The sequence below is a fragment of the Rhodohalobacter sp. 614A genome (genome assembly GCF_021462415.1).
GTDB lineage: Bacteria > Bacteroidota > Rhodothermia > Balneolales > Balneolaceae > Rhodohalobacter.
Genome location: NZ_JAKEDS010000005.1, coordinates 115343 through 156248 on the forward strand (window position 1 = coordinate 115343; position 40906 = coordinate 156248).

The following is a 40906-nucleotide window of genomic DNA, read 5'->3' on the forward strand; positions in this document are numbered from 1 at the left end:
GCTTGACCAAACGTAGGGAACAACGGATTCCATATACCCGGAAACATCTTTGGCACTTTGATGATCTTCTCCAAGCCCCACCTCTTCCCAGCCAGCCATATTCAATCCACGATCTTCGAGCATACTTTCAAGACGGTCGAAAAAGTGGCTAAACAGATTATCTACACTTTCAATGGAGTGCTCTTCCATATATTGGGCACACGCAGGCGATTCTTCCCAGGCTCCCTCGGGAACTTCATCGCCGCCAACATGAATCATATCCAAAGGCGCATTGGCTTCTTGGTGCAGGGCAATGATTTCATCAAAAACCACACTCATGAAATTGTATGTCGATTCCTGGCAAACGTCCATTACATTATCATCAAAACTTTGGACGGACAAATATTCAGACTCATCTTCCGGATGAATAAGACGATACATCGCCGCTTCATCTGCCTGACCAAATTCCTGCATTCGGCTGAATCTAACCTCCATCGCCTTGATCGCTGCACGGGCGTGTCCCGGCACATCCACTTCAGGGATCACTTCGATATGGCGGCCATTCGCAAACTTCAGAATTTCGATGTAGTCATCGCGGGTATACCAACCGCTGCCAAACGAGTTGCCGGGAGTAGGGTCCGGACCGGATCCATAAGCCGGGTGCAAATACTTCTCTTCGTTATCCGAATGTCCCCGGCGTCCGCCCACTTCAACCAGTTCCGGCAATGGATCTATAGCAAGCCGCCATCCTTCATCATCCGTCAAATGAAAGTGGAATTTATTCATCTTATACATACCCATAATATCCAGAAGGCGTAATACACTCTCTTTCGACTGGAAATTCCGGGCTACATCAAGATGCATTCCCCGATACTTAAATCGCGGATAATCCTCGATCTGAACGGCTGCCACTTCTAAATTATCATTATTTTGGTTTGAAAAGAGCGACCGAAGGCTTTGTATCGCATAAAAAATCCCTGTATTTCCCGGAGCGGTAATTTCAATTGCCTCTTCTGTGATTCTCAAATTATAGGCTTCATCTCCATTGGAATTATCTGGATCCAAATTCAGCAAGATGCCCGAACCATTCCACTCTCCTTCAAGGGATTCTATAGAACTCTCAATATTAAACTCATCTTCAAAAATTCGACTGAGAATCCCGGCTTCTTTCGAAAAATCTTCAGCGTATGTGATGGTTGCTCCGTTACTCAACTTATAAGCCCCATTTCCATTTTCTACAGAGACCGGCTTCGGGGTAATTTTACCAACCTGATTTTGAGACAGTTCTGTTAATTTTTCGTTTTCCTGATACCTGCTTTCAGCCGTCGGAATTTCAAGATTATCATTCGGATTTCGATGAATCTGTTCCTCTTCATCAAACGATAAAACTTCAACGTGCCTCACGGTTTCAATATGATCTTCAAACACAAAATAAAATCCCTGGGGAGCATCTGTCTTTTTGATGGAATGAAAACTCGCTTTGTACTCAAAAGTTCGGCTTTCTCCGGAGGGAATAGCTTCAAAATCATTGGTGGGTTCCAGCTTGAAATAATCGCCGCTGATGTGTGTTGCCTCAAACTGTGGCAAAAAACTTTCCGAATCGAGTGCCCGGATTGAATTGAAATAGAGAACCCAGTCATCAGCGGAAAATGCTTCATCACCCGTATTGTGGAATGTCAGGGAAGCACGAAATTTGTTGTCTTCTTCAAAGTTGGAAAGAAGGTTCCAGGTAATCTCAATTGAAGAGTCGCCTATATTTAAAGTATGGGCATATTGATTGGAATTTGAATCTTCAGTTGAGCAGCCGGATAGCAACAGAATAGCGATTACTGCAAAACTCGTGTAGGAGTTCAAAGAAAAGATGTTCATAGTAGTCAGTAATTGTGAAGTGAATTCAAAAAATATTTGCCTGCCAGCCTGAAAACTACGCAGTTTGTTTACTCATACTATCAATCTTCAGCCACATAAAGGCGGCAGCCCCAAGAATCGCTGTTTTCTCCCCGCTAATTTCCGAAAGTTTTATCTCTACCGTTCCTTTATAAATATTCAGAAGGTTTTCTTCCATGTATTTTTTTGTCGGTTCAAGAATCAATTCTTTGGAACGGGATAGTCCGCCGGTAAGAACAATCAACTCCGGATTTAGCAAGGCAACAACGTTAGCCAGTTTTTTTCCTAAAAACCGGCCGGTAATATCAAATGCGCGAAGGGCCAGTTCATCCCCTTCTTTAGCTGCCTTTGTAATTTTCTTTGCGGTAAGTGATCCGTTTTCAGAAAACTGTAAAATCGATTTGTCGTATTCGCCGCTGGCAAGCAATTCATTGGCTGTGTTTACAATTCCGGTGGCCGATGCATATGTTTCAAGACAACCTTTTCGTCCACATCCACAATCCCGTCCCTGGTCGGCTACAATCGTATGGCCAAGCTCGCCTGCATGTCCGCGAGATCCAAGCACAAGATTTCCATCAACAACCAATCCACATCCAAGGCCGGTCCCCAAGGTTACTACAAGAAAATTATTCTTACCCTGGGCAATACCAAAAAGCATTTCGCCTACGGCAGCAGCATTGGCATCATTTGATATGGAAACCGGAAGATTAAAAAGGTCGGAAAGTAAATTGGCCACGGGAATTTTTCTCGGCCAGTTCAGATTCGAGGCGTTGTCGATGGTGCCGTTCAAATAACTGCCGGTAGGTGCGCCAACACTTACACCAACAAGATCATAGCCAGCTCCAAGAGCCGCCATCATCTCTTTTATCTGTTCGGTAACAGACTCGAAAAACGTCTCGTAGCGAATATTTGAATTTGTTGGTATGGATTGATAGGCGAATAATTTACCTTCGCGACTTACCAACCCAAATTTAGTTTCAGTACCCCCTAAGTCAATTCCCGCAACTAGCTCCATATCATGCTCTTATAAATAGCTTACCATGTTGCACGAAGTTTTTCTTCAGCAACGCAATTAACAGTGAAAGTTTAAATTATTGAATCAAATAATACTTCTCTAAAATCTTGATTAATCCCCTAAAAGCAAATTAATAGTAGCTTGTTTTTATTTTTTGGAACCGATTCCAAGCAGCACTCATTCCTTTAATAGTTATATTATTGTACTGAACAACTAAGCGTTAAACCAACTACCTGAAATCTACCATCGATGAAAAACTTACACGAAAAGTTGAATTCGACTGACAAGCGTCTGCGCTATTACGAAAACATTCCGACGGTTATTTATGAAGGAAGCTCAGAGGCTTCGCTGGCCATTGCACAAGAAATTGCAGAACTGATTAAAGAGAAAGAAAAAAAGAATGAAAAAGCTGTTTTAGGACTCGCAACAGGCTCCACACCGGTTGCCGTTTACGATGAGCTGGTCCGAATGCATGAGGAAGATGGACTGAGCTTTAAAAATGTGATCACGTTTAACCTTGATGAGTATTACCCCATCAAACCCGATTCTTTGCAGAGCTATGTCCGGTTTATGCACGAGCACCTTTTTGATTCGATTGATATTCCTGAGGACCAGATTCATATTCCGGATGGGACGGTTTCTGAAAATGAAATTTTTGATTATTGCGATCAGTATGAAGCTAGAATTGAAGAAGCCGGTGGTATTGATATTCAGCTTTTGGGGATTGGGCGAACCGGCCATATCGGGTTTAACGAACCCGGATCAAGACCAGATTCTATAACCCGGCTCATTACACTGGACAAAATTACCCGAAAAGATGCCGCCAGTGATTTCTTTGGCGAAGAATATGTTCCCCGCCGGGCAATCACCATGGGCGTAGGAACCATCATGAAATCCAAAAAAATTATTCTGATGGCCTGGGGAGAAGGAAAAGCCAACATCATCAAAGAAACCGTTGAAGGAGACATCCAGGAAAGCATTCCGGCTACTTATCTTCAGAATCATAAAAACACAACCATTGTGCTCGATCAGGCTTCATCAGAAAAGCTGATGCGAATCAATACGCCCTGGCTGCTCACTTCCTGCAAATGGGATGAAAAGCTGGTTCGAAAAGCGGTCGTCTGGCTCTGCCAAAAACTGGACAAGCCCATTCTCAAACTTACGGATGAGAATTACAACGAAAACGGGATGGCAGATCTCATCACTACACAAGGACCCGCATACAACATCAACATTAAGGTGTTTAATGAGCTGCAACACACCATTACCGGATGGCCGGGCGGTAAACCGAATGAGGATGACAAGTATCGCCCTGAACGACGAGAGCCATTCCCAAAACGCGCTATTGTTTTTAGTCCGCATCCTGATGATGATGTAATCTCTATGGGAGGAACTTTGATCCGGTTGGTTGATCATGGGCATGAAGTTCATATTGCCTATCAAACATCCGGAAATATTGCTGTTTTTGATGATGACGTGGTTCGATTTGCCGATTTTGTTCTTGATTACACCGAAGCATTTGATATGAAAGAACAAAAAGCCGAAAAACTGTTTCGAAAAGTCAATGATTTTCTGAAATCCAAACAGCCGGGCCAGGTTGATTCGCCTGAGGTGAAGAAAATAAAAGGACTTATTCGCCGCGGTGAAGCTAAAGCCGGAGGACGCTACTGCGGAGTTCCCGATGAAAATATGCACTTCATGGAATTGCCGTTTTATGAAACCGGCCGGGTGAAGAAAAAACCCATTTCAGATGAAGATATTCAGATCACGGTTGACCTCCTGAGGAAAGTGAAACCTCATCAAATTTACGCGGCCGGTGATTTATCTGATCCGCACGGAACCCACCGCGTTTGTTTGACCGCCATTTTTGAAGCGCTTGACGTGGTTAAAAATGATGATTGGGCGAAAGATTGCTGGGTATGGCTCTACCGGGGCGCATGGCAGGAATGGGATGTAAACGAGATAGAAATGGCCGTTCCCCTCAGTCCGCTTGAACTGCAACGAAAACGCCGTGCAATCTTCAAACATCAATCACAAAAAGACCGGCCACTCTTTCCCGGGTCTGATACCCGAGAATTCTGGCAACGCTCTGAAGATCGAAACCGTGGAACGGCTAAGGTTTATGACGATCTGGGGTTAGCCGAATATGAAGCCATCGAAGGATTTGTTCGATACCATTTTCTTTGACCCGAAAGGCCTCCTTCCATATCAGGAGGCCTTTTACTTTTTCTTATAATGAATGATGGGAAGTTCTTTCAGTACCTTCGCACTATATTCCGGCGTAATATCCCGCTGAGGCGTTCCAAGCATTTCATATCCCACTCTGAATTTTTTAACGGTTGCCGAACGTAACAACGGCGGATAAAAATGCATATGAAAATGCCATTCGGGATGTTCTTTTCCATCCGTTGGCGCAGGATGAAATCCGGCTGAGTAAGGAAAAGACACCTCAAACAGATTATCGTATTTGATGGTGATTTTTTGGATGATATCAGCCAGAGAATCTTTTTCTGATTCGGTCATATCCGTAAATCGCCCAAACGGACGCTTGCTGATCAAAAGCGTTTCAAAGGGCCAAAACGCCCAGAATGGAATCAAAACTGCGAAATCATCATTCTCAACTACGATTCTTTCATTCTTCTTGAGTTCAAGATTTAGATAATCAGAAAGAAGAGTTCTCGTATTTTTTTTGAAGTGATCTGAAAACTGTTTCAACTCTTTGGCCGGTTCATCGGGAATGGTTTGTTGTGCCCAAATTTGTCCGTGAGGATGCGGGTTACTGCATCCCATAATCTCGCCTTTATTCTCAAAAATCTGCACGTAATTAATATACTCTCTTTCGCCGAGTTCTTGGTACTCTTTTGTCCAGAGATCCACCACTTCCCGGATCTGTGAGACCTCCATTTCCGGCAACGTCAAATCATGGCGCGGAGAAAAACAGATTACTCTGCAAATTCCTTTTTCTCCTTTTGCGATGAGCAGATCATCCTCATTTGAAACCTCAGATGGAGTGTCCGGTTTCAGAGCACTGAAATCATTTGTAAAAACAAACGTGCTCTCGTAATCGGAATTTTGTTTGCCACCAGCCCGCGAATTTCCGGGACATAAATAACATGCCGGATCGTATTCAGGTTTTGATTCACCCGCCTGATCTTCGGTTTTTCCCTGCCACGGACGTTTAGTCCGATGTGGGCTCACCTGTACCCACTCTCCGGAAAGAATATTGTATCGGCGATGAGGATGGTTATTCAAATCGATGTTCATATCTCTTTAACAGATCTCGCTGACTGATCCACAAGATGTGTCCCTCCTGAAACTTTGGCCTGATAAATTTTTGTTTCCTTACCGGTTCTCTCATGATAACGTTCTGCAATTTGTTTCTTGAAAGATGCGAGATGAGAATCTTCAACAAGATTGATTGTACATCCGCCAAATCCTCCTCCCATCATTCGGGAGCCGTATACACCTTCAATAGATCGGGCTTCTTCTACCAGAATATCCAGTTCCTTGCAACTAACTTCATACTCATCTTTTAATCCCATATGGGAGGCATACATCCGTTGCCCAAAAGAAACCAGATCTTCGTTATTAAGATCCTTACAGGCATCCAACACCCGTTGATTTTCTTCTATCACGTATTTACACCGTTTGTAAACAACAGGATCAAGTTCTTTTTGATGACTTTGTAAGAAAGAGAGTGAAACATCTCTCAGGTTTTGTATGGATGAGTCAAATTGCTGTAAGACTTTTACACCTTCTTCGCACTGCGAGCGCCGGATATTATATTCGGATGAAACCAGTTCTCTCTGCACTTGGGTATCACAAAGTACAATGTGAATATCATCAAACTTAAACGGGTAAAACTCATACTCCAGCGAACGACAATCCAGCTTCATTGCATGGTCTTCTTTCCCGTTCAGGCTTACAAACTGATCCATAATCCCACATTGCACACCCACAAATTCATTTTCTGCTTTTTGGGCAATTTTAGCCATGTCTTCAGGGGAGATGTCCAATTCAAAAAGTTCCGTTAATCCGTACAACACCGCTCCTTCCAGAGCTGCAGATGATGACATTCCCGCGCCTATGGGAATATCCCCACCAAATGCACAATCGAAACCGCTCACCTCATATCCATGATGTTGCAATTGATCGACAACTCCCAGCAGATAATTTGGCCATCCTTTCTCTGATTTTACAAGTGGCTTTGTGATATCCGCTTCCCAATAATCGTCCAGATCAACAGAAAACAATTTGGCTTTGTCTGAATGGTTGTCGGAAATGGCAAGATAAATCTGCTTATTAACGGCGGCCGGCAAAACGAATCCATCATTATAATCCGTGTGTTCGCCAATAAGGTTAACCCGTCCGGGAGAATTTATCAGTATATAATCATCATCAAAACGATTTTGAAATTCTCGTTTGACTCGTTTGGCTAATTGGTTCATCAATAAATCTTCAATTCAATTTGTTTACCAGAATACTGCATAGAGCACAGCTACCAACATCAAGATCACATATGAACCAATGTTAAATGCCGAGTCTGTTTTAAACGTTTCTGCGGTTGTATGAATAGCTTTCGGGTCTTCATTGTATGGATTGGTTGTCAAACTTACCCCAACAATAATGACGATCGTCAGTATCAGCGTGTAATACATTTGATCCAGGAAGGGTAGCCCAAGTGGAGCCAGTTTTAATATCAATGCAATAATGATCGATCCCAAGACTCCGTAAATTGCTCCTTTGGTTGTTGTCTGCTTCCAAAAGAGTCCCATCAAAAACACTGCTAAAATACCAGGACTTACTAAGCCGGTGTATTCCTGGATATATTGAAACACCTGCGGAACCGACTGGAGCTGCGGAGCCATAAAAATGGCAATGAGTAATGCAATGGTAGCTGTAATTCTTCCCATATTAACCGTTTGCTTATCTGTAGCATTTTTGTTGATGTACGGGAGGTAGATATCCATTGTAAAAATAGTGGCTACCGAATTCAGCATAGAAGCCAGAGAAGAAACGATAGCTGCGGCAAGTGCGGCAACTACCAATCCCAAAAATCCGGGTGAAAGGAATACTTTCATCAGCCAGGGATAGGCATTATCGTATTCAATGCTTCCATCCGGATTTTGAAAGACATCAATAATTCCCGGAATCTGCGCGGTTCCATCCGGCTGTGTATAAAGCACATAAACGATGATGCCGGGAATTACAACAATCAGAGGAATGATCAGTTTAAGGACAGCGGCAAAAATAATTCCTTTTTGGGATTCCTTTAACGATTTTGCAGCCAAAGTGCGCTGGATGATATATTGATTGAATCCCCAGTAGTAGAGATTTGCCACCCACATTCCTCCAATCAAAACGGCGATGCCGGGCAAGTTTTGAAACTCCGGATTGGACCGGTCAAGAATCATATTAAATTTATCACCGGCTACTTCATAAATGTGCTGAAATCCATAAAGAATTCCGCCTTCGGGGGTTACGTGATAAAGCGCAACAAGAGTTGTTACGAGACCTCCCAGAACCAGCAATCCTACCTGAAGAACATCTGTCCATGCTACGGCAGCCAATCCTCCATATAACGAATAGGCAGCAGCAATTAAAGCTAAGCCAATCAGGGCATAAATCAGCAGACTTCCATCTCCTGTTCCCATAATGGTGTCAATGGCTTTGGCCCCCAAGAACATGACGGTAGTGAGGTTAACAAAAACAAATAATCCGATCCAAAAAATTGCTAAAATCGTCTTCAATGTGGTATTGAAACGTTTTTCAACGAATTCAGGAATGGTATAAAGTTCTTTCTCAATGAAAATGGGAAGCAGGTATTTACCCACAATAATCAGCGTTACGGCTCCCATCCATTCGTAGGTAGCAATGGCAAGCCCCACGGCAAAACCCGATCCCGACATCCCAATGATCTGTTCAGCCGAAATGTTTGCCGCAATTAATGAGGCTCCGATTGCCCACCAAGGGAGGGATTTCCCGGCTAAAAAATAGTCTTCTGCATTTTTTTGATGCCCCTCTTTATCCCGAGAGACCCAAAGCCCAATTCCAATAATGAGAGCACAATACAATGAGAAGACAATGGTATCAAGTGCTGTAAAGGTCATATGATTTAATAAAGTTCTAGCTCCAAAAAAAGTAATTGAGATATGTCCAATACCTTATTTTAGAAAGATCCAAATGTTATCGATAACATGCAATTTTATGTATCGGTTTTTATAAAATTTGAGACAAAATATATGCGTCGGAAAAATCATCCTGTCCGCTACTCCGTTGAAAATTTGTAAATGGACAAGGAGTGATAAATTTCTCCGGGATTTAATACCGTGGATGGAAAATCAGGATGGTTCGGAGAATCCGGAAAGTGCTGGGTTTCGAGACAAAATGCTGTTCGATGTGTGTACGGCTGGCCTTCTTTTCCAGTATCCGATCCGTCCAAAAAATTCCCTCCGTAAAATTGAATACCTGGTTCCGTCGTAAAAACTTCCATCGTTCGTCCAGAAGCCGGATCCGTTACTTTTGCAGCTTGCGTTAATTTCCCCGGTTGTTCTTTGTCCAGGATAAAATTATGATCATAGCCCTGACCATACTCAAGCTGTGTGTTATCTGCAGAAAGATCTTCTCCAATTGCTTTTGAACTTGTAAAATCAAATGGCGTCCCCTCCACTGCTGTCATTTCTCCGGTGGGAATAAGTGTAGAGTCTACCGGGGTGTATTTTGAACCGTAAATAGTTAGTTCATGCTCATTGATGGTTCCGCTGGCCGCCCCGCCCAAATTAAAAAATGCATGATTGGTCAGGTTGATGGGAGTCGGGCTGTCTGTAGTAGCTGTATAATCAATTTTCAGCTCATTTTGAGGAGTCAATGTATATTTTACTTTTACGCTCAAATTGCCGGGATATCCCTCTTCTCCATCTTCAGAGAAATAGGTCAATACCAAATGTTGATCGTCTAATTGACTGGCATCCCAAACCACGTTATGAAATCCGCCGGGACCACCATGCAGGTGATTTTGTCCGTTGTTTGTAGCCAATGAGTAGGTTTCCCCATTCAAAGAAAACTGCCCTTTTTGAATCCGATTTCCATACCGGCCAATGAGAGCTCCAAAATAAACCTCATTCGCATTTAAATATCCGTCAATACTGTCAAATCCGAGGACAATGTCATCATATTCTCCATTTTTATCCGGAGCCAGCCAACTGACGATACGTCCCCCGTAGTTGGTGATTCCAACTTTCATCCCTTGTTGATTTTGAAGGACAAACAGATCGGTCTGCCGACCCTCTATCTCGGTCTGAAAATTTGATTTCTGCACAGGTAATGAGGTTTTAATTTTGGTTTCATTTTTGTCTGAAGAACTCGTACAACTAGCCATTAAAAACCCCATCAATACAATTTGAAGTGGTAAAATATACTTGAGAAACATGTTTATAGTTATTTTGCATTTATATTTGGTAAAATCATCTGTTCAAAATTTTTTACGATTTACTGAAATTTTATTTCCTAAACAGAATCCATCAGTGGTTTCGTGAAAAAGAATAAGGGTAATCACTTTCCTGAATTCCCCGTTGTTTGTTGGGCTGTTTAGCCATCTCGATGTCTATAACAGCTCCTTTCATCAATTCCTTAAAAGAAAACCAGTTTTTGGTATAAGTTTTTCCATTCATCTTCATGGATTGGATATATCTTGTCTCCGATGAATTGCCGTGAGCGTTCACGGTGATTTCGTTTCCATTTTCCAGTTCCAGCGTAATCTTCTCAAACAAAGGAGAGCCAATTGCATATTGATCCGTTCCCGGTGCCACAGGATAAAATCCCATCGAAGAAAAAACATACCAGGCCGAGGTTTGCCCATTATCTTCATCTCCCGAATATCCATCCGGAGCAGGAGAATAGAGCTTGTCTAACACCTCGCGAACCCAATGTTGAGCTTTCCAGGGCTGACCTGCATAATTATAGAGGTAGATCATATGCTGAATCGGCTGGTTTCCATGAGCATACTGACCCATATTCACAACCTGCATCTCCCGTATTTCGTGAATGACTTGTCCGTAATAGCTTTCGTCGAACTTTGGCGGAAGAGTAAATACGGAATCCAGCATCGCTATAAACATATCCTCTCCTCCCATTAAATCGATGAGTCCCTGGGGATCATGAAAAACCGACCATGTGTAATGCCAGCTATTTCCTTCGGTAAACGCATCTCCCCATTTAAACGGATTGAACGGGCTCTGGAAACTTCCATCTTCGTTCTTACCGCGCATCAGTTTTGTTTCCGGATCAAAAAGATTCCGATAGTTTTGGCTCCGCTCCGCAAACAGATCTATCTCTTTCTGAGGACGGTCCAGCGCTTCAGCCAATTTGTAGATCGTAAAATCATCATAGGCATATTCCAGGGTACGGGCTGCATTTTCATTCACACCAATATCGTAAGGCACATATCCCAATTCATTATAATAATCAACGCCGGCACGCCCTACAGACTCCAGCGGCCCTTTATTTTCTGAATTTTTGAGGATCGCTTCATAAAGAGTTTCAATATCAAATCCGCGAATACCTTTGAGATATGCATCCGCAATAATAGAAGCTGAATTCGAACCAATCATCACATTCCGATGGCCGGGACTGGCCCATTCCGGCAACCATCCGCTCTCTTTATAGGTGTTGACCAGTCCTTTCATAAACTTCTGATTCATCGACGGATACATCAAATTAAAGAAAGGAAAAACCGCTCGAAACGTATCCCAAAAACCATTATCCGTAAACATATAACCAGGTAATACCTCTCCATTATACGGGCTGTAATGAACCATTTCTCCATCTTTATTGAACTCGTAAAACTTTCGGGGAAACAGTAATGTTCGATATAAACTTGAATAAAACGTCTGTTTTTGAGCATCCGTGCCTCCCTCAACCCGAATACGGTTCAGTTCTTTATTCCAGACGGTTTTGCCCTCGGTACGAATCGCTTCAAAACTCTTCTCTCCAATTTCACGTTCCAGGTTCAATTCAGCTTGTTCCACACTGATGAATGACGAAGCCACTTTCATATGAATTTGCTCACCTTTTTCAGTTTTAAACCGAACAAGTCCGCCTACGTGATCTGCTTCTTTTTCAAGCGACTCGAAATCTATGGTTTCATCCTGCCAGGATGCCGTTTCTTCAAAATCCTTATCGAAGGCGATTACAAAATAGTTGTGAAAGTTTTCCGGAACGCCTCCGCTGTTTTTCCGGGAATAGCCGATAATTTTTCTCTCTTCAGGAATCACTTTTATGTGTGATCCTTCATCGGCGGCATCAATTACTACGTACGAACTATCAGATTCAGGAAATGTAAACCGAAACATAGCTGCACGATCCGTTGGCGTAACCTCCGTGAGCACATCGTAATCCGCCAAATAAATACTGTAATAATGGGGTTTGGCGATTTCGGCTTTATGTGAAAACCAGCTGGCTCGATCATTCTGTGTAATGGCCAACTTATCGGTCACCGGCATGACGGCAAACTGTCCGTAGTCATTCATCCAGGGACTTGGTTGCCGGGTTTGCTTAAACCCGTTGATTTTATACGCATCGTAAGAATACATCCATCCACTTCCCATTTCTCCTGTTTGAGGACTCCAGAAATTCATCCCCCATGGCCTTGCAATCGCCGGATATGTATTGCCGTTTGAAAACTTAAATTCTGAATCGGTGCCCATCAACGTAGTTACATACTGGACGAGATCCTCCTCCTGATTTTGTGATAACACCAAACTGGGGAATAGCAAGTAACTGAGAAGCCCTAAAAGAAATATCTTTTTCATTTTATTAGAGTATAACTCATGATTACTGAGACCTTTAAAATTGTGACTGATATCATAAAAGAAGTGTCTCTTGATGCCTGAAAACACTTTATTGTCAATTATCAAAGTAGCAATTTCTATTACCTCAATCTTCATTTCTAAACTATTTATTTGACATCGATAACAAATTTAATGTTCATTTTTTCAGGTTTTTTAGTTTTTAGTTAGAAAAGAAAAATCATTCCCTGCGTGGACTCGGTGGCCGCGCGAGGTGGGCTTCGGGATATCTGTACAAAATTCTTTTTAGCCGTTCCACAACCTCTGGTTTTTCACTAGCAAGATTAACTTTTTCAACTAGCCCATCCGAGTAATCATACAGTTCAAAGTCTGCTGTTTCGGGATCGGCCCCAATCTCTTTCCACTCCACCAACCGGTACTGATCCGTACGAATGGCACGGCCTATTCTTCTGCCGCGTGGGTAGGTATGATAGGCATGATCACTCACTCGTGACTCAGGATTTTTGAGAACAGGAACCAGGCTTTCTCCATCCAATGGTTGAATCGGATTTGGAACGGGCAAACCGGCAAGATCCGCCAGCGTTGGATAGATATCCACTGTTTCCGCCAGTTGATCAGTACTTGAACCCGGAGTTGTAACCCCCGGTGCTTTTATCATCAATGGGATTCTGTTTGCGATCTCGTAGTTCACATGTTTCGTCCAGATTCCCAGTTCGCCAAGATGAAACCCATGATCGCCCCACAGCACAACAATTGTATTCTCATTCAAACCCAGATTTTTTAGCTCTGTGAGAACTTTACCGATCTGCGTATCCACATAACTTACACTTGCGTAATAACCGTGAATCAAGTTACGCTTCAACGGATCGGGAAAGGGACCCTGAATTTCCTGTGGAGTCGGAACAGGTTTGTATTGGGCGATTTCGCCTCCTCCATCTTTTCCGGCATAAAGCGGCGCTCCTTTGGGAGCCGTTTCTATAGCCGGCATTGGCAGTTGTTCAGGATCATACAAATCCCAGTATTTCTGAGGGACCGAAAAAGGCATATGCGGACGGGCAAAACCAACCGCCATAAAAAACGGCTGATCAGCATTCTCCAATAATGCTCGCAGTCTTTCAATGGCATAACTAGCCACACGCCCATCAGCATAAGCCGTATCTGCCACCTCCGGCGATTCCCATGCTGCTCCACGGGAAAGAGATCGGGCATATTCCCAAGTGCGATTGCCGAATAACGCTTCTTCCCGAGTAAGTTCTCCGCCGGTACTTTCAAGATCATTGTATTCAATTACTTTATCCGCATGGTGTGGAATACTCCACGAAGCTTCATCATTATACGTACCATGACCTATGTGATACACTTTTCCCATGGATTCTGCATGATAGCCATGCTGTTGAAAATATTGCGGTAAAGTGATAGCATCCGGATAGAATTCCCTGAAATCTCTTCCGAAATCGTAAATACCGGAAGAGGTGGACCGGCTTCCCAGCATCAAATTAAGACGGGATGGAGCACAAACTGCCTGGTTTGCGAAAGCTTTGGTAAACCGTATGGATTCGCCGGCCAGTTTATCCATCTCCGGGGTAATGGCAATCTCATTGCCATATGCGCCAATAGCAGGTTTTAAATCGTCTATCAATATCAACAATACATTGAGCTTTTTCTCTTCTTGTGACACTTGACCACTGGTACATGACTGAATAGAAATGAAGAAAAAAACAATTACCAGCAGACGTGGAAAACCAGTTGCTAACCATCCAAAGTTATAGCTCATAACCTGGTTAGTAAACGAACATTTTCTGTCTGCATGAATTTTTCTTTTCCTATTCATATCTATAGGATTGGTGCTTCATTATTCAACTCCACTCATCTTTAAAAACTGTTTTACCATATGAACTCAGATCATCTATACCGGAATAATATGATACGTTTGCGGGCTCCACTAATTCTTGCAAGATGAGCCCACCTACGTATTGTCAGTCCGTATTGGTTATTTAAAAATCAGTTACCATGGATGATTCTTTGGTGTAGCTTCCACAGTTGTTCAAGGTCAAATTTCACAACTTCCCGATCATAGGTCATCATGCCATTCACTTCAGATTCTACATCCGTGGTTTGAGTGTATACCGCTCCGGCCAGACCTTTTTCTTTCAGGGGAATAAGTTCTTCGAGCAGTCGGTTGTAGGTGGTATGAAGTTTTTCTTCGGATGTTGAAGTCTCATAATGACCGGGAGCTCTTGTGAAATCCTGTATCCACAAATGCCCCGGAACGACAAGAGCCTGTCCGCCAAATTCTCCAAGAATAGCGGCTCTGCCTTCTTCCGTATCCGGCATATCCGGGCCGGGATAGCTGTGGATATCATGCATATCACCAACTCCACGATCTGCCCATCCGCTGGGAATATCTACAAGGCGAGTGGGATCCAACTCTTTCGTAATATCAGCAATCTTTTCGGTTTGAAACTGTCCCCAACCTTCGTTAAAAGGCACCCATATAACAATTGAAGGGCTATTATAATGCTCATCAATCATCTCTTTGAGTTCCACCTTATAATCCAGTGTTGATTGGGCTACGCGTTCAATATCCTCTTCATCGCGATCAATATGCCTGTCTCCATTTGGCATATCCTGCCATACGAGAATACCCATCTTATCGGCCCAGTAGTACCACCTGTTAGATTCCACTTTCACGTGTTTTCGAATCATATTAAACCCAAGGTCTTTGGTGACCTGAATATCATATTTGAGAGCTTCATCAGTGGGTGCCGTGTACACTCCATCCGGCCAGAATCCCTGATCTAAAAGCCCCAAATGAAATAGTGGCTCATCATTCAGAAACAGACGCGTGTATCCATCATCGGCTGTTCCAAGACGAATTTCCCGCATTCCGAAATAGCTTTCAACCTGATCAACCGGTTCGCCGTCTTTTAAAAGTGTCACGATCAGGTCGTACAGAAATGGATTTTCGGGCGACCAAAGTCTGGGATTTGAAATCGACAGATTCATTTCCTCTCCAGGATCGCCACTGATTTCACTCACTTTCTGGCCATCAGAAAATGCTTCAGCCCGGACTGTATATCCTGATTCCCGATCAGTACTGAATGCCGTTAGTTTCAGAGCCGAAGCATCCATATCCGGAACCATCTTCAGTTTCTTTATAGCTACTTCAGCTACCGGTTCAAGCCAAACAGTCTGCCAAATACCCGTGGTTGGTGTGTACCAGATACTGTGGGGATCACGAACCTGCTTGCCTCTGGGCTGAAAACCGTCATCCGTGGGATCCCAAACAGCGAGCGTAATTTCCTGTTCACCATCTTGTTGCAGATAATCTGTGATATCCAGCGAAAATGAAGTATATCCGCCTTCATGTTGCCCGGCTTTTTTCCCGTTCACCCAGACATCCGTCTTCCAGTCTACGGCTTCAAAATGCAATAGCAGCCGTTGACCTTCCCAATCATCCGGAACGGTAAACGTGCGTCTATACCAAAGCCGGTTATCAGGCCCAACTCGTTTTTTAACACCAGAGAGGGCTGATTCGACCGCAAACGGTACCAAAATTTCTCCATCCCATTCTGCAGGAGTGTCCTCCAATACGGGCGCAATAGCATACTGCCACAACCCATTCAAATTGATCCATTCCTCTCGTTTCATTTGAGGTCGCGGATACTCCGGGAGAGGATTGTCAGGGTCGATGTCATCCACCCATTTGGTCATTAGTGGATTGTCTGCCGGTTGCCAACCCTGCTGAGCCAGCACGCTCTGCTGAACTGCAAATGACATGATAAATACTAAACCGAAAAATCTAATTTTTCTAAACATAAATCGTTTTCAGAATTTATAGTTATGGATAGGTTACTTAAAAATATATGGTGTTATGGGTCTGCCATCTCTTTGTTCAAGTATTTGATAAAATTCCTTTATTCCAATGTATATTTTTTAATGAGCTCCGTTTCGCTGCTGTCATATGGAGTTCCGTCGGTATGTAAAATATCATGAAACCACGGATCGGGTTCTGAGGTGTATTCCTTGTCCCAGGAATCCCATGGATAGATCGTCTGACTTTTCCCGTTTACAAATCCCCAGTTGTATGCTCCTACATTATTTTCCTTAAGAATGGGAAGTTCGGCCTCAAATGTACTTCCCTGGGGACGAGCCATGTATTCCGTACAGAATATGGGACGGTTATATCTTTGAAGATTTTTAATCCGCTCTGTCATTACTTCGGGTCCATCATAGGAGTGAAAGGTGATTATATCTGCGTTTTCCACCATAAACTGATCCATTTCTTTCATTTCATCATGATCGGACCAATCTCCGTACCACAAACCGGCCGTTATAGGTTGTGATGGATTTACCTCCCTGGCCCATTCAAAGCTCTTTTTAAGCAATTGCAATGCCATTTCACGTTTATTCTCAAGCTCAATATCACCATAAGCTCTGTCGTTGGTATTGTCGGGTTCGTTGTATATATCCCAAATATGAACTCTTTCATCGTTGGCGAAATGCGACATCACTCCTTTTACATATTCTTCGAGTTGACCCCAACTGTCGGGGTCAGCCAGGATATTTGTATTTGGGCTCTGAACCCAGCCGGAATTGTGTACATGAGGTTTTGGCTCCGGCTGTGTGCCTACTTCAGGATGTGGATGCCAAACGCCATCAAACAAGACAAACATGGTTCCGATTCCATGGCTGTCGGCAATCTCAAGATATTGCTCCATTCGTTCTATCATCCCTTCCGGATCTTCTTTCCAGACCAAATCATGCAGATAAACTCTCATCGAATTAAATCCGAGGTCGGCAGCCCAACCCAGTTCTCTGTCAATTGTTTCGGGATCAAACGTATCCGCCTGCCACATTTCCAATTGGTTGATGGCCGTGCTGGGATTAAAATTAGCACCTACCAGCCAGCCGGTCTCTTCATACCATTGATTCGCTTTCTCCTCTGACCATCGTTCGGCAACTCCGTTATTTTCATCAGGTGTTTCGGTATCACACGAAATAGCCCCAATAAAGAGTAAACTTGCTATAATTAAAATAAATCGTTTCATCTTGTCGTATAATTGTTAGTGGTTAATCAACTGAAATTCTTTAATGTTTACCCGCCCGCCGGGTTCTCCTTTCGCTACCATCCCATAACGAAAGCCCATCCCCCAGGCCACTAAATGAGACGCATCAAAATCTTCGACCAGCGTTTTCCATTCTTCATTCTGTTTTACAGAAAATGTAAGCAGATATCCATCCCGCACTTCCATCATGAGCTTAGAATATTCCGCTTCACCTATCTGTTCTTCTGCATAAATTTCCGTTTTCGCGTTTCTGGTTTCCCAAACCGTGATGTTTCCGTTTTCTGTTGAGATTCCTGCAGCGGCTACCGGTGCGGCAAATCCATTATTCGCAGCTCCCACCAAGGCAATTCCTCCGGCTACATTTTCTCCGGATTGCTCATGATCAATCGTGGCAATGATATCATAGTTGGGGGAAGTGGTCTGACGAACAAGCAAACTTCCCAAATCTTCATTTTCTCTGGAAGCTTCAACAAATAATCCTTCTTCATTTGTTGTAAACTGAATATCCTGAGTAACTCTCCACTGCCACAGCGGATCTAAACCCTCTGTAAAATCAGATGAAAAATCCCATGTATCCGTTTCCCGGTTATATTCGGCATCATTATCAAATACCGGCCAGCCCTCTTCATTCCAAATAATTCTTTCAAGTACGGCTTCGCGACCCACGTAAACCCCGCCTGCTCTGCTGTAGGCGTGATGGAGGTAAAAAATTTCACCATCTTTTCTCACGACAGATCCATGCCCAGGACATTTCCAGTCCTCATTATTATTCAATATCGGATTACCATCAAACTTTTCCCATGGACCACCAATTGTTTCCGATCGTGCAACTCCGGTTACATAATTGCACTGTACATCGCAGCAAGATCGTGCAGAGTAGAGTGCATAAAAATAGTCATCTTCCCTGAATACACTGATGCCTTCCACAAGGTTATCTTCCCAAGATTCATCATTCCGAAACATCTCGATTTTTTCGCCGATTAGTTCGGTTCTGTCTTCATTGATTTCCTGCGCCCACATCGGTGTTGGCTGCCCTCCGCTATTGCCATCCTCTTTCCACATAAAATAGAGAGTTCCGTCTATATCTCTGGCTTCATATCCGTCAATAGAACCCAGTTCCTGCGAAATAAGCGGACCATGATCAGTAAATGGTCCTTCGGGGCTGTCGGCACTTGCAACGGCCGTACTCAACCGGTTAGATTCCCTGTCTCTTGCCGTATAGTAAACATAAACCTTGTCCTGATCTTCATCATAAGCCAGTTCTGGTGCCCAGAAATTATTGACTGCCCAGGCCGGCGGGTCATCGGGAAATACATACGTTACAAGCTCCCAGTTCTGCAAATCATTTGATTTGAATATGGGAAACAGTGGCGACCATTCATTGGATGTTGCCGAAGCCCAGTACGTATCTCCAATTTGAATCACCGTAGGATCGGGCCGGTCTCCCGGTAAAACCGGATTCTTGATTTCGAATGATTCCTGTTTCGCGCCAGTATCGCATCCTGCGATCAATAAAAGGATCATTCCGAACCACAATTGTAACTTTGAACTTCTCATCAAATTTGCTGATCTGTTTATCTTCATTCGTTGTTGTTTAAAATAATGGCTTTACTCCACGTGGATGGCCTGAACTCCTTATTGCCACCGAGTGTCTCGTTTATGATCTCAGTGCTGGAAACATTCCGGACATTCAGATTTGCGTTCAAACCAATTGCATTCGGAGGGTCAGATTCCAGACCAATACCCGATAATGGAATAGATATCATCACTTCTTTTTCGTGATCACTGTCTCTAAAAACATTCGTTTTTAAATCTTCTTCCATCGGCGACCACTTTCCATTCTTTCCCTCATAACTTGTTACTCTGCCTTCACGATCGTAGCTAACTTTGAACATTCCTTCCGAAATCTCATCTTCATAAAGCAATCCGTTTGCTATCATCAAGTCCGTTGATTCGAACTCCGTGGAATTATTCGCCGCCCGATTATTAACCTTGAATCCAAGGTGTAAGTACTCTGAATCTTTGAGTGCATATACTGAAGCAGAGACTGGACTATAAGCGCCCATACGAGCTATCGTTTGCAATCCCTTTTCGGATAATGTGGATGCTGTTTCTTTTGTAATATTGCCATTTGGAATGATGATATCGGACAATATTCGGCCGTCTATAGAATAGATTTCACTCTTCCCGTCGTTGCTGAAAGCATTTGTCGAAGTAACGGCCGTTACGGTATTGTCATTTTTTACATGAAGCGAGTTCCACATTGCTGATTGAGTACGGCCAACTCGAAATGGCTCTGTCACTCTGGAAAAATTTTTACCATCATGATCTCCAATAGCCACTGCCATCGTGGAAAAATTCCAGGCGACGTCCCGATCTTTTGTGGATTGAAAGGACAAAATTGTTTCGCCTGATGGAATTTGTACTAAGTAAGGCGCCCCTCCATATTCATGTTCTGCAAGCTGATCATCCTCGGTTAATGCTCTCCATCGGTTATTTGAACGGCCCGATATCATAGAATCACTCAATGCTTCCTGAGAAGAAAATCCAAGAATTACCGGTTTGAATTCTCCTCCGAAGATGCCATTATCCTCAATAGCTATTCTGATTTCGCCGGAGTTTTGAAGTTTAACGGGTACGGGCATTCCATCCCTATGTCCTTTTCTGTAAGAAACCGTTTTGGGTTGAGACCATGTTAGTCCGTCATCGTCCGATTTCACAAAACTAATTTCCTGATCTTCACTTTCGCTATACGGATGCTCATTGGCAAAAAATAATAACAGTTCATCATCCAACTGCATCATAACTGGCTCCCAAACCCCACGGTGCCATGTATGACCACCCTCGTAAACGTTAATAGGATCTGACCAGCTATTCCCCTGATTCAAGCTTTTTATCACTTTTAAACCAAAACGGAGCTGTTCATTGTCATTATTTTGTGGTGGCCTGGTATTGTATGCGACTAAAATTTCACCATTTCGCAATTCAATAATTTCCGGCACGGATGCTCTTACAATACCCTCAGGTTTGGCGATTTTTTCGCCTTGAGTCCAACTCTTCCCGTTGTCATCACTTCGGGATAAAACAATACTCGCTTCGCTCTCATACACACTCAACATCTCACCGCTTGTTAAGGTTGTCATTCTCGGATAAAATGAAGAATGTTCGGAATCGGATATATTCGTCAGGGTTTGGTAGTCCCACAAGATTCGTATCCCTTCTTCATACGGAATAATGTCTGGCTGTACATCACGATTTATTATTACACCTCCGCCTGAACAATTGACGAAAAGAAACAGGGCCGGTATGATTAACTGAATATTCACAACAAATCTATCTATGATCTGATCATATTGGTTATTTACATTCCCCGGCTGGTTTTGGCAAGGTTACTCCGGCTGATACTGGAGTTCCAAAATCAGGATTCCCTTGTTGATCCCATCCAAACGGCTGAATATGGATGTATCTGTCCCACCCGGGTTCTTCGCTGACTTTCGTGTGGTACACAATCCAGTCCTCAGTGCCGTCTTGTGATTTCACAAAACTGGCGTGTCCTGCTCCTATCACATCCTCCGTTCCCATAAATACAGGACCAGACTTCTCCCAATTATCCGGATTCATAGGATCAGCGTTTCGATCACTCAACTTTAACTGACCCAATCGATATGCGGGAAGCCAGGATTCCCGGGTTGAATAAATAATAAAGACGTCGCCTTCCTCATTTTCCAATATCTGAGGGCCTTCCTGTAAATCAAGTTCTCCACCGGTTTCCCACTCCTCTTCCGGCGAAGACAGCTTCACCCTGTTCCCGGAAATTGTCCAGGGATTTTCCATTTCTGCGATGTATAAATGTTGAGGTGTGTGATCGGTATCCCTGTTCTCTTCCCAGCCAGACCATATGGCGTATAACTGACCATTCAGATCCAAAACCGTCAGGTCAATTGCCCACTTGTTTTCTTCTCCGGTTTCGATATCATCGCCTGTATACAACTGTCCCTTATCAATAAATCCCTCAAAAGGGTCTTCGCTGACAGATTCCAGAACACCGCTTCGCTGAGAAGTAAAGGGCGGACCACTTTCTCCGGCGGCATAATAGATGTACCATTTTCCCTGAATAAAGTGCAATTCAGGGGCCCATAAATTATGTTGATTCCATCCTGCATGATCGGGTAATGACCAGACTTCCTGCTGGTTCATTTTAAGTGTGGTCAGGCTCTGCGTTTTGGAGATATGAAGTGCCCCACCGGCGGACTCTATAAAATAATAGGAATCGCCATGTTTAATTGCCCACGGATCCTGGCCATGTGCAATGGGGTTTACAAACTCACACTCCGGCTCCGGGGGCTTCTCATCATCCCCTGAAACTGCAGAGTTACAATAGGTTAACATGAGTACAACAATAATGAATAAAAAAGTAAATGCAGACTTCATTACAATATTAATTAATCAGCCGGAGGGTTATACATGGGTTCAATTCTGGGTTCCTTAACCTGAATGCGGTAACGGTCTTCGCCTTCTACAGGTACAAACCCTACTTCGTTGATATATGCTATTCTCGGATGAATATTCTCCTGATCATTATGAGCATGGTACACCATATAGAGCCGACCATCCTTTCCTTCAAACAACATGCTGTGTCCGGTTCCCACCAAATGATCCGGGTTCTGTAAAATCGGATTCGTTTCATCCTTTGTCCAAGGCCCCAAGGGATGTTCCGCATAAGCCATTCCAATTCCATAGTCGGGGCTGGCGTAATGATTGGCCGAATATATCATGTAATACATTCCTTCATGTTTAATGATATAAACGCCTTCATTAACAATTCCAACCGGATCTTTTTGACTTTTCTCCCATTCCTGAGACTGAGAAATTTGCCGCTCCATTGTATCAAAGTTGATTTCAGAAAAATCTTCGGCAAACTCCGCGCCCCAAATCTCCAGACCATCTTCAAATTTTGCGAAATAGATATAATGGGCACCATCCGTATCCACAAATAAAGAGTGGTCAATCGCTTTAAAATCGGCAAGGAATTGTTGTTCTTCCTGTACAAATGGCCCCAAAGGACTCTCTGAAGTGGCTATGGCCATATGCTCTTCCGTACTAAAAAACATATAATAAGTGCCATTCACATTATAAACTTCCGGAGCCCAAAACCATCGGTCACCGATCACATCATCCTTATGTAAAGCGAATCCGTCGGTAACTCCTACAGGCCCTATCCAATTTTCAAGATCTTCTGATGTATAAACCTCGATTCCGGTATCGCTATCTCTGCCGGTTCCATACATATAGTATGTTCCGTCATCCAAAAGTACATAAGGGTCTCCAAAATAAATATTGTGTTCCGGTGGATCGTCATCTCCAAAATATTCTGTTGATCCGTTGGCTTCCGAGCTACAACCGACTGTTAAAACTGAAAAAAGAAGCAAAAGAATGGCAGGTAAAGTAATTGTGCGCATGGGGATAAATTTTATAGAAACCGGGACTGGAACAGATGACTGCTCCAAACCCGGTTCTTGTATAATTAATAACCACTTAATTGATTGAGATTAGGATTGTTTTCCACTTCACTTTGAGGAATAGGCAACCTGTGATGTCTTCCTATTACAAAGTTGTCGAAGCTTGGATCTCTTTGTCTCAATTCATCTATACCTTCCTGGCTTTCAAGCATTCCCCATCTTTTTAAATCAGCCCATCGGATTCCTTCATGGTTCAGCTCTAACGTTCTCTCCATTTTCAGTCTTTCACGGAATGCATTCTGAGAGCTTAATGCAGTTGAATACGGGCTTGACTGTAATGGCGCCAAATTTGTGGAAGGACGTTGTCTCACGCGGTTAACATATTGAACGGCCTGTTGCGGACCCTCCAGCTCATTAACAACTTCTGCGAAGTTTAGCAGAACTTCGGCATACCGTATAACCCTGAAATTATTGGGAGAATAATAATCTTCATAGTCTCTGAAATAATCAGAAGAGTATTTCCGAATGTAGGCTGCATCCTGAGCCCAGCCTCCTTCTTCCCAGGTCCGGCCATAAATCAGGTTATTATTTTCAAAATCATCTCCCATTTCGCTATAGAATATGCTCCATTTCAGACGGGTGTCATATCCGCCGTCCAAATTGAGTTCTGACTTATATTCATCAATCAGCCATCTTCTGGCTTGTCCGTCTTGCCAGCCTATACCACCGGGAGCAAAGAATTGAGGGCGTTCAAATCCAAGATTTGAATCACTGCCATCCCCTTTGCCACCTCTGTTCACATCCGAAAAGACAACCTCAAATACAGACTCCATATTATGCGCTGTTGTATGCATAAAATTGTCTCTGTAGTTATCAACCAAGTCATAATAAGCGGCACCCGGGCCTTCAACCAACCATTGGAGAGCATCATAAGCCTGTTCCCAGTCATGGTTTTGCATGTAGGCGCGTCCTAAAAGTGCATGTGCGGATCCTTTGGTTGGTCTGCCTGCTTCAGTTGCATCCCATCTTTCCGGAAGAATGTTTGCAGCTTCCGTGAGGTCCTGAATTATTTGGTTCCAAACTTCTTCTTCACTCCGTTGTGCGGGCTGGTCATCCGGGTTGGACGGTTCGGTTACGATGGGAACTTCCTCCCATAGCACTACAAGATTGTAATATAAAAGTGCTCTTATAAATTTGGCCTCGGCAATTATTTCCTGTTGCCTGTTTGAATCGCCAAACTCTATTTCCGGTACATAGGTAATCACCTGGTTTGCGCGAAAGATACCTTTGTAATGATCTCTCCAGATCCAGGCTCCTCCTTCCCAAAAGTTATAGTTCAGGTAATTAAACCGGGTCCAGTCTGCCAGTTCAGTCCATGGACTGTTACTATATCCTTCATCTGATGTAAGGTCGTATCGGAAAAAGATCCATCTTGAATAGGTGGATTCCTTAATCAACTGATGATAAACAGCTGTTAAACCTCTTTCTGCATCCTGCGGAGTTTTCCAGAACGTGGCATCGGTAGGAGCATTCGGGTTTGAATAATCAAGCACATCATTACATGCTGATGAGAGCATCATTATCATCACAGCCAGTAGGGTAAAATATATTTTCTTCATAATTATGGAGTCCTGTGATTAAATAGATAATTGAAGATTAAATGATACAGTTCGAGGTGTGGGATACCTGTAGTTATCATGTGTTCTGTCAAATATACTTGGAGCTACAAATTCAGGATCTAATCCCGTGTAATTTGTGAATGTGACCAAATTTTGACCTGTAACAGAAACTCTTAACCGTTGGAAAACATCACTTAATATGGTTGGCGGCAATGTATAACCAATGGTTATTTCACGAATTTTGAAAAACGAACCGTCTTCCAGCCACCGGTCAATATCACCTCTTGAGTTTCGCTGATCGGCATAAATAATTCGGGGAAAATCGGTATCAGGATTTTCCGGTGTCCAGGGCTCAATTCCACTTCTGTATCCGGAGTTGTCATCAAATCTGTCCATTACACTTCTGGGGCCGTTGAAGATATCAAAATCATAGGCACCGAATCCCTGCACTCTAAAGTCCCAGCTCTTCCATCTTGCTGACAGATTAATTCCGTATTCGAAACTTGGCCACGGACTTCCTACAATTGTTCTGTCCGCACTTGTGATTTGGCCGTCATCATTTACATCAGCATAGCGAATATCCCCCGGCCGGGCATTGGGCTGAATGACGTTGCCTTCACTGTTTGTATGTGCAAGAACTTCGGATTCAGATCGGAATAATCCATCCGTTTTTATCAAATAATATGTCCCAATGGGGTGGCCTATTTCGTTTATTGTTTGGCCTGTATAGAATACTGTTTGTCCATATCCAAGCTCTACAATCTCATTTTGAGTTTTTCCGAAATTCACGCCAATGGAATAGTTCAGATTCTTATCCCGAATTTCATCAGTCCAGGTTAAATCTATTTCAAAACCGGTATTTTTTAAACTTGCGGCATTTACAAATGGATTTCCGCCATCATTACCGGTCGTCATCAAAATTGGCATTTCTGTTAGAACATCCTGGGTCTCACTATTGAAGTAGCTTATTTTGGGAAGCAATCTTGCATCAAAGAGGACAGCTTCTACACCAATATTGGTTTGGGTAAGTGTTTCCCATCGCAGGTTCTGGTTAACCAGTTCAACCTGCGTGACACCACTATGTACATTTTCACCAAAAACATATTGAGGATTTATATTCAATACACTTTGGTAATCATAGAAACCAATGTTTGAGCTTCCTAACAACCCATAACTGGCATTTAATTTAAGATCGTCTACCCAATCAACATCAAAGAAATCTTCCTGGCTGATTCTCCATGCACCCGACACAGAAGGAAAAGCCTTCCATCGGTTATCCTCCGGCAAACGGGATGTGCCGTCATATCGCATGGTAAATTCAGCTATATAACGGTCATTATAGTTGTAATTCAATCTTCCAAAGAAAGAGAGTATCGCCCCTTCCTGCAGCCAGCCACCGGTTCTTGCATCTGTAGTAGCTGCATCCAATAGATTGAAATACTCACCACCGGCTTCTATTACGTTTTGAGCTTCTCCCCAAATTCTTTCCTCACTAAATGTTTGATAAGACTGACCTGCAAGAGCCGTAACTTTGTGATTTGAGAATTCCTGTATCAGGGTAAGTGTATTCTCAAACAGATGAGAGTTGTAACCGCCTTTTTCAGAATAAATTCGTGAAGGTTCAAAAGGATGATTCAATGTCCAGTTGCCCTCTCTTCTTAAAAAGTCGTAATTGTGAGAATTGTAGTCTAATCCGTAGTTAAACCTATAGTTCAGGAATGACCAATCTAATTCTAAATAGGCATTTCCCCTGATTCTCTGGTTAACGGTTGCGGCATCTTCCAGAGCTTCCCTGGCAACCGGATTGACACCAAACGTTCTTGCCCTGTTCTCATTTCCGTATCCAAATCCACCGGGATTGTTGCTGTCGTACACCGGAATGGTTGGCAGCATTCTGGTCACATCTGCAATGGGATTTGTATTTAACTCTTGTACATCAAAATTGGTAATAGCCAAATTCTCACCTACGGTAAGAATACCACGGGTTGACTCTGTGTTTAACCTTATCCCAATTCTTTCGGATGTTGAACCAATGGTAGTACCTTCGTTTGACTGATGATTTAATGAGAGAAGGTATGTGCCCGATTCAGAACCGCCTGAAATGGTAAGATTATTATCGGTTCTGAGTGCGGTTTGGAAAGTTTCATCCTGCCAATCCGTATTGGCTTCAAAGTGATTTTGTCGTGGAACACCGGCTTCGTCATAAGCCCGGTTGTTAAATTCAATCCATGTTTCTCTGTCCATGAGATCAAATCGCGGCAGCCAGTCTCGACTTGTAGAGCTGTTAAAGTCAATACGCATCGGACCTTCTCGCCCGCTTTTGGTTGTAATGATAACCACGCCGTTTGCCGCTCGTGATCCGTATATAGCTGCTGCAGAGGCATCCTTCAGAATTTGAATGGATTCAATATCATTCACATTAAAATCCCTGTTGGCCCGTGTGGGTACGCCATCAATAATATAGAGCGGTTCATTATTCGTAAAATTCCCCATTCCCCTGATTTGCATAGATGGCTCTGAACCGGGCTGCCCTGTTGTTCTTACCGTAACACCGGGAACCATTCCCTGGATGGCTTCACCAAAGTTGGTGACATTCACATCACCGATATCTTCTACATTCACCGATGCAATGGAACCGGTCAAATCCCTTCTTCTTTGCTGACCGTAACCAACAACGACAAGTTCATCGCCTACAATAGTTTCCGGACTCAATTGAACATCAATCGCTGACCGTCCATTAATTGGCACCTCAACATTTCCATAACCTATGTAGTTAAATACCAGCGTATCTGAGGGGCTGATATTGGATATTTGATAACTACCTTCCAAATCTGTAGTTGTGCCCCGCGTAGTACCTTTGAGCAAAATATTTACGCCTGGCAGAGATTCGCCACTATCTGAATCTGTAACAACACCCGACACTGAATGCCCATTCTGTGAATAAGCTTTGTCAGGTTTCATGCCTGTTATGATAAACAGGCAAAATAGTATGGTAACACATCTATTTATCATGTTGATAACCTTTTTTAATTGTGATTTTGCTTTTGCTATCTGTCGATCTGATTTCCAACTCCAATTTTTTCTGCCTCCCGGCTTATGGTGTATCTTACAGATCTATTATGCATCAGTAACTGACAAACCTCACCACTTCTCGCTTTTTCGTGTTCTTTACCCGTGTTTGGTTTGTAAATGACCGGTTCCATGAAAGGATGTTCTATCACTTCAGGGACTGTTGCATAATTACACTTTCTGTTATCGTTAACATATTAAAGACAAAGACATATCCACCCTTTATTACCATCTAATCTATCTTTGCAACCGCTTCCATTTCTATTCAATGTTATCGATAACATCAGCTATTATTAAATAATCACTATTTTTTTTCATTGTCAACTTTTTTTAAAAATATAACACCCATTCAAAATTACCGCATTTAAGCTGGTAAAAGCGTGTTTATTTGCTCTCTTCTTAACTTTATAAGATTTCGTCCTAATAATGTATTCATCGTTCATTATTTGTGGCAAGCAACTTTCGGGGGCTGAACGATACATTGGAAGGTTTAAATTTAAAAAGTTTCTTTAACTCTGCCGTGTTTTGGAAGCGGTATAATGACCGTATACTCGTCGATTCAGGCACGGGGGAATCCCAAAATAAATCCGGGAAAAGATACATCTGCAAACTCTGGCCCTTTCAAAAATAAGAACCTGAACCAAGGTATAGAATCGGCGCTTGTTGATTTTTTTCGCTCAGTACTCTCTCACTGTTTTTTGCATCCACAGGATTCCCTGACAACAAGCTCCGTCAACAAATCAATGTTTTCAACTGGCTCATCTTCATTTTCAATCATCTTAATCAACTTTTGAGCCGCTCTTTTTCCCAAATCATAAGAAGGTTGTCTAACAGTAGTTAAAGGAGTTTTCATCAAAGAAGCACGTATATCATCCGAAAATCCAACAATAGCAATATCTTCGGGAATTGAAAATCCATGATTGTAAATAGCTTCCATCGCACCAAATGCCACCGGGTCGTTCATCGCAAAAACCGCTCTTGGTGGATGATCCTGATACGCTGTAAGCAATTGATCCATCGCATTATATCCACCCTTTTCACGAAAACCAGATTCAATGATTAAATCGTCATCAATCATAATGCCGTTATCATTCAGAGCTTCTTTATAGCCCCAAAGCCGCTCCTGGCTAATCTTTAGATTTAAAGGGCCTCCCAAATGGGCAATCTTTTTATATCCGTGTCCGATTAAATGATTCGTGATATTATACGCCCCGCTACGGTCATCTACACTTACACAACTGGCCCCAATCCCTTCCACACATCGATCAAAAAAAACAAGGGCTGTATCGGATTCTACTATCCTTTTGTATAAGCTATGATCTTCAACGGTTTGAGCCGTTGAGATCAATATGCCATCAACTCTTTTGGATTTAAGCGTTTGAAGAGCTTGTTTTTCACGTTCTTCGTTCTCCGCGGAATGAGTGAGGATAAGCTGATAATTCCCTTCAAAAGTAACCTCTTCAATTCCCTGAATGGCTTCTGCAAAAAAGGAATGCGCAATTTCTGGAACAACTACCCCAATGGTATAGGATTTTTTCGAGACCAGACTTTTAGCAATGTGGTTTGGCGTGTACCCCATCTCCCTGGCCTTATTAAGAATCCTCTCTTTGGTTTTTTCATCTACATTTGAGCGGTTGTTAATCGCTCTTGAAACGGTCATTGCCGAAAGCCCCAATTCTTTAGCAATTTGTTTTAATGTTACTTCCGATCCCAAAATATTTTTTTTGGTTGTTTTTTAAATTGTTTTACAAAGTTAAGAGGAACATTCGTAAGGAAAAACAAAAAAATAAAAGAGTATGAATCATACAGATCCAAAATCCTATTAACTCCAACTACTATGAATACTGAAACTTTTTCGTCTTTAAAAACCTTTTTTGAAATTTCTTATGGAAATTGATTTTCAAGAAGCGGTTTCACAAATTGCCTGATCAATAATTTATCATCGCTAATTAACAGGAGCCCATAACATGGCAAAGCAGTTCATTTTAGCTCTCGACCAGGGAACCACCAGCTCAAGGGCTATTGTCTTCAATCATAAAGGTGAAATTGTATCTACTGCTCAAAAAGAGTTTAAACAAATTTATCCGGAAGCCGGGTGGGTTGAACACGACGGAACAGAAATTTGGTCGACCCAGGCGGGGGTTGCTACCGAAGCCATAACCAGTGCCGGGATTAGCGGTTCAAGCATAGCCGCCATCGGAATTACCAATCAACGGGAAACTACGATGATATGGGACCGAAAAACCGGGAAACCTGTATATAACGCCATCGTTTGGCAAGACCGGCGGACATCAGAGTTTTGTGATCAACTGAAAAATGACGGATATGCCGGCAAAATCCAGGAGAAAACAGGATTGGTGATCGATTCCTATTTCTCGGGCACAAAGATTAAGTGGATTCTGGATAATGTTGATGGAGTCAGACAACGGGCGGAAAACGGAGAGCTGGCGTTTGGAACGATGGACACGTGGCTGATCTGGAATTTTACAAATGGAGAAACCCATGTAACGGATGTATCCAATGCCTCCCGAACCATGATTTTTAACATCCATGAGATGCAGTGGGATAAAGAACTGCTTGAAATCCTGGATATTCCCGAAAGCTTGCTGCCCGAAGTAAAATCATCCAGCGAAGAATATGCAAAAACCAATTCCACAGTGCTGAACGCCAAGGTTCCGATCGCCGGAATTGCGGGAGATCAACAAGCGGCTCTTTTTGGCCAGCGATGTATTGAAAAAGGAATGGTAAAGAATACCTATGGCACAGGCTGTTTTATGATGATGAATACCGGTGAGAAGCCTATCAAATCTGAAAATAACCTGTTAACCACAGTTGCCTGGAAAGTAGATGGAAAGGTTGAATACGCCCTGGAAGGAAGTATTTTCATCGCCGGAGCAGTTGTACAATGGCTTCGGGATGAATTGGGATTGATTCGAAAATCGGCTGATGTAGAAAAACTCGCTTCCTCTGTGGAAGACAACGATGGCGTATATCTTGTGCCTGCATTTGCCGGACTGGGTGCACCCCATTGGGATCAACATGCACGGGGTACAATTGTGGGATTAACCCGTGGATCGAATTCGGGCCACATTGCACGTGCCGCTCTTGAAGGAATTGCCTACCAGGCAATGGATGTTTTGAAAGCGATGCGTTCGGACTCCGGGATTGATATCAAAGAATTACGGGTTGATGGCGGAGCTACAGCCAATGATCTTCTGATGCAATTCCAGGCAGATATCCTGCAGTCTCCGGTAATTCGCCCCAAAATTTTGGAAACCACTGCTCTTGGTGCGGCTTACCTCGCCGGGCTGGCCGTTGGTTTCTGGAAAAATCATGAAGAAATAAATGAACAGTGGAAAGAAGATCATCGTTTTGATGCGAAGATGGATAAAGATAAAGCCGATGACTTAATTGCCGGGTGGAAAAAAGCGCTGAAGGCCACCCGGGCATGGTCCGAAAAACTGGACTTTGATGTTTAGCTTATTCTTTCTCGTTCCGAAGCTCTGCTTTGGCACAATTGGTGTAAAGCTTCGATTCATGAAAGGAAGCAGCACTTCCGATTATTCCGCCCTAAGCAGAGCTTAGGACGGAGAATAACTCATTTCATCCCGGGCAGAAACCCAGGATACACACAAAACTTTTATTAGTAAATCAATCAACCATGCTCCTAAACAGAGAAGAAATGTTAAAAACCGCCAAAGAAAAGGCGGGATATTTTGATGTAATTATAATTGGTGGTGGCGCAACAGGCCTTGGTGTTGCTGTGGATTCTGCCACACGAGGCTACAGCACTTTGCTGCTTGAACAGCACGATTTCTCAAAAGGAACATCCAGCCGTTCTACAAAATTGGTCCACGGTGGAGTTCGCTATTTACAGCAGGGAAATGTTTCTTTGGTTCTGGAAGCTCTCCGCGAAAGAGGACTACTGATTCAAAACGCACCTCATCTCGTTCATAATCAATCCTTTATTGTACCTAATTACGACTGGTGGGAAGGTCCTTTTTATGGAGTGGGCATGAAAGTGTACGATATGCTGGCAGGCAAACTTGGCCTCGGTCCATCTAAACATTTGGATCTCGAAGAAACCATTGAGCGTCTTCCCACTCTTGAACGTGACGGCTTGCGAGGTGGCGTCATCTACTACGATGGTCAATTTGACGATTCCCGTCTTGCCATAAACCTGGTGCAAACTGCCGCTGATCATGATGCGACTCTCATTAATTATGCAAAAGTCACCGGCCTTCTAAAATCCAACAGCATGGTAGATGGAGTTAAAGTTGAGGATCAACTCACCGGAGAAAACTTCGAAATTAACGGCCGGGTTGTGGTGAATGCAACAGGCGTATTTACAGACGGAATTCTCAAAATGGATAATCCGGATGCCGGCAATATTATTGCACCCAGCCAGGGTGTGCACCTGGTAATCGACAAGGAGTTTTCTCCGGGCGAATCTGCTATTATGGTTCCTCATACGGATGATGGACGAGTTCTTTTCGCCGTTCCATGGAATGGAAAAATCGTAATTGGTACTACCGATACGCTTGTTGATGAACCATCACTGGAACCCAAAGCCCAGGAAGATGAAATCGAGTTTATTCTGAAACATGCCTCTCAATATCTCACTGGAAATCCCACCCGAAAAGACGTTCGCAGTGTTTTCGCAGGATTGCGTCCGCTTGTAAAAGCAGGTGACGGTAAAGACACAGCCTCCATTTCCCGGGACCATTCTTTGATGATTTCTGATTCCGGATTGGTAACGATTGCCGGAGGTAAATGGACCACCTATCGTAAAATGGCCCAAGACACCGTTGACCAAGCTGCAACTGTGGCCGGATTAAACGTACAGGAATGTGTTACGGAGCATCTTCGAATTCACGGCTGGCTCAAAAATATTGATCCGGATGATCCGCTTCATCACTATGGATCGGATCGCGTGGAAATCAACAAGCTCATCAAAGAAAATGTAGAACTTGGCAAAAAACTTCATGAGCGATTGCCCTATTTAAAAGCAGAAGTTGTGTGGGGCGTTAGAAATGAAATGGCAATGACGGTTGAGGATATTCTTGCCCGAAGAACACGCGCGCTCCTTCTCGATGCAAAAGCCAGTGTAGCAATGGTTCCTGAAGTTGCCAGACTAATGGCAGAAGAAATGGGACATGATCAAGCCTGGATTGATGAACAGATAGAAATGTACCAGGAAATTGCCGCATCTTACATCTTATCAGAATGACGCGAGACAAGAATGTTGTAGAAGCCCTCAAAAAAATAGCCGATTCCAAAATAGCGGAACATAGTGCACGCTTCTTCAAATCCGGTCCGGGGGAATATGGAGAAGGTGACCAATTCCTTGGAATTCGGGTTCCGAAACAACGGGAAATCGCAAAAAAATATAAAGATCTTCCACTCATTGAAGTGGCGAAACTTCTTCAATCGCCATTTCATGAAGTTCGTCTCACAGCTGTTTTGATTCTCGTTTACAAATATCAAAAAAACAAAAACTTTGAAGACCGAGAGGACATCTACCACTTTTATCTGGACAACCTCAAAGGTGTGAATAACTGGGATTTGGTCGATTCATCCGCAAAATATATTGCCGGACATTTTCTGTTTGAATACAATGAAGATCGATCGATTTTATATCAACTCTCTGATTCGGATGATCTCTGGGAACGAAGAATAGCCATTATGACCACTTTCTACTTTGTGGATCAGGGCGATTTTGATCTGACTCTTGAACTCGCTGAAAAGTATCTTGATGCTCCGGAAGATCTGATTCACAAAGCAACCGGCTGGATGTTGAGGGAAATCGGCAAACAGGATGAAGTCCTGCTAAGAAATTTCCTTGACAATCACTACCAAAACATGCCACGAACGATGTTGCGATATGCTATGGAAAAGCTGGATGAACCAGTTAGACAATTGTATTTACAAGGAAAGGTTTGATGCATTTCCGGTTTAGAGCGCAATCTCAAAGATGGAATAAAAATCTTTACTTGCCACAAAATTTCTGTCTGAAAGAGTGAAAGCTTGCACTTTACCGGATTTAAACCAGAAATGCTTTTTAAGCTGTCTAAAACTCGACCAATTCTTCTATCTTTTCAGCGATTTTCCCGGCATCTGGCAAGACCGAATTCATCAAATCAACATTATATGGAACAGGAATATCCGGAAAGGCAAGGCGCTGAACGGGAGCGTCCAGATATTTGAAAAGTTCATCTGAAATGGTGGCGCTAATTTCGGCCCCAAATCCTGCCGTGCGGTTGTCTTCATGAACTATCAGACAGCGATTTGTTTTCTTCACAGACTCAAAGATCATCTTTTTATCCCACGGAATAATGGAACGTAAATCAATGATTTCAACTGACGTATCCAATTCTTCAGCAGCTTCCTCGCAACGTTCGCACATTGCACCCCAAGTGATAATTGTAATCTCCGAGCCATCTTTCAGCTTTTTGGCTTGGCCAATCGGTACAACAAAATCATCCCCCGGATAAGGTTTTCGGGAATATTTGGAATCCAACAAGTTTCGGTGTTCAAAGAAAATTGTGGAATTGTTACTTCTCATAGCTGACCGAAGTAATCCAGCCGCATCTTCTGCATTGGCAGGTACAACAACCTGCCACCCAATCATTTTTGCAAAAAATGCCTCGTTCGATTCACTGTGCCAGGGATCTCCACACTTTGCAAAACCGCCCGGCATTCGTACCACCATCGGCGCGGCAAACTTGTTGGCCGTTCGCCAGCGTATAGTCCCCGTATTTTTAAGTTGCTCTGTGGCCGGATCGGCATACTTGCGAAATTGAATTTCTGCAACAGGCATAAAACCGGCATATGCCAATCCAACAGCACGTCCAATGATTCCCTCTTCGGATAAACTCGTATCAAAAACCCGTTGATTTCCGAATTTTGTTTGAAGTCCGGATGTAACGGCGTGAACTCCGCCTTTTGCTCCAACATCCTCTCCAAAAACCAAGATCTTCTCATTGATTTCGAGTTCATGTTCTAACGTTCTCCGTATAGATTCCACAACGTTAATTCGTTGTTTTTCGGATTTTGGTTCCATTGAACTTTCCGGAAATTCATACCCGGAACTGTATAATCCACCTATTTTCTGAACTTCCATTCCGTCATTATAAAGAGCTTCAGTCAGATTTTTAGATTCCGGTTCTGAACGATTCCATGCTTCTTCAGCCGCTTTGTCAACCTCATTCTTTATCTCACTCTCCAGATTATTCCACTCTTTTTCAGATATCATCCCCTTCAATACGAACTCCTTCAATTTTTTGAGAGGATCATTATTAATCTCTTGCTGCAGGAGTGCATCATCCTTATAAGCTTGATTGTCCTGAAAAGAATGTCCATTCAACCTGGGAACAGTTAATCTCAAGAGTGCGGGGCCGTTATGTGCACGGACATATTCCGTCGCTTGCTTAATTAATCCGGAAGTTTCTTCGGGTTCTGTTCCGCTACCTTTTAAAATTTTCAGATTTTTGAATGAATACAGATTATTGGCAATGTTTCCGCCCGGTGTTTGAAAATTACTTTTCACCGAAATTCCATATCCGTTATCCTCAACAAAAAAGAGAACCGGTAAATTGAGTGTCGTTGCCATCGTCAAAGCTGACCAAAATCCATTTGTGGCGACCGATCCATCTCCTCCCAAAATCACAGAAATTGCCCCGTTATATTCTTCCTTTTGATAAGCTTGAGACAACAGCTGAATGGCTTGCGCATAACCGGCTCCCGGCGTGTATTGTGATCCCACATCTCCGGCCATCGGCAATACGGTTGGCCCTTTTTCATTGGGGAGATTACAAACTGTACCGATGTCACGTCCTTCGCTATATCCGCCTGATTTAGCCATATTGGACGCGATGGCATCCTCCGCGGTTAAACCCAATGTTAATAGTAAGGGACGAGAACGATAATATGCACTTACCATATCTTTGGGATTGGTCAGATTCATCCCAAGCAGAATTTGAGCCAGCTCATGGCCTTTTGAAGAAAATTGATAGAGAATTTTTTTCTCCGGTGTCAGCTCGTTCTCTTCTTTTTCATCAATGTTTCTGGAAAGCAACATGAGACGGGCTACCTGCTTCCAATCGATATCAATATGTAGTTCTTGCTTACGATTCATTCAGGCAAAGCTTTATTTTTATAACGAAACGTGAACAATATTCATGACAATTTCCATCATTATTTCTCTATTGAATGATTTGTGCACTATTTTGTTCTTTTAACTTGTAAAAAGCATTCACTCGATTAAACTTTTCAATATGTCTAAACACATACTTATTACAGGAGCAAGCAGAGGCATCGGCTTGGAAACAACGAAGTTTTTAGTGAATAAAGATTGTACAGTTACGGCAATTGCCCGATCTGAAGACAAGCTGGATCAACTGCGAGCCTATGCACCGGAACAAATCTTTACTTTAGTGCTTGATATTACTGATGCTGATTCAGCAGATGCTATTCAAAATCATCTGGAAGATCATCAACTATCTATCGACGGATTTATTCACAACGCAGGTTTGCTCATCAACAAACCTTTTTTGGAACAGACAAATAATGATTGGGAAAAACAGCTCGCTGTAAATCTGATGGCACCGATTATGCTTACAAAAAAACTGATACATAATTTTAATAAAGACTCTCACATTGTCAATATAGGCAGTATGGGGGGATTTCAGGGCAGCGAGAAATTTCCCGGTTTGAGTGCATACAGTACATCCAAGGGTGCTTTAGCAATTTTGACCGAATGCCTTGCTCTTGAACTCTCTGAATACGGAATCAAAGCGAATTGTTTGTGTTTGGGAGCCGTTCAAACCGAAATGCTGGAGACTGCATTTCCCGGCATAGATGCTCCTGTAAACCCTGTGGAGATGGGGCGATTTGTTGGAGATTTTACGTTAAATGGCGGTACATTTATGAACGGGAAAATATTACCTGTTTCCTTACACAATCCTGAGTAATCAAAAATCTATTTTTTAACAGAACGATTAAATATTCTATAATATGAAACGGTTTATTCTTTCAATTGCACTATTGGGTATCGTCTTTTTTAACTCGTATTCATCCAGCAAGGCACAGTCAATTGAACTGATTGGCGGCAATTTATTAAACGGAGCCGTTACAGGATCTATTCTTGGTGTAGCTACAATGGGACTTCAGAATAGCAATGATTTTGCACCACTTCGAATTGGATTGGGAGCCGGAATTGTGGGTGGAACCGCCATAGCCATTTATGATGTTTCAACGTTGCCTAAAGGACAACAATTTTTTATTTCAGGGCTTTTTAATGACGGCACCAATTCGTCAATCATCATTCTTTTGGACACACTTTATGGAGCGACAGTTGGCGCCGCTTTGGGATCGGCCATTATGTTAATCGGTAACCAATCACTTCTTGACGGCCTGCAATATGGCTCGAGCATAGGCGCCTTTGCGGGATTTGGCTTGGGATTGGTCGACAGCTTTGTACTGGCTCAGAAAAACAATGATTTTGTAGCCAACCAATTATCTGATAAGTCCTCCCTTTTTGAGCTTGAAGATGGAGACCGATCACTGTCATTCATTCAGCCTGATCTTTTCGGATTCACAGAAATATCAGAAAACTCATTGAGCTACAAAATGACCCCGGCCGTTACCCTGTTTTCATTTCAGAAAATGTTCTAAAATCATTCTCTGACTTTTGCAGTCGCCAGGCTTTTCAGAAGCTCTTTTACAGTATTCACATGACCCGATAGAGAAGGGTTGATTCCATCGCTGAGGAAGTACCAGGCTTCAGGAGGATTACCCATTCGGTGGCCCAAAGGATCCACGATATAGCCCTTTTTGCCTGTAATCACTTCCCGAACACTTGCCAGATCTCTGTCATCGATATCAAAATCGAAATATTCCATTTCATCCAGAAGGCCCGGAATAATGGCAGTTGGCGTAATCCAGACTGGCGGGTTTTCTGTAACGGTACCGATGGCATCCTCAATCATTGAAAGATTTTCCCATGATTCTGATAAGGGGATAAGCGTTCGGTTTTTCATAAATGAAGGTCTTATTGCATCAAATGTGCCAAGGTTCACAATAACCCAATCAGGCTCATGTGAAAGTACATCCCGGTTCATTCGTCGAAGAGCTTCAGACGTTGTGTTGTAGGATAAACCAGCATTTATAAACGTAAAATTGGCGCCCTCAACCGTAATGTCCAGAACGTTTTTAAAGATCTCGAACCAGCCCTGCAGATCGTCTGTAGAGGAGTCGCCAAAAGCCACAATTGTATCATTTTTTTCAAATGGAATCTGATCAACCCATTCGATAACATCCTCTTCTTTTAAAAGTTCGAGGGCGGATTCTTTGGCATTTTCAGCAAAAAGTTTTCTCAATTTCTGGAGTTCTTCCACACTTAATCCCATCAATCCCGCAACTGATTCTTTATTCTCAATGCCGGGAAGAAGTGGAAAATGCTTCTCTAAATTTAAAAACTGGAGTAAATATTTTTCCAGGGCTTCTTTTTCTTTCTCAGTTGCTTTGTGCTCTGTCATCTATATTTTTTTGATAGTTTTCTTGTCAATTTTGGCAGACCGACAGCCGCTGTTTGTTTTATGTGCTTCCAATCATCGGTCAAGTGTATTTCAGTTTTGGAGGGATCCACTAAAAATTTTGGGATATCATCCTCCACATAATGGACCAAACTTGCTGCGGGATAAACTGCCAATGATGTTCCAACAACGATAAACATGTCAGCATTCATAACCGCCTCCGCAGCTATTTCGATCATAGGAACCGGTTCGCCAAACCAAACAACATTCGGTCTTAACTGGGTTCCGTCAGAAGCTTTATCTCCAAGCCTGATTGGTGCTGTTCCAATCTCAGTAATCAAATCCGGATCATTGTCACTTCTTGCTTCACTTAACAATCCATGCAAATGAAGAACATTGGTGGAGCCGGCTCGTTCATGAAGATTGTCAATATTCTGCGTGATAACTGTTACGGTAAATTCATCTTCAAGACTGGCTATTGCAAAATGACCGGAATTTGGTTCGGCTTTAGCAAGTTGCTCTCTCCTCTTGTTATAGAACTCGAGTACTTTTTCTTTATCGCGATGCCACCCTTCTATGGAAGCTACCTCGGTAATATCATAGCCTTCCCATAATCCACCCGCACCTCTGAATGTCGCCAAACCACTGTCTGCACTAATTCCTGCACCCGAAAGTACAACAATATGAGGCACGGTGTTTATTATTTTGATTTCACAAATTCCAGCCAGGAACTATCATCGCCATAATGGTCGATAATTGCAGCGGATTCAGCGAAAGAATATGTGGAGAAAAGTGAATGAATTTCGGACTTAACAACCTTTAAGCTGTTGGATATCATATCACTGTTAAATCCGCTTTCGCCCAATTTGATCGTCATTTCCATCGAAACCATTCTTCCTAACGCCCGGCCAAGCTGAACCAGTTTTCGCTGAGCCATTTTGAAATCCACTTCAAAATTCAACATGTCTTTAAAATGCTCAGCGGCGTTTTCGGTCAAAGAGTAATCCTTCAAAAATTTGTATAAATTGGTCTCTTTCGATTTCCTCATCATCTTGAGAATTGATTCAGAAATCTGCTGATAAAGAATATCATTTGAGCCTTCAAAAATCTGGAACGGTCGGCTGTCTACAACAGCCCGGCCAGCTATGTGATCCAATCTATATCCTTTAGCTCCAACCAATTGTAACAGAGACTGGGATGCTTCCTGCATATAATCAGTGACTACACTTTTAATTGAATTCGCTGCTACGTCCATGCGAGAGGTATTTTTATCCAACGGCACATTGGTACTTGTAAAATAGCTCATAGCCGAACTGATGGTAAAGTAAGACTGTAATTTGGCAAGTCTTTCTTTTACCTGATCATATTTAAATAAACTCATCCCCCCTACAATCCGGGTTCTGCAATGCTCCAGAGCTTCATCCAACATACGTTTCAGATGTCCCGTACTCATACCGGGAAATTGTAACCGGCTTCTATGCAGGATGTCCAGCATCATGGTCACACCAGTGGTTTGTGGCTCCAGCCGGTGGGATTGAGGCACCTCAATATTGATTTTATTTTTCCCATAGGGAAGCATATATAAACCAAGATTCTTGTAATACTCCTGGACGTCAATTCCGCCATTGGAACTATCATGAATAAAAAATCCAATGTCACGGCTCAATTCACCGTTTTTATCAACTTCTCTTGCAGTAATCAACCAATAATCAGCCCAGCCGGTTAATCCTGCCCAATGCTTGAGGCCGTCAATTTTATAGGATTTACTATTCTCCTGATATTGAAAACCCGTTTGCATACGCAAAGCATCTGAGCCAAAATCGGGTTCGGTTATCATCAACCCGCCCATATTCTTTCTATGAAGAAACTCTTTAAAAATAGTTGATTTGGCCTTTTCTGAACCATAATTAGCCAATGGCTGTAAAAAGAGGGCCCCGTTGATACCCATCATCAAAGACAGTGGTAGTGATTGATATGAGGAAGCTTCCAGCATTGAGAGAGCCTCGCTGGTAATTGCTCCACGGCCATTATATTCTTCCGGGATAAATGTGGAAAGAGGGTTACACTCCATCACTTCACGTAACAAATAGGGAGGAATTCCACGATTTGTTAACAATTCATTTTCGTTATTTCTCTCGCAAAAAAGCTCATTCAGCTTATTTCGATAGTGTTCGATGAAAGAGTGTATGTCTTTTCTGATATTCAAGGATTTAGCTATGTCAAAACTCAATGGACTCGGCATTTATTGATGGTAATATAGTAAGCTAATAATATAAAGAATATCCATCATTTTATCATTCCATCCTATATATGAATAATGAATATGTATAAAGAGGTGTAATTGTGCACTTTATAAAAAAAGCCTCTGAGCGCAGGGCGATCAGAGGCTTAGGGGAAAAAAGGGATGAGGCAACGACCTACTCTACCCCGCAAGGGAGTACCATCGGCGCTGCGGAGCTTAACGGCCG

At 42.8% G+C, this 40906-nt stretch carries 27 protein-coding genes (1 of these 27 only partly in view); 6 read left to right on the plus strand and 21 right to left on the minus strand.

From position 1 onward, the window contains the following. Both L0B18_RS18530 and L0B18_RS18535 read right to left on the minus strand, forming a co-directional pair. A protein-coding gene (locus tag L0B18_RS18530; protein ID WP_234573436.1) for a family 20 glycosylhydrolase crosses the window boundary here: on the minus strand, positions 1–1848 show its 5' portion. 756 nt of this gene lie to the left of the window's left edge; 1848 of the gene's 2604 nt are visible here — the first part of the coding sequence; it begins with the start codon at positions 1846–1848; its stop codon lies off the left edge, out of view. A 55-nt stretch (positions 1849–1903) separates the two neighbouring features. Continuing rightward, complete coding sequence (locus L0B18_RS18535; RefSeq protein ID WP_234573437.1) at positions 1904–2881, minus strand: ROK family protein; 978 nt, start codon at positions 2879–2881, stop codon at positions 1904–1906. 249 nt (positions 2882–3130) lie between these two features. Between L0B18_RS18535 and nagB the strand changes: the two genes are divergently transcribed. Then, the gene (gene nagB / locus L0B18_RS18540) at positions 3131–5068 is read left to right on the plus strand and encodes a glucosamine-6-phosphate deaminase (RefSeq protein ID WP_234573438.1); all 1938 of its coding nucleotides are present in this window, start codon (positions 3131–3133) and stop codon (positions 5066–5068) included. Positions 5069–5101: 33 nt separating this feature from the next. Here nagB and L0B18_RS18545 read toward each other — a convergent pair whose 3' ends face one another. The 15 genes from L0B18_RS18545 to L0B18_RS18615 form a co-directional block, all read right to left on the minus strand. Beyond that, positions 5102–6145, minus strand: a complete 1044-nt coding sequence (locus tag L0B18_RS18545) for a UDP-glucose--hexose-1-phosphate uridylyltransferase (RefSeq protein WP_234573439.1) — start codon at positions 6143–6145, stop codon at positions 5102–5104. Then, positions 6142–7329 (minus strand): galactokinase, encoded by a 1188-nt coding sequence (locus L0B18_RS18550; protein ID WP_234573440.1) that lies wholly within the window; start codon positions 7327–7329, stop codon positions 6142–6144. The genes L0B18_RS18545 and L0B18_RS18550 overlap by 4 nt, the downstream gene beginning before the upstream one ends. A gap of 24 nt (positions 7330–7353) precedes the next feature. Then, positions 7354–8991: a sodium/sugar symporter gene (locus tag L0B18_RS18555; protein ID WP_234573441.1), complete on the minus strand. Its 1638-nt coding sequence runs from the start codon at positions 8989–8991 to the stop codon at positions 7354–7356. A 158-nt stretch (positions 8992–9149) separates the two neighbouring features. Next, positions 9150–10199, minus strand: coding sequence for an aldose epimerase family protein (locus L0B18_RS18560; RefSeq protein WP_234573442.1), 1050 nt, complete (start codon positions 10197–10199; stop codon positions 9150–9152). 202 nt (positions 10200–10401) lie between these two features. Continuing rightward, positions 10402–12690: a GH92 family glycosyl hydrolase gene (locus L0B18_RS18565; protein WP_234573443.1), complete on the minus strand. Its 2289-nt coding sequence runs from the start codon at positions 12688–12690 to the stop codon at positions 10402–10404. Between the two features lie 217 nt (positions 12691–12907). Beyond that, positions 12908–14461, minus strand: a complete 1554-nt coding sequence (locus L0B18_RS18570) for a sulfatase (protein ID WP_370647614.1) — start codon at positions 14459–14461, stop codon at positions 12908–12910. A gap of 227 nt (positions 14462–14688) precedes the next feature. Beyond that, positions 14689–16467, minus strand: a complete 1779-nt coding sequence (locus tag L0B18_RS18575; RefSeq protein ID WP_234573445.1) for a glycoside hydrolase family 2 protein — start codon at positions 16465–16467, stop codon at positions 14689–14691. A gap of 137 nt (positions 16468–16604) precedes the next feature. After that, a complete protein-coding gene (locus tag L0B18_RS18580) occupies positions 16605–17738 on the minus strand; it encodes a cellulase family glycosylhydrolase (RefSeq protein WP_234573446.1) in 1134 nt (377 codons plus the stop codon). 15 nt (positions 17739–17753) lie between these two features. Beyond that, positions 17754–19313 carry a glycoside hydrolase family 43 protein gene (locus tag L0B18_RS18585; protein WP_234573447.1) on the minus strand — a complete coding sequence of 520 codons (1560 nt, stop codon included), beginning with the start codon at positions 19311–19313 and terminating at the stop codon, positions 17754–17756. Positions 19314–19336: 23 nt separating this feature from the next. Next, positions 19337–21082 carry a sialidase family protein gene (locus L0B18_RS18590; protein ID WP_234573448.1) on the minus strand — a complete coding sequence of 582 codons (1746 nt, stop codon included), beginning with the start codon at positions 21080–21082 and terminating at the stop codon, positions 19337–19339. 31 nt (positions 21083–21113) lie between these two features. Continuing rightward, the gene (locus L0B18_RS18595) at positions 21114–22187 is read right to left on the minus strand and encodes a glycoside hydrolase family 43 protein (RefSeq protein ID WP_234573449.1); all 1074 of its coding nucleotides are present in this window, start codon (positions 22185–22187) and stop codon (positions 21114–21116) included. Between the two features lie 11 nt (positions 22188–22198). After that, entirely contained in the window at positions 22199–23215 is a 1017-nt protein-coding gene (locus tag L0B18_RS18600) for a glycoside hydrolase family 43 protein (RefSeq protein WP_234573450.1), read from the minus strand. Positions 23216–23280: 65 nt separating this feature from the next. After that, positions 23281–24834 carry a RagB/SusD family nutrient uptake outer membrane protein gene (locus L0B18_RS18605; protein ID WP_234573451.1) on the minus strand — a complete coding sequence of 518 codons (1554 nt, stop codon included), beginning with the start codon at positions 24832–24834 and terminating at the stop codon, positions 23281–23283. An 18-nt stretch (positions 24835–24852) separates the two neighbouring features. Next, on the minus strand, positions 24853–27795 hold the full coding sequence (locus L0B18_RS18610) for a SusC/RagA family TonB-linked outer membrane protein (protein WP_234573452.1): 2943 nt from the start codon (positions 27793–27795) through the stop codon (positions 24853–24855). Positions 27796–28591: 796 nt separating this feature from the next. After that, a complete protein-coding gene (locus tag L0B18_RS18615; RefSeq protein ID WP_234573453.1) occupies positions 28592–29617 on the minus strand; it encodes a LacI family DNA-binding transcriptional regulator in 1026 nt (341 codons plus the stop codon). Positions 29618–29870: 253 nt separating this feature from the next. On the opposite strand from L0B18_RS18615, the gene glpK reads away from it, so the two are divergent. The 3 genes from glpK (at position 29871) to L0B18_RS18630 (ending at position 33846) form a co-directional block, all read left to right on the plus strand. After that, positions 29871–31382 carry a glycerol kinase GlpK gene (glpK, locus tag L0B18_RS18620; RefSeq protein ID WP_234573454.1) on the plus strand — a complete coding sequence of 504 codons (1512 nt, stop codon included), beginning with the start codon at positions 29871–29873 and terminating at the stop codon, positions 31380–31382. A gap of 182 nt (positions 31383–31564) precedes the next feature. After that, the gene (locus L0B18_RS18625; protein WP_234573455.1) at positions 31565–33133 is read left to right on the plus strand and encodes a glycerol-3-phosphate dehydrogenase/oxidase; all 1569 of its coding nucleotides are present in this window, start codon (positions 31565–31567) and stop codon (positions 33131–33133) included. After that, on the plus strand, positions 33130–33846 hold the full coding sequence (locus L0B18_RS18630) for a DNA alkylation repair protein (protein ID WP_234573456.1): 717 nt from the start codon (positions 33130–33132) through the stop codon (positions 33844–33846). The genes L0B18_RS18625 and L0B18_RS18630 overlap by 4 nt, the downstream gene beginning before the upstream one ends. A gap of 127 nt (positions 33847–33973) precedes the next feature. On the opposite strand, the gene L0B18_RS18635 is transcribed toward L0B18_RS18630, so the two are convergent. Further along, a complete protein-coding gene (locus L0B18_RS18635) occupies positions 33974–36040 on the minus strand; it encodes an alpha-ketoacid dehydrogenase subunit alpha/beta (RefSeq protein ID WP_234573457.1) in 2067 nt (688 codons plus the stop codon). A 139-nt stretch (positions 36041–36179) separates the two neighbouring features. Between L0B18_RS18635 and L0B18_RS18640 the strand changes: the two genes are divergently transcribed. Both L0B18_RS18640 and L0B18_RS18645 read left to right on the plus strand, forming a co-directional pair. After that, positions 36180–36875 carry an SDR family NAD(P)-dependent oxidoreductase gene (locus L0B18_RS18640; RefSeq protein ID WP_234573458.1) on the plus strand — a complete coding sequence of 232 codons (696 nt, stop codon included), beginning with the start codon at positions 36180–36182 and terminating at the stop codon, positions 36873–36875. Between the two features lie 43 nt (positions 36876–36918). Next, entirely contained in the window at positions 36919–37578 is a 660-nt protein-coding gene (locus tag L0B18_RS18645) for a hypothetical protein (RefSeq protein WP_234573459.1), read from the plus strand. Positions 37579–37580: 2 nt separating this feature from the next. Here L0B18_RS18645 and L0B18_RS18650 read toward each other — a convergent pair whose 3' ends face one another. The 3 genes from L0B18_RS18650 to L0B18_RS18660 are packed head-to-tail and all read right to left on the minus strand — an operon-like array spanning position 37581 to position 40668. Further along, on the minus strand, positions 37581–38441 hold the full coding sequence (locus tag L0B18_RS18650; protein WP_234573460.1) for an SGNH/GDSL hydrolase family protein: 861 nt from the start codon (positions 38439–38441) through the stop codon (positions 37581–37583). Then, a complete protein-coding gene (locus L0B18_RS18655) occupies positions 38438–39130 on the minus strand; it encodes a Sir2 family NAD-dependent protein deacetylase (protein ID WP_234573461.1) in 693 nt (230 codons plus the stop codon). Before L0B18_RS18655 ends, L0B18_RS18650 begins: the two co-directional genes overlap by 4 nt. Before the next feature lie 8 nt (positions 39131–39138). Continuing rightward, positions 39139–40668 carry an acyl-CoA dehydrogenase family protein gene (locus L0B18_RS18660; RefSeq protein ID WP_234573462.1) on the minus strand — a complete coding sequence of 510 codons (1530 nt, stop codon included), beginning with the start codon at positions 40666–40668 and terminating at the stop codon, positions 39139–39141. Between the last annotated feature and the right edge of the window lie 238 nt (positions 40669–40906).

Excerpts from the sequence above, each read along its gene's own strand:
- L0B18_RS18535 (WP_234573437.1), bottom strand. The coding sequence starts at position 2,881 with ATGGAGCTAGTTGCGGGAATTGACTTAGGGGGTACTGAAACTAAATTT.
- nagB (WP_234573438.1), top strand. The coding sequence starts at position 3,131 with ATGAAAAACTTACACGAAAAGTTGAATTCGACTGACAAGCGTCTGCGC.
- L0B18_RS18545 (WP_234573439.1), bottom strand. The coding sequence starts at position 6,145 with ATGAACATCGATTTGAATAACCATCCTCATCGCCGATACAATATTCTT.
- L0B18_RS18550 (WP_234573440.1), bottom strand. The coding sequence starts at position 7,329 with ATGAACCAATTAGCCAAACGAGTCAAACGAGAATTTCAAAATCGTTTT.
- L0B18_RS18555 (WP_234573441.1), bottom strand. The coding sequence starts at position 8,991 with ATGACCTTTACAGCACTTGATACCATTGTCTTCTCATTGTATTGTGCT.
- L0B18_RS18565 (WP_234573443.1), bottom strand. The coding sequence starts at position 12,690 with ATGAAAAAGATATTTCTTTTAGGGCTTCTCAGTTACTTGCTATTCCCC.
- L0B18_RS18570 (WP_370647614.1), bottom strand. The coding sequence starts at position 14,461 with ATGAGCTATAACTTTGGATGGTTAGCAACTGGTTTTCCACGTCTGCTG.
- L0B18_RS18575 (WP_234573445.1), bottom strand. The coding sequence starts at position 16,467 with ATGTCATTTGCAGTTCAGCAGAGCGTGCTGGCTCAGCAGGGTTGGCAA.
- L0B18_RS18580 (WP_234573446.1), bottom strand. The coding sequence starts at position 17,738 with ATGAAACGATTTATTTTAATTATAGCAAGTTTACTCTTTATTGGGGCT.
- L0B18_RS18585 (WP_234573447.1), bottom strand. The coding sequence starts at position 19,313 with ATGAGAAGTTCAAAGTTACAATTGTGGTTCGGAATGATCCTTTTATTG.
- L0B18_RS18595 (WP_234573449.1), bottom strand. The coding sequence starts at position 22,187 with ATGAAGTCTGCATTTACTTTTTTATTCATTATTGTTGTACTCATGTTA.
- L0B18_RS18600 (WP_234573450.1), bottom strand. The coding sequence starts at position 23,215 with ATGCGCACAATTACTTTACCTGCCATTCTTTTGCTTCTTTTTTCAGTT.
- L0B18_RS18605 (WP_234573451.1), bottom strand. The coding sequence starts at position 24,834 with ATGAAGAAAATATATTTTACCCTACTGGCTGTGATGATAATGATGCTC.
- L0B18_RS18610 (WP_234573452.1), bottom strand. The coding sequence starts at position 27,795 with ATGAAACCTGACAAAGCTTATTCACAGAATGGGCATTCAGTGTCGGGT.
- glpK (WP_234573454.1), top strand. The coding sequence starts at position 29,871 with ATGGCAAAGCAGTTCATTTTAGCTCTCGACCAGGGAACCACCAGCTCA.
- L0B18_RS18625 (WP_234573455.1), top strand. The coding sequence starts at position 31,565 with ATGCTCCTAAACAGAGAAGAAATGTTAAAAACCGCCAAAGAAAAGGCG.
- L0B18_RS18630 (WP_234573456.1), top strand. The coding sequence starts at position 33,130 with ATGACGCGAGACAAGAATGTTGTAGAAGCCCTCAAAAAAATAGCCGAT.
- L0B18_RS18635 (WP_234573457.1), bottom strand. The coding sequence starts at position 36,040 with ATGAATCGTAAGCAAGAACTACATATTGATATCGATTGGAAGCAGGTA.
- L0B18_RS18640 (WP_234573458.1), top strand. The coding sequence starts at position 36,180 with ATGTCTAAACACATACTTATTACAGGAGCAAGCAGAGGCATCGGCTTG.
- L0B18_RS18645 (WP_234573459.1), top strand. The coding sequence starts at position 36,919 with ATGAAACGGTTTATTCTTTCAATTGCACTATTGGGTATCGTCTTTTTT.
- L0B18_RS18650 (WP_234573460.1), bottom strand. The coding sequence starts at position 38,441 with ATGACAGAGCACAAAGCAACTGAGAAAGAAAAAGAAGCCCTGGAAAAA.